The 56,190-nt window shown below is 63.0% G+C and carries 54 protein-coding genes and 1 pseudogene (1 of these 55 only partly in view); 34 read left to right on the top strand and 21 right to left on the bottom strand.

The features are described 5' to 3' along the window. The 3 genes in view from M5C71_RS18575 to M5C71_RS18565 are tightly spaced (at most 56 nt apart) and all read right to left on the bottom strand, a layout consistent with a single transcriptional unit that may run on beyond the window. A protein-coding gene (locus tag M5C71_RS18575; RefSeq protein ID WP_248768448.1) for an alpha/beta hydrolase crosses the window boundary here: on the bottom strand, positions 1-570 show its 5' portion. It extends 195 nt beyond the left edge of the window; the window shows 570 of its 765 coding nt (coding positions 1-570); its start codon is at positions 568-570; its stop codon lies off the left edge, out of view. A gap of 56 nt (positions 571-626) precedes the next feature. Next, positions 627-1,064 carry a DoxX family protein gene (locus tag M5C71_RS18570; protein WP_103494196.1) on the bottom strand — a complete coding sequence of 146 codons (438 nt, stop codon included), beginning with the start codon at positions 1,062-1,064 and terminating at the stop codon, positions 627-629. Then, a complete protein-coding gene (locus tag M5C71_RS18565) occupies positions 1,061-1,333 on the bottom strand; it encodes a DUF2282 domain-containing protein (RefSeq protein ID WP_103494197.1) in 273 nt (90 codons plus the stop codon). Before M5C71_RS18565 ends, M5C71_RS18570 begins: the two co-directional genes overlap by 4 nt. Before the next feature lie 311 nt (positions 1,334-1,644). Here M5C71_RS18565 and M5C71_RS18560 point away from each other — a divergent pair, with 311 nt between their 5' ends. From M5C71_RS18560 to M5C71_RS18545, 4 genes are read left to right on the top strand one after another with little or no spacing between them, the layout of a single operon-like run. Then, a complete protein-coding gene (locus M5C71_RS18560) occupies positions 1,645-2,868 on the top strand; it encodes a SpoIIE family protein phosphatase (RefSeq protein WP_247263017.1) in 1,224 nt (407 codons plus the stop codon). Further along, on the top strand, positions 2,861-3,430 hold the full coding sequence (locus tag M5C71_RS18555) for a SiaB family protein kinase (RefSeq protein ID WP_103494199.1): 570 nt from the start codon (positions 2,861-2,863) through the stop codon (positions 3,428-3,430). Before M5C71_RS18560 ends, M5C71_RS18555 begins: the two co-directional genes overlap by 8 nt. Before the next feature lie 19 nt (positions 3,431-3,449). Further along, the gene (locus M5C71_RS18550; RefSeq protein WP_100942705.1) at positions 3,450-3,839 is read left to right on the top strand and encodes a DUF1987 domain-containing protein; all 390 of its coding nucleotides are present in this window, start codon (positions 3,450-3,452) and stop codon (positions 3,837-3,839) included. A gap of 22 nt (positions 3,840-3,861) precedes the next feature. Next, positions 3,862-4,677 carry a GGDEF domain-containing protein gene (locus M5C71_RS18545; protein WP_103494200.1) on the top strand — a complete coding sequence of 272 codons (816 nt, stop codon included), beginning with the start codon at positions 3,862-3,864 and terminating at the stop codon, positions 4,675-4,677. Here M5C71_RS18545 and M5C71_RS18540 read toward each other — a convergent pair whose 3' ends face one another. Beyond that, on the bottom strand, positions 4,678-6,006 hold the full coding sequence (locus tag M5C71_RS18540) for an OprD family porin (protein ID WP_177102389.1): 1,329 nt from the start codon (positions 6,004-6,006) through the stop codon (positions 4,678-4,680). A gap of 346 nt (positions 6,007-6,352) precedes the next feature. Continuing rightward, positions 6,353-7,549 (bottom strand): amino acid aminotransferase, encoded by a 1,197-nt coding sequence (locus M5C71_RS18535; protein ID WP_248768447.1) that lies wholly within the window; start codon positions 7,547-7,549, stop codon positions 6,353-6,355. Positions 7,550-7,874: 325 nt separating this feature from the next. Between M5C71_RS18535 and uvrB the strand changes: the two genes are divergently transcribed. Further along, complete coding sequence (uvrB, locus tag M5C71_RS18530) at positions 7,875-9,890, top strand: excinuclease ABC subunit UvrB (RefSeq protein WP_248768446.1); 2,016 nt, start codon at positions 7,875-7,877, stop codon at positions 9,888-9,890. Positions 9,891-10,012: 122 nt separating this feature from the next. On the opposite strand, the gene M5C71_RS18525 is transcribed toward uvrB, so the two are convergent. Then, positions 10,013-10,822, bottom strand: a complete 810-nt coding sequence (locus M5C71_RS18525) for a sulfite exporter TauE/SafE family protein (protein WP_103497873.1) — start codon at positions 10,820-10,822, stop codon at positions 10,013-10,015. Between the two features lie 110 nt (positions 10,823-10,932). On the opposite strand from M5C71_RS18525, the gene M5C71_RS18520 reads away from it, so the two are divergent. From M5C71_RS18520 to M5C71_RS18510, 3 genes are read left to right on the top strand one after another with little or no spacing between them, the layout of a single operon-like run. Then, positions 10,933-11,709, top strand: coding sequence for a helix-turn-helix transcriptional regulator (locus tag M5C71_RS18520; protein WP_103497872.1), 777 nt, complete (start codon positions 10,933-10,935; stop codon positions 11,707-11,709). Positions 11,710-11,735: 26 nt separating this feature from the next. Beyond that, positions 11,736-12,980 (top strand): cytosine deaminase, encoded by a 1,245-nt coding sequence (gene codA, locus M5C71_RS18515; protein ID WP_248768445.1) that lies wholly within the window; start codon positions 11,736-11,738, stop codon positions 12,978-12,980. Beyond that, positions 12,977-13,948, top strand: a complete 972-nt coding sequence (locus tag M5C71_RS18510) for a hypothetical protein (protein WP_103497869.1) — start codon at positions 12,977-12,979, stop codon at positions 13,946-13,948. Before codA ends, M5C71_RS18510 begins: the two co-directional genes overlap by 4 nt. Before the next feature lie 6 nt (positions 13,949-13,954). On the opposite strand, the gene M5C71_RS18505 is transcribed toward M5C71_RS18510, so the two are convergent. The 4 genes from M5C71_RS18505 to M5C71_RS18490 all read right to left on the bottom strand — a co-directional run bounded on the left by M5C71_RS18505 (position 13,955) and on the right by M5C71_RS18490 (position 18,689). Continuing rightward, positions 13,955-14,545 carry a hypothetical protein gene (locus M5C71_RS18505; RefSeq protein WP_103497867.1) on the bottom strand — a complete coding sequence of 197 codons (591 nt, stop codon included), beginning with the start codon at positions 14,543-14,545 and terminating at the stop codon, positions 13,955-13,957. A 172-nt stretch (positions 14,546-14,717) separates the two neighbouring features. Continuing rightward, entirely contained in the window at positions 14,718-15,710 is a 993-nt protein-coding gene (locus M5C71_RS18500) for a diaminopimelate epimerase (protein WP_248768444.1), read from the bottom strand. A gap of 242 nt (positions 15,711-15,952) precedes the next feature. Continuing rightward, positions 15,953-17,305: a glucarate dehydratase gene (gudD, locus tag M5C71_RS18495; RefSeq protein ID WP_103497864.1), complete on the bottom strand. Its 1,353-nt coding sequence runs from the start codon at positions 17,303-17,305 to the stop codon at positions 15,953-15,955. A gap of 28 nt (positions 17,306-17,333) precedes the next feature. After that, positions 17,334-18,689: an MFS transporter gene (locus M5C71_RS18490; RefSeq protein ID WP_103497863.1), complete on the bottom strand. Its 1,356-nt coding sequence runs from the start codon at positions 18,687-18,689 to the stop codon at positions 17,334-17,336. 351 nt (positions 18,690-19,040) lie between these two features. Between M5C71_RS18490 and M5C71_RS18485 the strand changes: the two genes are divergently transcribed. Next, positions 19,041-19,757, top strand: coding sequence for a FadR/GntR family transcriptional regulator (locus tag M5C71_RS18485; protein WP_103497862.1), 717 nt, complete (start codon positions 19,041-19,043; stop codon positions 19,755-19,757). 160 nt (positions 19,758-19,917) lie between these two features. On the opposite strand, the gene M5C71_RS18480 is transcribed toward M5C71_RS18485, so the two are convergent. Together M5C71_RS18480 and M5C71_RS18475 are read right to left on the bottom strand one after the other, a co-directional pair. Continuing rightward, entirely contained in the window at positions 19,918-20,457 is a 540-nt protein-coding gene (locus tag M5C71_RS18480) for a cytochrome b (protein WP_152737353.1), read from the bottom strand. After that, positions 20,454-21,533, bottom strand: a complete 1,080-nt coding sequence (locus M5C71_RS18475) for a catalase family peroxidase (RefSeq protein WP_248768443.1) — start codon at positions 21,531-21,533, stop codon at positions 20,454-20,456. Before M5C71_RS18475 ends, M5C71_RS18480 begins: the two co-directional genes overlap by 4 nt. A gap of 185 nt (positions 21,534-21,718) precedes the next feature. Here M5C71_RS18475 and M5C71_RS18470 point away from each other — a divergent pair, with 185 nt between their 5' ends. Then, positions 21,719-22,225 (top strand): sigma-70 family RNA polymerase sigma factor, encoded by a 507-nt coding sequence (locus M5C71_RS18470; RefSeq protein ID WP_152737351.1) that lies wholly within the window; start codon positions 21,719-21,721, stop codon positions 22,223-22,225. After that, positions 22,222-22,971 (top strand): anti-sigma factor, encoded by a 750-nt coding sequence (locus M5C71_RS18465; protein ID WP_248768442.1) that lies wholly within the window; start codon positions 22,222-22,224, stop codon positions 22,969-22,971. Before M5C71_RS18470 ends, M5C71_RS18465 begins: the two co-directional genes overlap by 4 nt. Before the next feature lie 164 nt (positions 22,972-23,135). On the opposite strand, the gene M5C71_RS18460 is transcribed toward M5C71_RS18465, so the two are convergent. Then, complete coding sequence (locus M5C71_RS18460; RefSeq protein ID WP_248768551.1) at positions 23,136-23,975, bottom strand: IclR family transcriptional regulator; 840 nt, start codon at positions 23,973-23,975, stop codon at positions 23,136-23,138. A gap of 242 nt (positions 23,976-24,217) precedes the next feature. Here M5C71_RS18460 and M5C71_RS18455 point away from each other — a divergent pair, with 242 nt between their 5' ends. The 9 genes from M5C71_RS18455 (at position 24,218) to M5C71_RS18415 (ending at position 33,683) form a co-directional block, all read left to right on the top strand. Next, complete coding sequence (locus M5C71_RS18455) at positions 24,218-25,246, top strand: ABC transporter ATP-binding protein (protein ID WP_248768441.1); 1,029 nt, start codon at positions 24,218-24,220, stop codon at positions 25,244-25,246. After that, a complete protein-coding gene (locus M5C71_RS18450; RefSeq protein WP_103497847.1) occupies positions 25,243-26,118 on the top strand; it encodes an ABC transporter permease in 876 nt (291 codons plus the stop codon). Before M5C71_RS18455 ends, M5C71_RS18450 begins: the two co-directional genes overlap by 4 nt. Then, a complete protein-coding gene (locus M5C71_RS18445) occupies positions 26,119-26,913 on the top strand; it encodes an ABC transporter permease (protein ID WP_100942727.1) in 795 nt (264 codons plus the stop codon). Positions 26,914-26,920: 7 nt separating this feature from the next. Continuing rightward, the gene (locus tag M5C71_RS18440; protein WP_103497842.1) at positions 26,921-27,211 is read left to right on the top strand and encodes a (2Fe-2S)-binding protein; all 291 of its coding nucleotides are present in this window, start codon (positions 26,921-26,923) and stop codon (positions 27,209-27,211) included. Positions 27,212-27,265: 54 nt separating this feature from the next. Then, entirely contained in the window at positions 27,266-28,621 is a 1,356-nt protein-coding gene (locus M5C71_RS18435) for an FAD/NAD(P)-binding oxidoreductase (protein WP_248768440.1), read from the top strand. Beyond that, entirely contained in the window at positions 28,618-29,733 is a 1,116-nt protein-coding gene (locus M5C71_RS18430; protein ID WP_248768439.1) for an FAD-dependent oxidoreductase, read from the top strand. The genes M5C71_RS18435 and M5C71_RS18430 overlap by 4 nt, the downstream gene beginning before the upstream one ends. Before the next feature lie 85 nt (positions 29,734-29,818). Next, entirely contained in the window at positions 29,819-30,820 is a 1,002-nt protein-coding gene (locus M5C71_RS18425; RefSeq protein WP_248768438.1) for an ABC transporter substrate-binding protein, read from the top strand. Positions 30,821-31,138: 318 nt separating this feature from the next. Continuing rightward, positions 31,139-32,284 carry a cell division protein ZapE gene (zapE, locus tag M5C71_RS18420; RefSeq protein WP_248768437.1) on the top strand — a complete coding sequence of 382 codons (1,146 nt, stop codon included), beginning with the start codon at positions 31,139-31,141 and terminating at the stop codon, positions 32,282-32,284. A gap of 88 nt (positions 32,285-32,372) precedes the next feature. Then, complete coding sequence (locus M5C71_RS18415) at positions 32,373-33,683, top strand: leucine-rich repeat-containing protein kinase family protein (RefSeq protein ID WP_103497835.1); 1,311 nt, start codon at positions 32,373-32,375, stop codon at positions 33,681-33,683. Between the two features lie 44 nt (positions 33,684-33,727). On the opposite strand, the gene M5C71_RS18410 is transcribed toward M5C71_RS18415, so the two are convergent. Then, entirely contained in the window at positions 33,728-34,432 is a 705-nt protein-coding gene (locus M5C71_RS18410) for a YebC/PmpR family DNA-binding transcriptional regulator (protein ID WP_100942741.1), read from the bottom strand. 214 nt (positions 34,433-34,646) lie between these two features. On the opposite strand from M5C71_RS18410, the pseudogene M5C71_RS18405 reads away from it, so the two are divergent. Both M5C71_RS18405 and M5C71_RS18400 read left to right on the top strand, forming a co-directional pair. Then, positions 34,647-35,402: pseudogene (locus M5C71_RS18405) on the top strand (type VI secretion system Vgr family protein); the annotation flags it as partial. Next, positions 35,308-36,480 (top strand): contractile injection system protein, VgrG/Pvc8 family, encoded by a 1,173-nt coding sequence (locus M5C71_RS18400; RefSeq protein WP_349294017.1) that lies wholly within the window; start codon positions 35,308-35,310, stop codon positions 36,478-36,480. The pseudogene M5C71_RS18405 and the gene M5C71_RS18400, both read left to right, overlap by 95 nt. Here M5C71_RS18400 and M5C71_RS18395 read toward each other — a convergent pair. After that, positions 36,426-37,310 carry a LysR substrate-binding domain-containing protein gene (locus M5C71_RS18395; protein WP_103497833.1) on the bottom strand — a complete coding sequence of 295 codons (885 nt, stop codon included), beginning with the start codon at positions 37,308-37,310 and terminating at the stop codon, positions 36,426-36,428. The two genes, M5C71_RS18400 and M5C71_RS18395, sit on opposite strands and share 55 nt — an antisense overlap. A gap of 113 nt (positions 37,311-37,423) precedes the next feature. On the opposite strand from M5C71_RS18395, the gene M5C71_RS18390 reads away from it, so the two are divergent. Together M5C71_RS18390 and phnX are read left to right on the top strand one after the other, a co-directional pair. Then, positions 37,424-38,533 (top strand): 2-aminoethylphosphonate--pyruvate transaminase, encoded by a 1,110-nt coding sequence (locus M5C71_RS18390; RefSeq protein WP_103497832.1) that lies wholly within the window; start codon positions 37,424-37,426, stop codon positions 38,531-38,533. A 155-nt stretch (positions 38,534-38,688) separates the two neighbouring features. After that, entirely contained in the window at positions 38,689-39,516 is an 828-nt protein-coding gene (gene phnX, locus M5C71_RS18385; protein ID WP_103497830.1) for a phosphonoacetaldehyde hydrolase, read from the top strand. Between the two features lie 9 nt (positions 39,517-39,525). Here the strand turns inward: phnX and M5C71_RS18380 are convergent, their stop codons facing one another. Continuing rightward, entirely contained in the window at positions 39,526-40,629 is a 1,104-nt protein-coding gene (locus M5C71_RS18380) for a DUF2855 family protein (protein WP_103497829.1), read from the bottom strand. Positions 40,630-40,682: 53 nt separating this feature from the next. Between M5C71_RS18380 and M5C71_RS18375 the strand changes: the two genes are divergently transcribed. Further along, complete coding sequence (locus M5C71_RS18375; protein WP_152737340.1) at positions 40,683-41,345, top strand: TetR/AcrR family transcriptional regulator; 663 nt, start codon at positions 40,683-40,685, stop codon at positions 41,343-41,345. Here the strand turns inward: M5C71_RS18375 and M5C71_RS18370 are convergent. After that, on the bottom strand, positions 41,342-41,902 hold the full coding sequence (locus M5C71_RS18370) for an NADPH-dependent FMN reductase (protein ID WP_103497826.1): 561 nt from the start codon (positions 41,900-41,902) through the stop codon (positions 41,342-41,344). The genes M5C71_RS18375 and M5C71_RS18370 overlap by 4 nt on opposite strands. A gap of 217 nt (positions 41,903-42,119) precedes the next feature. Here M5C71_RS18370 and M5C71_RS18365 point away from each other — a divergent pair, with 217 nt between their 5' ends. After that, positions 42,120-42,356, top strand: coding sequence for a hypothetical protein (locus tag M5C71_RS18365; protein WP_103497825.1), 237 nt, complete (start codon positions 42,120-42,122; stop codon positions 42,354-42,356). A gap of 99 nt (positions 42,357-42,455) precedes the next feature. After that, the gene (locus M5C71_RS18360; protein WP_103497823.1) at positions 42,456-43,346 is read left to right on the top strand and encodes a LysR substrate-binding domain-containing protein; all 891 of its coding nucleotides are present in this window, start codon (positions 42,456-42,458) and stop codon (positions 43,344-43,346) included. 12 nt (positions 43,347-43,358) lie between these two features. Here M5C71_RS18360 and M5C71_RS18355 read toward each other — a convergent pair whose 3' ends face one another. The 4 genes from M5C71_RS18355 to M5C71_RS18340 all read right to left on the bottom strand — a co-directional run bounded on the left by M5C71_RS18355 (position 43,359) and on the right by M5C71_RS18340 (position 46,150). Continuing rightward, a complete protein-coding gene (locus M5C71_RS18355; protein WP_100942751.1) occupies positions 43,359-43,931 on the bottom strand; it encodes a GNAT family N-acetyltransferase in 573 nt (190 codons plus the stop codon). Positions 43,932-44,096: 165 nt separating this feature from the next. Next, positions 44,097-44,852, bottom strand: a complete 756-nt coding sequence (gene dnaQ / locus M5C71_RS18350) for a DNA polymerase III subunit epsilon (protein WP_103497822.1) — start codon at positions 44,850-44,852, stop codon at positions 44,097-44,099. Beyond that, positions 44,845-45,297: a ribonuclease HI gene (rnhA, locus tag M5C71_RS18345; protein ID WP_100942753.1), complete on the bottom strand. Its 453-nt coding sequence runs from the start codon at positions 45,295-45,297 to the stop codon at positions 44,845-44,847. The genes dnaQ and rnhA overlap by 8 nt, the downstream gene beginning before the upstream one ends. 94 nt (positions 45,298-45,391) lie before the next feature. Further along, on the bottom strand, positions 45,392-46,150 hold the full coding sequence (locus tag M5C71_RS18340) for a methyltransferase domain-containing protein (RefSeq protein WP_103497821.1): 759 nt from the start codon (positions 46,148-46,150) through the stop codon (positions 45,392-45,394). A gap of 74 nt (positions 46,151-46,224) precedes the next feature. Here M5C71_RS18340 and gloB point away from each other — a divergent pair, with 74 nt between their 5' ends. The 7 genes from gloB to M5C71_RS18305 all read left to right on the top strand — a co-directional run bounded on the left by gloB (position 46,225) and on the right by M5C71_RS18305 (position 56,138). Beyond that, on the top strand, positions 46,225-47,004 hold the full coding sequence (gene gloB / locus M5C71_RS18335) for a hydroxyacylglutathione hydrolase (RefSeq protein WP_103497820.1): 780 nt from the start codon (positions 46,225-46,227) through the stop codon (positions 47,002-47,004). Between the two features lie 98 nt (positions 47,005-47,102). Beyond that, entirely contained in the window at positions 47,103-48,509 is a 1,407-nt protein-coding gene (locus M5C71_RS18330; protein WP_103497819.1) for a transglycosylase SLT domain-containing protein, read from the top strand. Positions 48,510-48,756: 247 nt separating this feature from the next. Further along, on the top strand, positions 48,757-50,589 hold the full coding sequence (locus M5C71_RS18325; protein ID WP_103497817.1) for an extracellular solute-binding protein: 1,833 nt from the start codon (positions 48,757-48,759) through the stop codon (positions 50,587-50,589). After that, the gene (locus tag M5C71_RS18320) at positions 50,586-52,427 is read left to right on the top strand and encodes an extracellular solute-binding protein (RefSeq protein WP_248768435.1); all 1,842 of its coding nucleotides are present in this window, start codon (positions 50,586-50,588) and stop codon (positions 52,425-52,427) included. Before M5C71_RS18325 ends, M5C71_RS18320 begins: the two co-directional genes overlap by 4 nt. Position 52,428: 1 nt before the next feature. Further along, positions 52,429-53,502, top strand: a complete 1,074-nt coding sequence (locus tag M5C71_RS18315; protein WP_103497814.1) for a microcin C ABC transporter permease YejB — start codon at positions 52,429-52,431, stop codon at positions 53,500-53,502. Position 53,503: 1 nt separating this feature from the next. Next, complete coding sequence (locus tag M5C71_RS18310) at positions 53,504-54,523, top strand: ABC transporter permease (RefSeq protein ID WP_103497813.1); 1,020 nt, start codon at positions 53,504-53,506, stop codon at positions 54,521-54,523. Position 54,524: 1 nt separating this feature from the next. Further along, the gene (locus M5C71_RS18305) at positions 54,525-56,138 is read left to right on the top strand and encodes an ABC transporter ATP-binding protein (protein WP_103497811.1); all 1,614 of its coding nucleotides are present in this window, start codon (positions 54,525-54,527) and stop codon (positions 56,136-56,138) included. Positions 56,139-56,190: the final 52 nt, after the last annotated feature.

The following is a 56,190-nucleotide window of genomic DNA, read 5'->3' as shown; positions in this document are numbered from 1 at the left end:
GGCCCAGGTCCGCGCGCCGAAAGTCTCGGTGGTCGCCGGTACTTGCGAGGCCGCGAGGAAATCGGTGCGATTGCTGGTCTGGTCGGCGGCGAAGTCTTCGCCGAACTTGGCGCGGTCGACGAACAGGTGCCCGTCACGGGTGGCATGGATGTCGTTGTTCGGCGCCGGCATGGAGTCCAGCAACTGGGTCAGGCTTTCGCCCACTTCCGGTTGCAGCGCGGCGACATAGACCAGTGCCTTGACCTTGTCGCGATCACCGGCCATGCCGATCACCGCACCACCGGAACTGTGACCGACCAGCACCACCGGACCGACCTGCTGGTCGAGGACCAGGCGGGTGGCGGCGACGTCTTCGTCCATATTGGTCGCCGGCTGGTGCACGACGGTGACCTTGTAGCCCTTGTGGATCAGGATGTCGTGAACGACCCGCCAGCCCGACCCGTCGACGAAGGAGCCGTGGACGATGACGATGTTTTTCGCGCCAGCGGGCGGCGTCGCCTCGGCGGCACCGGCAAACATCGGTGTCGCCAGGGCCAGTGCGGCCAGGGCCAGGGTTGGAATCTTGCGCATGGTGTTTCCCCACAGGCCGCCAGGGCCTGATGTGATGGTGGATGATGGGTGGTGCGTTAGCGGCGTTGGCGCTGCAGCAGCGCATCGAGCGACCAGTGACCGCCGCCATAAGCGATCAGTGGCAACAGCAGGCCTACCCAGGTCAGGTGCGTCGGCCAGGCATCGGGATAAACGAAGATCTCGATGACCAGGGTCATGCCCAGCAGTGCGGCGGCGGCCGGTCGTGTCAGCAGACCCAGCACCAGCAGGATCGGAAGCAGGTGCTCGGCATAGGTCGCCAGGTGCGCCGCCAGGTCGGACGGAATCAACGGCAACACGTACTCCGAACGAAACAGCACGTAGGTCGACGGTTTGATCGTCAACAGGCCTTGCACCTTGGTGCGCCCGGAAAGAAAGAACACCGAGGCGATCCCCAGGCGCGCCACCAGCAGCAACAGTGGCTCAGGCAGCAGGCGCCTCAGGCCGGCAGTCGCGCCGCTGTTGCCGCGGTTCATGGCTGCTCCGTCAGGGAGCCGACGCCCTTGGGCGTCTTGATCTGGAGGCAGGTGCCCTTGTCCACCAGCACCCAGGCATTGCCCTGGTAGTCGGCCTCGGCGGTGCCGGCACAGGAGGTGCCTTTGCCGGCGGCACAATCGTTCTGGCCGGCCTTGGACACGCCGTAGCATTTTTCCTTGGGGCTTTCATCGGCGGCATGGGCAGCGCTGGCGAGAACCGTCAGCGAGAATGCAAGGGTGGCGGCAAGGGCCGCGTAGGGGCGCTTCATGGACATCTCCCGATCAACAATGAATGGCGCGAACCAGCAGCGTCGTGGGCTGCGTTGTTCGACCAGCAAAGTTAACCGCGAGCGTGTATCCCTTCTGTGTCGCGGACCCGGGCAGCACGTCGCGGGATGTATCCGCCGCCGGTTCGTACACAGTGTGATACATCACCTGCCGTGCAACGACCGCCATCCCGTCGCGGACTCGACTCGGCGACCAAGCGGGAGGCCGTCATATAAGCTTCATATTCCGCAGATAGCATTGTGCCTTCACCTCGCCCGGCGACCCCAGCATGCGCGCAGAAAACTTCCCCTTTATGCGTCCACAGCGGCCTAGAGATCATCGCTGCGCCGGTGACTTGTGCATTGAAGTGCCGGTGATCGACTCCAACAGCACCAATGCCCTGGTGATGGAGACCTTCAACGCGCACAAGGAAATCGTCTGCCTGGCAGTACTCGAAGACGAGCGCCCGATCGGCCTGATCAACCGCAATATCTTCCTGTCGATGATGAGCAAGCCGTTTCACCGCGAGCTGTACGACAAGAAAAGCTGCATTGCCTTCATGGACAAGGAACCCTTGATCGTCGATGCCGGAATGAGCATCGAAGAGCTGACGTTCAAGACCGTGGAATTTGGCGAAAAGACCCTGGCCGACGGTTTTATCATTACCCGCAACGGCCAATTCGCCGGACTGGGCAGTGGCCTGCAACTGATGGAAGTGGTCGCGGCCATGCAGGCCGAAAAAAATCGCCAGATCATGCAGAGCATCGAGTATGCGAGCGTTATCCAGCGCGCCATGCTGCGCGCTTCGCGGGATGCCCTGAAGTCGACCCTGGACGATGCCACCCTGCTGTGGGAACCACGGGATGTGGTCGGCGGCGACTTCTACCATTTCTGCGCCTACCCCGATGGCTGGTTCGGGGCGATTGCCGACTGCACCGGGCACGGTGTTCCCGGCGCCTTCATGACCCTGATCGCCTCCTCCTCGCTGACCCAGGCACTGGCCAAGCTCGGACCGCGTGATCCCGGCGCGCTGTTATCGGCGGTGAATAAAAGCGTCAAGGAACTGCTGGGGCAGGTCCAGGGCGTCGATGAAACCCCCGAGTCCGACGATGGCCTGGATGCCGCTTTCTTCTGGTTCGACAGCGCCAGCCAGACCCTGAGCTTTGCCGGCGCGCGCATGTCCCTCAACCTCTTGCCGCCTGATGCCCAACAACTGGAAACCCTCGCCGGTCAGCGTGTCGGCGTCGGCTACGTCGACAGTGACATCAACTACCAATGGCCGGTGAGCCAGGTGACGATCGTGCCGGACAGCCTGGTATTCATCGCCACCGACGGCCTGACCGACCAGATTGGCGGCCCGCGCAACATTGCGTTCGGCAAGAGCAAGACCTTCGACACGATACTGGAACACCGCAATCAGCCAGCGACCGTCATCTGCGAAGCCTTGCAACGCACGCTGGCCAATTGGCAAGGAGAGCAAAACCGGCGTGACGATCTCACCCTCTTCTGCGCGCGTCTTGGAAACAATCATGATTAATTCGAACACAGCCCATGCCGATTGCCACTTCTTCGACCTGGCCCAGCAACGTAATGTGATTTTCTATCATATGGGTTATTTCTCCCACACCATCATTACCGCCATGGCCGAGGTGGTGCGGCTGCAGCTGGAGATTTCAGGGGTGAACGGGCCGACACGGCGCAAACTGTTTTCCTCCTTCGTCGAATTGTCGCAAAACATCATTCACTATTCCTCCGACTCGTTGCCCACCGAGCCGCGTGAAGAGTCGTCGCTGCGCCAGGGGGCCGTGTGCATCAGCGCAGAAGGTGATCGCCACCTGATGCTCTGTGCCAACCCGATCGCCACTAGTGATGTCGACCGCCTGCGGGAAAAGCTCGAGCCCCTGCGCAACATGTCGCTGGAGGAGATCAAGCAAGCGTACAAAGTGACCTTGCGTGCGGAAACCCCTGCGGACAGCAAGGGGGCCGGCCTGGGCTTCCTGACAATGGCGCGCGATGCCTGCGCACCGTTGGAATTCGATTTCTACCCAAGAGCGGACGAGCCGGGAACCACGCTGTTCTGCCTTAAAGCCACTATCTAAGTAGAGTGACGCAATCGCCATGGATAATTTCTACATTGAAGCAACCGCCACATCACCGGAAGTCGACTTTCGTTTCGATCAGAATCTGCTGACGATAAAAGGCGAGTCCTACCCGGAAAATGCCGCCGCCTTCTATGCCCCTGTCCTCCAGCAACTGCGCACCTACCTCGCCGCCCGCGAGGACACCACCATCACCACCCATATTGCGCTGGCCTACTTCAACAGCTCCAGCACCAAGATGCTGTTCAGCATTTTCGATGCCCTGGACAAGGCCGCCCAATCGGGTAACGAGATGCAGGTGAACTGGTACCACGACGAAGAAGATGAAACCATCTTCGAATTCGGTGAAGAGCTGAAGGCCGATTTTACCGCCATCATCTTCAACGACCACGCAACGACTCTCCAGTGATTCCTGGAGAAGGATGGTGAGCATGACCGCTTCAGTCACTTCCGCCGGCGCACAGGATGACGCGGCACACGACCTGTTCAGGAGCGAAACCGACGCCCTGGAACACGCCCGTTCGATTCTGGCCCTGACTGAAGCCGACGCCCCGGTGTACCAGCAAGCCCTCGGCGAGCTGACCGTACACTTCGAGCGGCTCATGCGCGAGACGCGCCGGCTGATACGCCGCAGCGACCGTGCCGAGCGCGAAATGAACGCCCTCAATGCGCAGTTGCAAACCCTCGCCCGCCAGCTCGAATACCGTGCCACCCACGATGCGCTGACCGATGTGCTGAACCGCGGCGCGGTGATTGACCTGACCGTGCAAGCGCTACGCAAGACCGGGGCGGCGATGGTGGTGCTGGACATCGACCACTTCAAGCAAGTCAACGACGAATTCGGCCATCCGGCGGGCGACGCGGTGATTCAAGGCATCGTCGGCTGCCTGCGCCGGGCCGTGGGCAATGCGGGATTTATTGGTCGCGTGGGCGGAGAGGAATTTACCGTGCTGATTCCCGCCGGCACGCTGGAGGAAGGCCTCAGTCTTGCCGAGACCCTGCGTGACTGCATTGCCTCGCATGTCTTCGGGCAACCGGTGAACCGGCAGATCACCGCCAGTTTCGGGGTCAGTGCCAGTCCCATGGGCACCAGTTTCGACACGGCCTATGGCTTGGCGGATGCGGCCCTGTACCAGGCCAAGCGCTCGGGCAGGAATCGCGTCGAGGCAGCGCGGCCAGAAGCGGATGTCTGCCCGCTGGAACAACAGGAAGAAGAGCGCCTGAGCCCTCCTCTTCCCACCCTGTGATCAGAAGATCGAGATAGGGTAATCGGCGATCAGGCGCAATTCGTTGTTGTCGCCTTCAGGCTGATCGGCATTGGCACGGTGGAACGACTGGCGCAGGCGCAACGCCAGGTCCTTCGCCGGACCGCTTTGCACCACGTACTTGGCCTCGACATCGGTCTCGTGGTGCGTACCGTTGGCACCGTAGTGCAGCTGGTTGTACGCGCTGTCCGCGGCCATCTTGGTGCCGTCGATATCGTCACCGTAGATATAACGGGTCATGAAGCTCAGGCCCGGCACTCCATAAGTCAACATGTTCAGGTCATAACGCGCCTGCCAGGATTTCTCGCCCGGACCGTTGAAGTCCGAGTACTGCACGGAGTTGGCCAGCATGATCGAGTCGCCGCCGTCGCCAGGGCCGTTGGTGCCGAAGCCGACATAGTCGAACGGCGTGTCGCCATGGATCTTCTGGAACGCCAGGGTCACGGTATGCGCCGTCAGGAAGGTGTAGGCCGTGGCGAAGGAGAACGCGGTGTTGTTGATCGGACCGGCCTTGGCCGAACCTTCGTCATTGGTCTTGTACAGGTTGAAGTCGAAGTTCAGCGACTGACCCGGCGAAAGCGCCAGGGTGTAGTTGCCGTTGGTGTAGTACTGGCGCCAGACGTCTTCGAACTCGGAACCGTAGAGAGTGAAGTTGAGGTTGTCGTTGACCTTGTACTTGCCACCGAGGTAGTTGACGGCGCTGGCGGTGACGTTGGCGTAGGTGGCATACAGCGAGTGATCGTTGCTGGTGGAGACCACCCCGGTGCCACTGGTGAAATGCCCGGCTTCCAGGTCCAGGTCCTTGATCTCGCTGCTCAGCAGGTTGAAACCGGTGGCGGTTTCAGGAATCAGGCGGGTACCGCCGGCGGCGAAGACCGGCGCGGTGGGCTGCATATCGCCGTAGAGCAATTCGGTCTTGGAAATCCGCATCTTCACCGCGCCGCCGGCCTTGGCGTAATCGTCCTCGGGCTCGCCATTGCGACCCACCGGCAGGTTACCGGTACCGGCCGTGCCGGCGCCACCATCGAGCTTGATCCCCCAGTAACCGAAGGCATCCACGCCAAAACCGACGGTGCCCTGGGTGAAGCCGGAGCTGTAGTTGCCGAAGATGCCCTGGGTCCAGTCCTTCTTGTCCGCCGGACCGTTTTTCACGTCACGGTCAAAGTACTGATTCTTCAGATGCAGGTTGAGGCTGCTGTCCTCGACGAAACCCTTGGCCTCGTCTTGATCCGTCACGGTGGTCGCCATGGCCGCCTGGGCCATGCCCAGCGAGACCGCCAGCGTCAGGAAGTTGAGTTTGGTCGACATCATTGTAATTCCCCTGGTTAATAATGTTTCACCCTCTTGTTAGTGCAAACGACGGATACACTCCGTCCTCCGCGCGAAGGGGTGGAAACGTAAAGCGGTAAAGGGCAGAAAGTGCCCGAAGGCAAGGACAATCTTCGCATCAGCGAAGGAGGTGGCGGGTGCAGCTGTTATTGTGATTGCCAGCACCTATATATAATTTTTTGCCCATGGCCTTCATGAACACTGATTTAAGTAGCGGTGAAAATTTCTTCACCGAGTTTTAAGTTGTGGTTCATGTTGCTCCAGACAAAAAAAAGGCCTGCATCGCTGCAGGCCTTTTTCATGGAGTGCCAGGGTATTACCGGTGGGGTCAGATCACCTGAACGATCGCCTTCACCACCGCTTCGATATTGCGCTGGTTCAACGACGCCACGCAGATACGGCCGGTATCCAGGGCATAGATGCCGAACTCGTTTTTCAGGCGGGCCACTTGCTCGACCGTCAGGCCGGAGTAGGAGAACATCCCGCGCTGGCGACCGACGAAGCTGAAGTCACGCTTGGCGCCGTACTGGGCCAGCAGGTCGACCATCTGCATGCGCATGCCGCGAATGCGCAGGCGCATTTCGGCCAGTTCCGCTTCCCACTGGGCGCGCAGCTCAGGGTTGTTCAACACCGACGCGACGATGGTCGCACCATGGGTCGGCGGGTTGGAGTAGTTGGTGCGGATCACGCGCTTGACCTGGGACAGGACGCGGGCGGTCTCTTCTTTCGACTCACTGACGATCGACAGTGCACCAACCCGCTCGCCGTACAGCGAGAACGATTTGGAGAATGAGCTGGAGACAAAGAAGGTCAGGCCCGATTCAGCGAACAGACGCACGGCGGCGGCGTCTTCATCAATGCCATCACCAAAACCCTGGTACGCCATATCGAGGAACGGCACCAGATCCTTGGCCTTGACCAGGTTCAGCACGTCCTGCCAGTCGGCCGGGGTCAGGTCGACACCGGTCGGGTTGTGACAGCAGGCGTGCAGCACGACGATGGACTTGGCCGGCAGCGCGTTGAGGTCTTCCAGCAGACCGGCACGGTTCACACCGTTGCTCGCGGCATCGTAATAACGATAATTCTGCACCGGGAAACCGGCGGTTTCGAACAGCGCGCGATGGTTTTCCCAGCTCGGGTCGCTGATGGCGACGGTAGCGTCCGGCAGCAGTTGCTTGAGGAAGTCAGCACCGATCTTCAGTGCGCCGGTACCACCGACCGCTTGGGTGGTGAGCACACGACCGGCGGCGATCAGCGGCGAATCCTGACCGAACAACAGGGTTTGCACGGCCTTGTCGTAGGCGGCAATACCGTCGATCGGCAAGTAGCCACGGGAGGCATGCTGAGCCGCGCGCTGGGTTTCGGCTTCGACAACGGCCCGCAACAGTGGAATTTTCCCACTTTCGTCACAGTAAACACCCACACCCAGATTGACCTTGTCGGTACGGGTATCGGCATTGAATGCTTCGTTGAGGCCCAGGATAGGATCGCGTGGTGCCATTTCGACAGCGGAGAACAGGCTCATTATTGCGGCGGCTCTGAATGGGGGGTGGAGGGAAGTGACAACGCTCCGGCCGATTGCACTAGAGCGGTGCACAAACGGGGAGCTAGTATAGAGGCCATCACCGGCCAGGGCGACCGACTATTGTCGGAATGTGACAAGTTTTTTGATTTATTTGCGGGACGCCCGTCCAATTGCAACAAGCTGCCCGGGTGGCGATTGCCTTGAAAGCTGTCCTCCCGGGCACCATATCCAGCATTATCATGTTTTTTCCCTACGACATCGGTCGTAAGAGGTCTTTCTCGTTTTCGCCGCGACTGTCAGGTGGGAATGAACCCAGAGGTAGGTTATGTCCGAATTCCAGCTCGTCACCCGCTTCCAGCCCGCCGGCGACCAGCCTGAAGCCATCCGTCAGATGGTCGAGGGCATCGAAGCCGGCCTGGCTCACCAGACCCTGCTCGGGGTGACCGGCTCGGGCAAGACCTTCAGCATCGCCAACGTCATCGCCCAGGTGCAACGCCCGACCCTGGTGCTGGCGCCGAACAAGACCCTGGCCGCGCAGTTGTACGGCGAGTTCAAGGCATTTTTCCCGAACAACGCCGTGGAGTATTTCGTTTCCTACTACGACTACTACCAGCCGGAAGCCTATGTGCCCTCCTCCGATACCTTTATCGAGAAGGATGCCTCGATCAACGACCATATCGAACAGATGCGCCTGTCGGCGACCAAGGCGCTGCTGGAGCGCAAGGACGCCATCATCGTCACCACGGTGTCCTGCATCTATGGCCTGGGCAGCCCGGAAACCTACCTGAAGATGGTCCTGCACGTGGACCGCGGCGACAAGCTCGACCAGCGCGCCCTGCTGCGCCGCCTGGCCGACCTGCAATACACCCGCAACGATATGGACTTCGCCCGTGCCACCTTCCGTGTGCGCGGGGATGTGATCGACGTCTATCCGGCCGAATCCGACCTGGAAGCGATCCGCATCGAGCTGTTCGATGACGAAGTGGAAAGTCTCTCGGCCTTCGACCCGCTGACCGGCGAAGTGATCCGCAAGCTGCCGCGCTTTACCTTCTATCCGAAAAGCCACTACGTGACGCCACGGGAAACCCTGCTCGGTGCCATCGACGGGATCAAGGAGGAACTCAAGGAGCGCCTGGACTACCTGCGCGACAACAACAAGCTGGTGGAAGCCCAGCGCCTGGAACAGCGCACCCGCTTCGACCTGGAAATGATCCTCGAACTGGGCTACTGCAACGGCATCGAAAACTACTCGCGCTACCTCTCCGGCCGCGCTTCCGGAGAGGCGCCGCCGACCCTCTACGACTACCTGCCGGCCGACGCGCTGCTGGTGATCGACGAATCCCACGTCAGCGTTCCGCAGGTCGGCGCCATGTACAAGGGCGACCGCTCGCGCAAGGAAACCCTGGTGGAATACGGCTTCCGCCTGCCCTCGGCGCTGGACAACCGGCCGATGCGCTTCGACGAGTGGGAAGCGGTGAGCCCGCAGACCATTTTTGTCTCCGCCACCCCCGGCAACTACGAAGACGAACACGCCGGCCGGGTCATCGAGCAAGTGGTGCGTCCCACCGGCCTGGTGGACCCCCAGGTGGAGATCCGCCCGGCGCTGACCCAGGTCGACGACCTGCTCTCGGAAATCGCCAAACGTGTGGCCGTGGAGGAGCGCGTACTGGTCACCACCCTGACCAAGCGCATGGCCGAAGACCTTACCGACTACCTCGCCGACCATGGCGTACGGGTACGTTACCTGCACTCGGACATCGACACCGTGGAGCGCGTGGAAATCATCCGCGACCTGCGCCTGGGCACCTTCGATGTGCTGGTGGGGATCAACCTGCTGCGCGAGGGCCTGGACATGCCCGAGGTGTCGCTGGTGGCGATCCTCGATGCGGACAAGGAAGGTTTCCTGCGCTCCGAGCGCTCGCTGATCCAGACCATCGGGCGGGCGGCGCGCAACCTCAACGGCCGGGCGATCCTTTATGCGGACCGCATCACCGGTTCCATGGAACGGGCGATCGGCGAGACCGAGCGCCGCCGCGACAAACAGATTGCCCACAACCTGGCCAATGGCATCACGCCCAAGGGCGTGTTCAAGGATGTCGCCGATATCATGGAAGGCGCCACCGTGCCCGGTTCGCGCAGCAAGAAGCGCAAGGGCATGGCCAAGGCCGCCGAGGAAAACGCCCGCTACGAAAACGAACTGCGTTCGCCGAGCGAGATCACCAAGCGTATCCGCCAGTTGGAAGAGAAGATGTACCAGTTGGCCCGCGACCTGGAGTTCGAGGCGGCGGCGCAGATGCGCGACGAGGTCGCCAAGTTGCGCGAGCGTTTGTTGACCGTCTGATCCTGAGGCCGAGCACCGCCCCCTGTAGGAGCAGGGCTTGCCCGCGAAGCTTTTAGCGATCTTGCGGGCCTCTTCGCGGGCAAGCCCTGCTCCTACAGGTTCGGGGTGTATTGATGGGCGAGTCAGTTCAGTAACATCGCCAACAGCACCAGCGCCAGCAAGCCGATGTAGACCCTGGCATGCAAACGGTCCGGCAAGCGCCCGATCCAAGGCGTCGCCAGGCGCATCCCCGCCAGCGATCCAAGGATCAGCACCGCGAACGCCAGCAGATCCACATACCCGGCAAACCAGGGCCCCAGCCCCAGTGGCCGGAACCCGGCCAGCGCCACATAAGTCAGGGTCCCGACCACCGCCACCGGCACGCTCAGTGGATTGGCCATGGCCGTAGCGAGGTTCATGCTCAAGCCGTTGCGTCGCAACAGCGGCACCGTCATGACGCTGCCACCGACACCGAGAAAAGTCGCCACGACACCGATCACCACCCCTCCGCCCACCGTGACAAAGGGCTTGAGCGGTTGCACCAACCCCGTCGCGCCCTGCTGCATAAACCCGCGCCGTACCAGACAATCGACAATGGTCAGCGCCAGATAAGCGATAAAGGCCCAACGTACCGTCCCGCTGCTGACCAAACTGGCCAGCACCGCCCCCAACACCGAACCCAGCCCGATAAACCCCGCCAGCGGCCAGATATAAGCGCGCCGCAGATTTCCGGCACGCCGGTGCTTGCCCGTGGCGATCAGGGCATTGGCGATCATCACGCAGGTCGAGGTCGCCACGGCAATCTGCATCGCCGCCGTGCTGATCGCCGGGTCCGGGCTGCCGCTCAGGGCCCAGTACAACAACGGCACCACCACAAAACCGCCACCAAAACCGAACAGCACGCTGGTCACCCCTGCCAGTCCGCCAAACAGTGCCAACAGCCCATAAAGCATCACGTCGGGTCCTTTCAGAAAGAGAGAACCCCAACCTTAAGCAGCTGACACTTGGCGCGCTTGCGCAAGTCCGTCAATACTGTTTGCGTTTCGGCCAGACAGACCCTGCCATGCGCAACACGTCCCTCGCTCAGTTCGATCACCTGCCCCAGGCCGTGATCGCCATCGGCACCGACTACCCCCACGGGCACCTGCTGGCCCGCCACCAGCACCGTCGGGCGCAATTGCTCTATGGCGCCACGGGGGTGATGCATGTGCTCACCGATGGCGGCAACTGGATCGTCCCGCCGCAACGCGCGGTGTGGATTCCTCCCGGCGTGCCCCATCAGGTGCTGATGCTCGGTGTCAGCACCCGCAGCCTGTATATCGAGCCCGATGCCGTCGGCGAGATGAGCCAGGCCTGCCAGGTACTGGAAGTCTCGGCCCTGCTACGGCAGTTGCTGATCGCCGCCGTCGACATGCCGGTGGACTACGACCCACAGGGCCGCGATGGCGCGCTGATCACCCTGTTGCTGCATGAGTTGGCCCGCGCCCACAGCCTGCCTCTGCATATCCCCCTGCCCCAGGACCCGCGCCTGCTGCCGCTGTGCCAGGCCTTCGTCGGGCAACCGGACATCCGCCAGTCCCCCCGGGCCTGGGCGGACCGCCTGCACCTGAGCCTGCGCAGCTTCGGGCGCCTGTTCCAGGACCAGACCGTCCTGAGCTTTTCCCAATGGCGACAACGGGTCTGCGTGGTCCTGGCCCTGGCCCGGTTGAGTCAAGGCGAGTCGGTCACGCGGATTGCCCTGGATTTCGGCTACCAGAGCCCGGCGGCGTTTTCGACCATGTTCCGCCGAGTTCTCGGCCGATCTCCGAGCAGTTTCCTGCAGACTTCGGATACCTTATGACGACACGTACGACAAGGACCCCGCCCATGCATATCCTCAACGCCAAGCTGCGTCACCGCGAAGGCCTGTATGACCTGCACCTGGAACACGCACGGATCGCGAGCATCACCCCGCAAACCGGCCCGTTGAGCGCCGGCCCAGATGATCTCGACGCCCAGGGCAACCTGGTGGTCGCGCCTTTCGTCGAACCGCATATCCACCTCGACGCCACCCTCACCGCCGGCGAACCACGCTGGAACATGAGCGGCACCCTGTTCGAAGGCATCGAGTGCTGGGGCGAACGCAAGACGACCATCACCCATGAAGACACCAAGACCCGCGCGAAGAAAACCATTCGCAGCCTTGCCGCCCATGGCATCCAGCATGTGCGGACCCATGTCGACGTCACCGATCCGCAGCTGACCGCGCTCAAGGCCATGCTCGAAGTGCGCGAGGAAAGCCGGCACCTGATCGACCTGCAGATCGTGGCGTTTCCCCAGGAAGGCATCGAGTCCTATCGCAATGGCCGGGAACTGATGGTCGAGGCGATCAATCTCGGTGCCGACGTGGTGGGCGGCATCCCGCACTTCGAATACACCCGGGACCAGGGCGTGTCCTCAGTGAAGTTCCTGATGGACCTGGCGGAAAAAACCGGCTGCCTGGTGGACGTGCATTGCGACGAAACCGACGATCCGCACTCGCGTTTCCTTGAAGTGCTGGCCGAAGAAGCCCGCAGCCGCGACATGGGTTCACGGGTGACCGCCAGCCACACCACGGCCATGGGCTCCTACGACAATGCCTACTGCGCCAAGCTGTTCCGTTTGCTGAAAGCCTCGGGGATCAGTTTTGTCTCCTGCCCCACCGAGAGCATTCACTTGCAGGGCCGCTTCGATAACTTTCCGAAGCGGCGGGGCGTGACCCGGGTGGGCGAGTTGCTGGACGCCGGGATGAATGTCTGTTTCGGCCAGGACTCCATCGTCGACCCCTGGTACCCCTTGGGCAACGGCAATATCCTGCGGGTGCTGGAGGCCGGGCTGCATATCTGCCATATGCTCGGTTATCGCAATCTGCAAAGCGCGCTGGACCTGGTCACCGACAACAGTGCCAAGGCCATGGCCCTGGGTGAACGCTACGGGCTGGAAGTCGGACGCCCGGCCAACTTGCTGATCCTCTCGGCCGACAGCGACTACGAGATGATCCGCAGCCAGGGCCTGCCGCTGTATTCGATCCGTGACGGCAAGGTCCTGGTGAAACGCCAGCCGGCGCAGTTGCAGTGGCAGGACCCGCTATGAAATTCGACAAGGCCTACTGCATCAGCCTCGACGAAAAACTGACGATCTATGACGTCCGCGATCTGAACTTCGACGAGACGGTGGAGTTCGACTCCAGCCGGGAAAGCTTCCAGTGCCCGAACGATGCCTGCCGCGCGGCGTTCGACAGCAGCAACCGGCTGACCACCTACAACGCCAGCAACCCACGCTTCAAACGCACCCCGCATTTCAAGAACATGCCCAGTACCCGGCACCTGGCGGACTGCCCGTACCTGAGCGCGGAAACCGCACCGAGCGGGCTCGATGGGGAACAGCCGCCGGACGATATCGAAGGCGAACAGAACTTCCCCGTCGAGCTGCTGCTGACCCGCCGCACCTATGCCCGCAAGACGCCGGCCAGCGTCGACACCCGACCGGCGCAACCAATAGCGGAACCGACGCCAGTCATCATCGATACTCCCGCCGTCCAGGAAACCAAGGCCCCACCGAACCGCACCAGCGTGTTCGCCCATCCGGTGGAGTGCTTCGTCTCCAACCACGCCAACAAGGACCTGCTCAAACGCATGCCCCTGACCATTGGCGACCTGACCCTGAACTACAACACCTTCTTCAAGAAGGTCGAATACTGCCAGGACCGCCAGGGCCTGATCTACTGGGGAAAAATAAAGGAAATCAAGGACTACAAGACCAGCTTCAGCGTGGTTTTCGACAAACCGGTGTGGGCCGACAAGAAGCGCTACTCGATCAATGTCTACCTGAGCAAAAGCCTGATCGAGAACTACCGCCAGCGCACGGTGTTCCTGGAAGAGATCAAGAGTGTCATCGACCAGGCTGAAGACCTGTATTGCTTCTTCTACGGTGTCACGCCGCAATTGAAGCAAGTGCCGAGCAAGAAGAACCCGGACCAGACCTTCAGCGTGTTCAGTTGTGAAATCGACAACCTGGATCACTTCCTGATTCGCCAGGCGCCAGGACTTGATGCCCCTTGAACCGGCTCAATCCGCCGCGCCGGTGCGCGCGGTCGAGGCACCGGCCCACTGGTAGGTCTTGTGGGCCGCACATCGGGTGTCACTGGCCACCGAGCGGTCGAACACGAACTCGAAGGTCACCGCGCCCTGATAATCCGTGCGGACGATCCGGTTGACGTCCAGCAGGTGCCAGCTGCCATCCTGGCGCAAGGAGTCCGGCGAACGGTATTGGTCGCTGGCCCTGGTCACCCCCTGCTTGTTCAGGGTGTCCAGGTGAAAGTTGATATTGGCCTTGTTGCCGCCACCCTGGCCGCTGCTGCGGACAATCCGGTAGCGCACCGTACTGACATCGAAGTAAGCCGTGCTGCCGGCGGAGGCGAACACCACCCTCGCCTCGAGTTCGCCCCTGAAGCGGCCCACCGAGCATGAAAAATAGTCGGTTCGACTGCCCTCCAGCAGTTCCGCCGGACTGGACTCAACCGCATCGGTAGTGGTGGAGGAAACCACTTTCTTATCGCTGATGGCCGGCTCGGGCACCGCCTGAGCGCACGTGGAGGCGGTGCTGAACACCAGCCCGGCACACACCAGCGCGCTGAATAAACCTTTGATTGCTCTCATCGTAAATTCCCTTTAAACGAGTCGGAAATTCGGACCCGTTCTCACGGGCCGATCAGGGCAAGGCGCTCGTCGGCCTTCCACCCTGTCGACTCATCAAGCCAAAACCGCCAGGGTCGGACAAGGGCCGAACAGGCCTGCGCAGGGGGGACTTTTTCTGGTCTCGATGTCGGCCTCAGGATTGACGCCGGGCCGCGCCAAACAGGTGGACACTCTGCAACTCGTCGTCCAGGGCCACCAGGCGGATCGGCGCCGTGCCGCCCGGCATGCCGACCCGGACTTCGCCGGCCTCGACCCAACCGACCCGCCAGGCCGCACAGGCCACCGCGCTGGCACTGGTGCCGGAAGACGCCGTCGGTCCTTCACCGCGCTCGAACACCCGGGCCTGCAATTGTCCCGGCGCCACCCGGGTTGCCCATTGCAGATTCACTCCCGCCGGACAGGGTTCGCCGGCACCGGTCGGTGGGGCAAAGGCGATGCGGGTCAGGCCAGGCTCCAGGGCCGACTCGCCCATTTGTGCGTTGCTCGGTAGCAACGTCGGCTCGTCGACCAGGGTGACGCAATGCGGATTGCCGATACGCACAAACTGGCTGCGCTGCCAGCCGGCGTTCAAATTCGACAACTGTGCGACATGGCTCAACTGGTGGCCATTCAACTGCGCCTCACCGACACGCCGGGCAGACACTGCCTCCGGACCGAACGCCGGTTTCCCCAGGTCCAGCCAGAACCCCTGTTGATCCTCGACCTGCGCCGGCTCGACCAAGGTGGCGACCGGAGAGAGGCCCCCCAGCTGATCGTGATGAACCCGCAACAGACAAGCGCCCTGAACCGGCATCAAGCCCTGCTCGGTCAGCGCCTGGGCGAAAATCGTCAAGCCGTTGCCGCTGCGCTCGGCCAGGGTGCCGTCGGTATTGATAATCAACAGGTCGAACGGCGCTTCGCTCTGGAACGGCCCGACCAGCAGGCCATCGGAACGATGGTGTTTGCCACCTCGCGCAGGCACCTGCCCTCCCCAGCCACAAAGTGCCTCCACCGCCTCAAGCGCCCAGTCCTGGCGTGACAGCGCCGCCTGCGCGGCATTCGTCGGCACATCCAGACCCAATGCCCGCACTTCCCCGGGACTGGCCACGGCATAGATATTCCCGCGCGCATCGTAAAACGTTGGCATGCAGCCTCTCCGCAATCCTGCTTTCAGACCCGCCACTCTAGTGGCAAAACCTTGCTTCCCGGGAGTATTTTCCAACGGATTGGCTAGGTGTCCACCCGTCGATATCCTGCTGACGTCGACGCGCGAACCCTACTTTTTCGCAGAGGACAGAGCATGAACAGCAAGGCCTCCGTAGCGTGTTGCAAGTACGCGTCGACGGCGAGCAGATCGTCGCCGTGACCCTGTTCAGCCCCGAATAGGCCTCAGCGCACCAGGCACGGGCGCTTGTTGTTGAACGACCAGCCGGGAATCAGGAACTGCATCGCCACGGCGTCATCGCGGGCACCGAGGCCCATGTTCTTGTAGCACTCATGGGCACGGCCGACCGCGTCCATATCCAGTTCGATGCCCAACCCCGGCTTTTGCGGAACCTGGATAAAACCGTCGACGATCTGCAGCGGATCCCGGGTCAGGCCCTGGCCGTCCTGCCAGATCCAGTGGGTGTCGATGGCAGTGATCTCACCCGGCGCGGCAGCGGCGACATGGGTGAACATCGCCAGGGAAATATCGAAGTGGTTGTTGGAGTGCGAACCCCAGGTCAGCCCCCATTCATGGCACATCTGCGCGACCCGAACCGAGCCCTGCATGGTCCAGAAATGCGGATCGGCCAGGGGAATATCGACGGCATGCAACTGAATCGCATGGCCCATTTCCCGCCAGTCGGTGGCGATCATATTGGTCGCCGTCGGCAGGCCCGTGGCCCGGCGGAACTCGGCCATGACTTCACGACCCGAATAGCCGTTCTCGGCACCGCAAGGGTCCTCGGCATAGGCCAGCACATGATGCTGATCACGGCACAGGGCGATGGCTTCCTTCAGCGACCAGGCACCATTGGGGTCGAGGGTGATCCGCGCCAGGGGGAAGCGCTCGGCCAGCGCCGTGACCGCTTCGATTTCCGCCGCGCCACTGAGCACGCCGCCCTTGAGTTTGAAGTCATTGAAGCCGTAGCGCGCCTGGGCGGCTTCAGCCAGCTTGACGATGGCTTCGGGGGTCATCGCCTCTTCATGACGCAGGCGGAACCAGGCGTCATCCGCCTCGGCTTCGTGACGGTAGGCCAGGTCGGTCTTGCCGCGATCACCGATATAGAACAGGTAACCCAACACCTTCACCGCATCACGCTGTTGCCCCTCGCCCAGCAAGGCTGCCACGGGTACGCCGAGGAACTGACCGAGCAGGTCGAGCAGCGCGGCTTCCAGTGCCGTCACCGCATGGATGGTAATCCGCAGGTCGAAAGTCTGCTGGCCACGACCGCCGGCATCGCGTTCGGCGAACGTGCGGCGCACCTCGTTGAGCAGCTTCTGGTAGTTGCCGATGGACTGCCCCAGCAACAGCGAGCGGGCGTCCTCCAGGGTCGCGCGGATACGTTCGCCTCCCGGCACTTCACCGACGCCGGTGCGGCCGCTGCTGTCGGTGATGATCACGATATTGCGGGTAAAAAACGGGCCGTGGGCACCGCTCAGGTTCAGCAACATGCTGTCGTGGCCGGCCACCGGGATGACCTGCAAGCCAGTGATGACGGGGGCCTGGCCGGCCGCGTGGAGAGTATTTGTCGTCATGATTCGTACCTGTGTTCAACCGCAGTCTTCAATGGGATTTGTTCAGGGCCGGGCTGACCGATCCCGGTAATGTCTGGGTCGGCTTGGGCTGGGTCCGGGCAAAGAACACCAGGATCGCGGCGATCACCGAGGCCGCCGCCAGGCCGTACAAGCCGCCCTGGATCGAGCCGGTGCGCTCCTCCAGCAGGCCGAAGGTGGCCGGCGCGACAAAGCCGCCGAGGTTGCCTGTGGAGTTGATCAGGGCAATCACCGCCGCGGCGATGCGCGCATCCAGGTAGGCCTGGGGAATCGGCCAGAACAGCGACGAGGCGGACTTGAAGCCGATGGCCGCGAAGCACACCGCGACAAAGGCGAAGATCGGCCCGCCGGTGGTGGACATGAACATCCCCAGCGCCGCGATCAGCAGGGCCGAGGCGACCCAGGCCTGCTGGTGTTTCCACTTGCCCGAGGCAGCCGCGAAGGCATACATGGCGATGATCGAGATCAGCCAGGGAATCGAGTTGAAGAAGCCCACCTGCAGGTCGCTCATCTGGCCCATCTTCTTGATGATGCTCGGCAGCCAGAAAGTGGCGGCATAGATGGTCAGCTGGATACAGAAATACAACACGCAGAACAGCAGGATCTGGCGGTCCTTGAGCAGGCTCCAGATCGACGGTTTGACCGGCATCGAGGCGTCGCGCTGCTGCTGTTCATCCTCGATGACCTGCACCAACCGTTGCTGTTCGGCGACGCTCAACCACTTGGCGTCCTTGGGAGAGGAATCGAGCCAGAACCAGGTGAAACCGCAGAGCACCACCGACGCCAGCCCTTCGATGACGAACATCCACTGCCAGCCGTGCCAGCCGAAGCCTTCGATCTGCAACAAGGCCCCCGACAGCGGACCGGAAATCAGCGAGGCCACGGCCGAGCCGCTGAGGAAGATGGCGATCGCCTTACCGCGCTCGACCCCTGGCAACCAGCGGGTGAAGTAGTAGATCACCCCGGGAAAGAAGCCGGCCTCGGCCACCCCGAGCAGGAAACGCAGGATGTAGAAGTGGGTTTCGTTCTGGACAAAGGCCATGGCCGTGGCGACCAATCCCCAGGTGAACATGATGCGGGTCAGCCAGAGCCGTGCGCCGACCTTCTGCAAGAGGATATTGGACGGCACTTCGAACAGCGCATAACCGATAAAGAACAATCCGGCACCAAAACCGTAGGCGGCGGCGCCGATCCCCAGGTCGTGTTCCAGGTGCGTGCGCACGAAACCGATGTTCACCCGGTCGATGTAGTTGACGATAAACATGATGACGAACAGCGGCAGCACATGGCGCTTGACCTTCGCCACGGCGACGGCCAGCAGGGAATCGCGTTCCGCTGCTGCGGACGGATCTAGGGTGTTGTTCACGACAGGTCTCCCACGGGTTATTTTTGTGTGCGGGGGTGCTGGATCAGACGAGCCAGTCGACAGTCATCATACGAGTAGAAAAATAGCTCAACAAGTGCTCCTGCGGGGTTTCCTGGGACAAATGACCGATGCTGAACGTAAAATCATTCAAAAAAAATATCTATCTAATTGATTTATAAGTATTTTTTATAAAATCAAAATACCCAAAAAAATCATCCGGGGATGTTTGGCCAAAGCCATCATTCGAAGTCAGACGCTCCTGATTTCAAGTTGTCATACATGCTGGCGCCCCCCCTACGCCTCTTGTCATACGAGTGTTAAGCTTTGCCCTCGCTCCTGTGTGACACGCCCATGAACACTGAAACCGCCCCTTCTGCGCCGCGGCGCAAACGCAGCCCCAACCTGGCCCATGACCTGGTCGATCATCTGACCCAGCAGATTCGCCTGGGACATTTGAAAGCGGGCGACAAACTGCCGTCGGAAAGTGCCATCGTGTCTGAGCACAAGGTCAGCCGTACGGTGGTGCGCGAAGCAATTTCCAAATTGCAGGCCGCCGGCTGGGTGGAAACCCATCATGGTGTCGGCAGTTTCGTGCTGGAGCGCCAGGAGCCCCACGGCTTGCGCCTGAATGTGGAAACCGCGTTGAGCGTGCGCGATCTGCTGGAACTGCGCCTGGGTCTGGAAACCCAGGCGGCGGCGCTGGCGGCGCGGCGGCGCAGCGATGAGCACCTCAAGCAGATGCGTGCGGCGCTGGACGAGTATCGGAGCCTGCTGGCCAACAACGATAGCTGTGTGGCGGCCGACCAGCGTTTTCACCTGCTGATCGCCGAAGCCACCGGCAACGCCTATTTTTCCGAGATTTTGCTGCACCTGGGCAGCTCGATGATTCCGCGCACCCGGGTGCCGGGGGCGGAGCGCGGCGATGCCGACCTGGCGCAACTGGGCCAGCTCGCCAGCCTGGAGCACGAGGCGATCCTCAACGCCATCCGCCGCCAGGACCCGGATGCGGCGCGTGCGGCGATGTGGACGCACTTGAGCAACAGCCGAGAACGGTTTTCCCGCGAATAACCCGCCGAGTTCTATAGGAGCCGGCCTCTTCGCGGCGGTGCGGCGGTCCGACAAGCTCCGCTCCCACAATGTCCGAGGAGTCCCCAAGTGTTGTGTACACCCGAAAACCTGTGGGAGCGGAGCTTGCCCGCGAAGAGGCTGGTCCGAACAACCGATTTCTTCAATCCTTACCGCGCACCATACTTTCCAACACCCCATCCCGACGAATCCAGCCATGGAACAGCGCCGCGGCCAGGTGCACCAACACCGTCAGGAACAACAGATATGCCAGGTACCCATGGGCCTTGCGCAAAAAGGCAAAGGTCGTCGGATTGGCCGACATGATCGCCGGCAACTGCAGCGAGCTGCTCAACATCACCGGATCCCCCGCCGCCGAAATCATTGCCCAGCCCAGCAGCGGCAAGACCAGCATCAACGCATACAGCAACACATGGGACAGCTTCGCCGCCAGCGCCTGCCATCCCGGCAAGTCACTCGGCAGCACTGGCTGACGGGTGCTGAAACGCACCACCAGACGCACCACCACCAGCAACAGAATCGCAATCCCCAGCGGCTTGTGCAGGTGCAGCAACCATTCATGCCGCTCGGACACCGAGGCCACCATGCCAGCACCGATAAACAGCATCGCCAGGATCATCAGTGCCATCAACCAATGCAGCAGGCGCGCCAGGGGCGCGAAGTGATTCGAAGGGGCGCTCATGGGCGGGACTCCTGTGACGAATGGGCGGCAGGCAGGGAGCCGACTTCACTGGTGCGACGCAGATAGGAACTGGCATAGGCCGCCGAACGCGCCGCCAGCAGGGGATCGGCCGAAGCCTCGATGCCACTCGGCAGGATCAGCGGGTCGTAGTTGATATCGCGGCAATCGCCGTCGTCCTGGGGCTGGGTGCTTTCCAGCACCAGGGTGCCGGCGTTGAGCACCTTGTGTTCGCCGGTCCATTGCCGACTGGCATCGTCCGTCGGATCGCCAGGATTGGCCAGGGTCAGGCGCAATTGCCATTTCAGCGGGCCTACCGCCAGGCGCTGGGCCAGATCCTTGGCGAGAAAGTCGGCACCGTCCGGCGCCGTCGCCCCCGCGGCATCCTGGCTCAACGGCACCAGCCCCCAGCGCACGGCCTGGCGCCGGCCGGCCGCATCGACCAGATAGAAGGCATTCAAACCGTTATAGCTTTCGGTGGCATAGCTGGCCGACGGCTTGGCGGTCTTGACCCATTGCAGGAATGGCGCGGTTTCCGGGTGGCTGGCGAAGAACGCCGCCATGGCCGCCGGGTTCGGCTTGCCGGTGCTCGGATCGGGCGAGGCCGCCTTAAGTTGCTGGAAAAATGCCTCGGGGGTGCCCACCGGAAACACCGGCATGCTGTTCATCCCGGTGCGCCATTGCTGGCCGTTGGCCTGGGTGAAGCGCAAACCGAGGCTGCGAATCGGTACGCTGCTGTCCGGCGCGTAAGGGTTACCGCTGGGCAAGGCGAAGCGTCCTTCCACCGGCACGCTGCCTTCGCGGAAGACCTGGGCGGTGGAATAGGCACGGGCGGCATCGCTGCTTTCAAAATACCCGGCCACACACACGCCCTTGGCATGATTACGCCTGAAGCCGGCATGCAGGCCGTTGTTTTTCTCGAAGGTATTGACGATCCGTCCGGGGGTCAGGCGCGCCGGATCGAGCCGACCGTTGACATAGGCAAAGGCCCCGACCAGGACGGCGAGCACGGCGGCGATGCCCGCCAGGCGCAAGACCTTGCTCGAACCGCCGAGGGGCGGTGGTGTGTGATCTACCATGAAAAAACTCCAGGGCCTCAGGCGGCCACAGGGTGAAGGAGCTATAAGACGAAGGCCGTCCCGGTTTATTCCAGGCGCCCCGATTTATTTTTCGAATATTTATTTTCCGGCCGTTGGAATAACCTTCGAGGCCAGGCGTCTTGCTAGTCCAAGCGTAGTGACTGGTTAAAAACCCGCAGGATTCCATGAACGATCTCGATGAGCAGTTACGTGAATTGATCCCGCGAATGCGGCGTTTCGCCGTGTCGTTGACGCGCAATCCCAGCAGTGCCGACGACCTGGTCCAGGCCAGCCTGGAGCGCGCCTTGTCGAGTTGGGGCGACAAGCGTGCCGAGGGCGACCTGCGGGCCTGGCTGTTCTCGATCCTGTATCGCCAATTCATCGACGCCCACCGTCGCGGCAAGCGTTATGCGCGGATGCTCGAGTTCTTTACCGGCCGCGACGATGCCCAGCCCTCGGTGGAACGCACGGTGGTGGCCCAGTCGACCCTGGAAGCCTTCGAGCTGCTGCCCACCGAGCAACGGGCCTTGTTGCTCTGGGTCTCGGTGGAAGGTTTGAGTTATAAGGAGGTCGCCGAGATTCTCGACGTCCCCACCGGCACCGTGATGTCGCGTCTGTCCCGCGCCCGCCAGGCCCTGCGTCAGCTCAGCGAAGGCGAAATCACCAGCCCCTCCCTGCGGATATTGAAATGATCACTATTCCTCCAAGCGAACGCGACCTGCACGCCTACGTCGATCATCAGCTCAACGATGCCGACCGGCAGTTGCTGGAGACGTACCTGGCGAGCCACCCGGAACTGGCCGAACAGGTCCGCGACTGGCAGCGTGATGCCCAGCACTTGCGCGCGGCCCTGGGCGGTGCCTTGCAGATGCCGGCGAACCCGGCGCTGGATCCGAGCGTGATTCGCCGACGCCTGCGTAGTCAGTCCCGCCGGCACCTGGCCAGTGCCGCGGTGCTGCTGATTGCCGTGAGCATCGGTGGTGTCAGCGGCTGGCAGGCGCGGCAGATGACTTTCCCGCAGCCTGCGCCAATGGCCGATGCGGTGCAGGCCTATCGCATGTTCGCCACCCAGGACATTTTGCCGGCGGACTTCAAGGTCGAGCAGAGCGGCGACCTGCAAGGCTGGCTCGACCGGTACTTCACCCAGGCCAACCGCTTGCCGAACTTGCAGAACGCCGGGTTCAAGCCGGTCAGTGCGCGCTTGCTGAGCACCGAGCAGGGCGCGGCGGCGATGGTGCTGTATGAGAACCCGCAAGGGCAGCGGATCAGCTACTACGTACGGCCGCCGGGACCGCAGAATCATCTGCTGGACCGCGGTGGGCGGCGGGATGGTGAACTGCGGGCCGAGTACTGGTCCGGCAGCGGCTACAACTACGCGATGGTGACCCCGGCGGACAGCCCGGCGGCGCAGCTGTTGCAGCAGACCACGCGGTTCTAGGGGCTGAGGTTTTCGCTGTTCTTGAGGGCCCTTTCGCGGGCAAGCTCCGCTCCCACAGGACCTCGGTTGTACACGAACTTTGAGTTCTACGCCGATATTGTGGGAGCGGAGCTTGCCCGCGAAGAGGCCCTCAAATCCACCCAAGATTTTCCAAGCTGAACCCCCTACTGTGCAGCGCCAAATATCTGTGACGGCCGCCGCAACAACGGATCAAACGGATTGATCCGCGGCCCGATCGTCGCCGCCTCGCGCTTGAGCAACTCCACCACCGTCGGCAGGCGATCCGGTCCCAGGCGGTCGCTGATGGTGGCCACGCTCAACGCCGCCACCGCCCGGCCCTCGCGATCCAGGATCGGTACCGCCACCCCGGCCATGCCCTGCAGCACCCCGGTGTTGCGACCGGCATACCCGAGCTTGCGCACATTCTCCACTTCCGAACGCAGCAGCACTTCGTCATACAGATGGAAATCCCGCAGTCGCGGCAGGTTGTAGCGGATCACCGTTTCCCGCTCCTCCTCCGGCAGGAAGGCGAGAATCGCCAAACTGCCCTGCCCCACCCCCAGGGCCACGCGCCCACCGATATCGCCGGTAAAGGTGCGGATCGGAAACGGTCCTTCGCTACGGTCCAGGCAGATCGCATCAAAGCCGCTGCGGGCCAGGAGAAACAACGAATCCCCCAGCGATGCCGACAAACGCAATAACGCCGGCCGCACCAGTTCACGCAGATTGCCGGTCTGCCCGGCCCGGGCCGCCAGGGCAAAAAAGTCCAGGCTCAGGCGATAACGTTTGCTGCGCCCGTCCTGCTCGACCATGCCCTCGTCCACCAGGCTGCGCAGCAACCGATGCGTGGTCGGCTGGGACAAACCGACCCGTTCGGCCAACTGGGTCACCCGTTCGCCGCCCTCCGGCGTCTCCCCCAGGCTGCGCAACACGGCAAACAGCCGAGACACCGCGCTGACACCGACTTCACTTTTCTTATCATTCCGCTCAGTGGAATCCATTATTGCTTTTCCCATCTGAAAATTTATTCAATGAATGAAAGCGAAAATAATCATTCTTTCAGTGAAATTCACTCTTTCGCACATCCTAGGCTTCGTCCTACTCTGCGTCCACAAGGGGCGATTCGAACAACACCGGTAGCCGACACAGGTCGAGCACCACGCACCCCGGCAATACCCTTTCGTCTCTGCCCATGACAAAAAAGTGCGCCCCGGCGTACACAACAACACACAGGTGGAACGCAGTTATGGCCTTTCTACGACTTGAAGGCGTGTGCAAGCGTTATGGCGAGATCGAAGCCGTAGTCGCCACGCATCTCTCGGTGGACAAGGGCGAGTTCGTCTCGCTGCTCGGTCCCTCCGGTTGCGGCAAAACCACGACCCTGCAAATGATCGCCGGCTTCGTCGAAGTCAGCGCCGGCGCGATTCTTCTCGACAACCGCGATATCACCCACGCCAAGCCCAGCAGTCGCGGCCTCGGTGTGGTATTCCAGAGCTACGCGCTGTTTCCCCATATGAGTGTCGAGGACAACGTCGCCTTCGGCCTGCGCATGCGCAAGGTACCGGCCGCCGAAGTGCGCAAGCGGGTGGCGACGGTGTTGCAGCTGGTGCGCCTGCACCAGCACGCCGAGCGTTATCCGCGCGAACTGTCCGGCGGCCAGCGCCAGCGGGTCGCCCTGGCCCGGGCCCTGGTGATCGAACCGCCGGTGCTGTTGCTCGACGAACCGCTGTCCAACCTCGACGCCAATCTGCGCGAAGAGATGCAGTTCGAGATTCGCCGCATCCAGCGCGAAGTCGGTATCACCACCCTGATGGTCACCCATGACCAGGCCGAAGCGCTGTCCATCAGCGACCGCGTGGTGGTAATGCAGGCCGGGCGCATCACCCAGATCGACGACCCCTACAAACTCTACGAACACCCGCGCACACGCTTTATTTCCGGCTTCGTCGGCAAGGCCAACCTGCTACCGGGAGACCGCGATGCCAGTGGTTGCCCGCAAGTGCGGCAACTGCCGGGCGAAGGCGAATTGACCCTGAGCCTGCGCCCGGAAAAGATCGACCTGCTGGCCGCGGGTAGCGGACGTCTGCCCGGCAAAATCCTCAGCCGGTTCTTTCTCGGCAGCCAGTGGCTGTACCGGATCGACACCGCCATCGGCGAGATCACGGTGGTGCGCCGCAATGACGGTTCGGCACCGCTGAACGAAGGCACGGCGGTGGGCCTGGATTGGCCGGCCGAGCTGCTGCGGGTGCTGGAGCACGGCGAGGTGCCGGCATGAACCTGCTCGTGCGGATGCGCCAGGGGCGCCGTGGCTACCTGTTGTCGGCGCCGGCCCTGCTGCTCTACCTCGGCCTGCTGATCCTGCCGCTGGGCCTGACCGCCGTGCTGTCGTTCAACGTCTTCGATTACCAGACCGGGGTCAAAAACCACGCCTACACCCTGGAACACTACGGCCTGCTGTTCAGCGATCCGTACTTCTATGAAATCTTCCTGCGGACCTTCTGGATCAGCGGCCTGACCACCCTGCTCTGCGTGCTGATCGGGGTGCCCGAAGCCTACATCCTCAGCCGCATGGGCACGCCCTGGCGCTCGATCTTCCTGATCCTGATCCTCACCCCGTTGCTGATTTCGGTGGTGGTCCGGGCTTTCGGCTGGAGCCTGCTGCTGGGTGCCGACGGCCTGGTCAACCAGAGCCTGCAAGCCTTCGGCCTGGCGCCGATGAAACTGCTCTACACGCCGTTCGCGGTGGTGATCGCCCTGGTCCACGTGATGTTGCCGTTCATGATCATTCCGGTCTGGACCTCGCTGCAAAAGCTCGATCCGGCCGCCGAACAGGCCGCGCTGTCCCTCGGTGCCAGCCACACCACGGTGATGCGCCTGGTGGTGTTGCCGCAGGTGATGCCCGGGGTGCTGTCCGGCACGCTGATCGTGTTCGGCCTGTCCGCCAGTTCCTTCGCGATTCCCGGCCTGCTCGGCGGACGCCGGCTGAAGATGGTCGCGACCCTGGTCTACGACCAGTACCTCTCGGAACTCAACTGGCCGATGGGCGCGGCGATTGCCGTGGTGCTGTTGCTGCTCAACCTGCTGATCATGTTGTCGTGGAACCGGATGATCGAGCGTCGCTACAAAAAATCCCTGGGGGCCGCGTAAATGTCCAGAAACGGCCCGTTGGCCCTACTGTTCCATAGCCTGATCGTGGTGTTCATGATGGCGCCGCTGGTGGTGGTGTGCCTGGTGGCCTTCACCCCGGAAAACACCCTGAGCCTGCCGACCACGCACTTCTCGCTGCGCTGGTTCCGCGCGGTGTTCGAACGCGCGGACTTTGTCCAGGCGTTCTACAACAGCCTGATCCTGGCCTTCAGCGCCGCCAGCCTGGCGACCCTGATCGCGGTCCCGGCGGCCCTGGCGATGACCCGTCATCAGTTTCCCGGGCGGGACTTTCTCAATGGCCTGTTTCTCTCGCCGATCATCATCCCGCACCTGGTGCTCGGGGTCGCCTTGTTGCGCCTGTTCGCCCTGATGGGGGTCAACGGCAGCTTCGCCTGGTTGATCGCCGCCCATGTGCTGGTGATCACGCCTTATGTGCTGCGCCTGGTACTGGCCGCCGCCATCGGCATGGACCGCAGCGCCGAGCAGGCCGCCGAATCCCTGGGGGCCGGGCGCTTCACGCTGTTCCGCCAGATCACCCTGCCGATGATCCTCCCCGGCGTGGCCGGTGGTTGGCTGCTGGCCTTTATCAACAGCTTCGACGAAGTGACGCTGTCGATCTTCGTCACCTCCCCCTCGACCCAGACCCTGCCGGTGCGCATGTACGTGTACGCCACCGAATCCATCGATCCGATGATGGCGGCGGTCTCGGCCCTGGTGATCGCGCTGACCGCGCTGACGATGATTCTGCTCGACCGGGTCTATGGCCTGGACCGGGTACTGGTAGGCAAACAATGAGGCCGACATGGCGCTGCTGACACGACTGGCCGAAGGCGATCGCCCGGCCCTGGATTTTACCCTCGACGGCGAACCGGCCAGCGGATTGCAGGGCGATACCCTGCTGACCGCGCTGCTGACCGCCGGTGAATATCTGCGCCACAGCGACTTCAGTGGCGAACCCCGTGCCGGGTTCTGCCTGATGGGCGCTTGCCAGGATTGCTGGGTCAGGCTGGCCGACGGGCGCCGGGTGCGCGCCTGTTCGACGATGCTCGAAGCCGGGCAGCAGGTGAGTCGGGAAGGGAGAAAGCCAGCATGACCCGCACGTCGGTAAAAGGCCGTGGCATTTTTTCCAGAAGACGGCGGGTCGAGCATGTCTGAGATAGTGATCGTCGGTGCCGGACCGGCCGGTATCCGCGCCGCACAAACCCTGGTTGCCCATGGCCTGCGCCCCTGCCTGCTGGATGAAGCCGCACGCGGCGGCGGGCAGATCTATCGCCGTCAACCGGAGAACTTCCGCCGTTCTCCGGTGAAACTCTATGGGTTCGAAGCCCGCAAGGCGGTAGCGATTCACCAGACCCTGGACCGTCTGCGCGAACAACTCGACTACCGGCCCGACACACTGGTGTGGAATGCCGAAGACGGCGCCCTCGACACCTTGCAGCAAGGCCGTGCCGGGCGCCTGGACTACACGAAGGTGATCGTCGCCACAGGCGCCACCGACCGGGTGTTGCCGATCCCCGGCTGGACCTTGCCCGGTGCCTACAGTCTCGGTGCCGCGCAGATTGCCCTGAAATACCAGGGCTGTGCCATCGGCCAACGGGTGGTGTTCGCCGGCAGCGGACCGCTGCTGTACCTGGTGGCCTACCAATACGCCAAGGCCGGGGCCAAGGTGGTCGCGGTGCTCGACAGCACGCCGTTCAGCGCCCAGTGCCGCGCCCTGCCCGGTCTGCTCAGGCAGCCACTGCCCCTCGCCAAGGGCCTGTACTACCGCGGTTGGCTGACGGCCCACGGTATCCCGGTACATCAGGACGCCCATCTGCAACAGATTGACGGCGAACAACGCGTGCAGTCGTTGCGCTGGCGCCAGGGCAAACGCCTGCGCTCGCTTGACTGCGACGCGCTGGCCTTCGCCCACGGGCTGCGCAGCGAAACCCAATTGGCCGATCTGCTGGGCTGCCGTTTCAATTGGAACCCCTTGAACCGAGCCTGGCTGCCGGAGCGCGACGGTGCCGGACGCAGCAGCGTGGCGGGCGTGTATCTGGCCGGCGATGGCGCCGGAATCATGGGCGCCGATGCGGCGGAAATGGCCGGCGAGCGGGCTGCCCTGGCGCTACTGGAAGACCTTGGACGCGCTGTCGATCCACAGCGGACAGCGTTTTTGGAAACTCGCCTGCAACGTATCGATGGCTTCCGCCAAGGCCTGGAACAGGCCTTCCCCTTCCCCGAGCGCTGGGCGGCGAACGTCCCTGACACGCTGATGCTGTGCCGCTGCGAGGAAGTCAGCGTCGGCGAGGTGCGTGCGGTGGTCCGCGAAGGCCACTGGGAAATCAATCGGGTCAAGGCCCATTGCCGGGTCGGCATGGGCCGCTGCCAGGGGCGGATCTGCGGCGCGGCGACAGCGGAAATCATTGCCTGTGAAAGCGGCCTGGCCCTGGACAGTATTGGCCGTCTGCGGGCCCAGGCGCCGATCAAGCCGCTGCCGTTCGGCGTGGAGGTCGCACCATGATCGAAGTCGACGTAGTGATTCTCGGCGGCGGCATTGTCGGTGCTTCGGCGGCCCTCGCCTTGAGTCGCCAAGGCCGCAGCGTGGCGTTGCTGGAGCGGGACTTCTGCGGCTCGCATTCCAGCGGCGTGAACTACGGCGGTGTGCGCCGCCAGGGTCGGCCGCTGTCGCAGTTGCCGCTGTCCCAGCGTGCCCACGGGATCTGGGCTCGCCTGCCTGAGTTGATCGGCATCGACGGCGAATACCAGCGCTCGGGGCATCTCAAGCTGGCCCGCAGCCTCGACGACCTGGCCTCCCTGCAAGCCTATGCCGACAGCAGCCAGGGCTTCGGGCTCGATCTGCAAGTGCTTGACCGCGAACAGTTGCACCGACGTTTTCCGTGGGTCGGCCAGGTCGCCGAGGGCGCGTCCTTCTGCCCCGACGACGGTCATGCCAACCCCCGGCTGGTCTCCCCGGCGTTTGCCCGGGCGGCTCGTCTGCTCGGCGCGACGGTGCTGGAACAGAGCGAAGTGACCCAGGTCGAGCACGACGGCCGAGGTTTTCTCCTGCGCACGCAAAAGGGCCTCGAAGTCCGCGCGCCCTGGCTGCTCAATTGCGCCGGCGCCTGGGCCGGCGGTCTCGCCGCACAGTTCGGTGAGGCGGTGCCGATGCACTCCGGCCATCCGGCGATGCTGGTGACCGAGCCCTTGCCCCTGGTGATGGACGCCAGCACCGGTGTCGAGGGCGGTGGCATCTATGCCCGCCAGGTCAGTCGCGGCAACTGTGTATTGGGTGGCGGCCAGGGTTTTGCCCTCGACCACGCCCGTGCCCGACCGGGACAAAGCGCCGTGCTGGAGATTCTGCGCCAGGCCGTCGAGCTCTATCCGTTTCTGCAAGGGGCCCAGGCGATCCGCACCTGGAGCGGCACCGAAGGCTACCTGCCCGACCGCCAGCCGGTGATCGGCCCGAGCAGTACCCAACCCGGCCTGCTGCACGCCTTCGGTTTTGCCGGGGCGGGCTTCCAGATCGCTCCGGCGGTGGGTGAAGTCCTCGCCGAACTGGTGTGCCAGGGCCAGTCGTCGACGCCGATAGAAGCTTTTTCCATTACCCGTTTCCACGCCACTCCCGCCGTTTGAGCGGGCCGTCAGAACCCAGAGGAAGATCGCGCCATGGAAGAAGACTCAACGCAATGCCCTGATCGGTTTGTCCTGCCTGCCTCTCATGGCCCTGCTGGGCGCCGCGCCGGCCCAGGCCGAGCCCACGCTGTACCTGGGCATGAACGGCGGGACCATGGAACGCTTGTACGCCGACGAGGTGCTGCCGCCCTTCGAAAAGGCCAATCACGTCAAGGTAGTCATTGTGCCGGGCACCTCCGCCGACATCCTCGCCAAGGTCCAGGCGAGCAAGGACAATCCGCAGTTGCACGTGATCTTCCTCGATGACGGGATCATGTACCGGGCGATCTCCATGGGCCTGTGCAGCAAGCTCGAAGACAGCCCGACCCTGGCACAGATCCCGGCCAAGGGCCGGATCAAGGACCAGGCCGTGGCGGTCAGCCTGGGGGTGACCGGGCTGGCCTACAACACGCGGCTGTTCAAGGCCAAAGGCTGGGCCGCGCCGACCTCGTGGATGGACATGGCGGACAGCAAGTACAAGGACAAGCTGGTGTTCCAGTCGATGTCGTCCTCGACCTTCGGCCTGCACGGTTTCCTGATGTTCAACCGGCTCCAGGGCGGCAGCGAGACCAATGTCGAACCGGGTTTCAAGGCCTGGCCGAACAGCGTAGGGCGTAATGTGCTGGAGTACATCCCGAGTTCGGCCAAGCTTTCGGAGATGGTCCAGACCGATGAAGCGGCACTGTTCCCGCTGACCCCGACCCAGGTTACCGCGCTCAAGCTCAAGGGCATCCCGGTGGAGTACGCGCAACCCAAGGAAGGCGCGGTGGTGCTGAACGTCGCCGAATGTGCGATCGCCAACAACACTGAGCCGGCGTTGGCGCAGAAACTCGCCGAGTTCCTCCTGACTCCCGAGGCCCAGGCGGCGGCGCTGGAAGATGGCGACCAGATCCCGTCCAACCCCAACACCCCGACCACCGACAAGACCCGCGGCCAGGTCGAGGCCATGAAAAAATACCTGGACACCGCGGTGGCCATCGACTGGGATCAGGTCAACCTGCTGCGGCCTGAGTGGAACGCGCGCTGGAACCGCAGTATCGAGCGCTAGACCCCCCCCTTTCAAAAACCCACATCCAGAATCACGTTGTCGGTGTAGGTCCCTGCCGACGGCGTGCTCTGGTCGGTGTAGACCCTCGAGCAACCCTTGGTGCCAGCCACCACAAATGCATCGTCGATGCACAAGGGACAATACCAAAACAATAGAGCCTTCCAAGGCATCATTCCTGTTGGATAGTGGTTGCCTTGATTGAAGCGTCACGGTAAAACTTGAAACTGGTTAAAGATTAATCGATATGCCTTCACGCCTTTTCTGATCTATCTGACGAATGAACTCGCTCCGGACCTTCATGCAAGGGGATTCTCTCCGTTGGCTGCTCTGCCCCCCCATCGCCCTGGCGTGAAATCCCGTTGGCCAGCCTTGCGCCGCTTTTTCGGCAAGGCTTTCGCCGGCAAGGGCAGCGCCGCACCGCTGTCCCACGACGTGCACGAGTATTTCCGACGCAAGGCCAACCACCAGGGCTACACCCTGAGCCTGAGCCAGCAGCGGGTCATCGAACGCATGGCACAGCAGGCCAGCGCGCTGCTGTACAGCGCGCACCAGGGCCGCCAACGCAGCCTGTACCTGCACGGCGCGGTCGGACGTGGCAAGAGCTGGTTGCTGGACGGCTTTTTCCAGGCCGTGCCGATTGCCGAGAAACAGCGGGTGCACTTCCACGACTTCTTTACCCACCTGCACCAGGGCATGTTCCTCCACCGGGAAACCCCCGATGCCCTGGGCCGGACCCTCGATGAGCTGCTCAAAGACTGCCGGCTGCTGTGCTTCGACGAGTTCCATGTCCATGACATCGGCGATGCCATGCTCATCAATCGGCTGTTCAAGGCGCTGTTCCAACGTGGCGTGCTGCTGTTGGTGACCTCCAACTACCCGCCCGAAGGCCTGTTGCCCAACCCGCTCTATCACGCCCGCTTCAAGCCGGTAATCGACCTGATCAACGCCCGCATGGAGGTCATGGAGGTCGGCGGCCCCCATGACTACCGCAGCCAACCACGCAGCCATAGCCAACAGCAATTCACCCAGGGCCAGTACGTCTGGCCGGGCACTGCGGAACAACGCCAGGCCTTGCTATTGCCGCAGCGCCAGGCTCCGGCCTTTGCCCTGCAGGTCGGCGCCCGGCAACTGAAGGCGCGTCTGTGTACCGAGCGCACCGTGCGTTTCGAGTTCACCGACCTCTGCGACCAGCCCACCGCCGTGATGGACTACCTGGAACTGTGCCGACGCTTCGACACCTGGATCGTCGATGAACTGCCCAGCCTGGAAGACTGTTCGATCGCGGCCCAGCAGCGTTTTATCAACCTGATCGACGTGCTGTACGACCAGGACAAACGCCTGCTGCTGATCGGCGAACGGCCGCTGCGCGACAGCCTGGGCGGTAATGCCATCGACCTGGCACGGACCCGCAGCCGCCTGGGGCAACTGGTCGAAGTCGGACCCGAGTCCCTCAACCAGGGCTGACACCCACTCATCACAGCGCCGTTGCTGAACAACATTGCTATCATGGCGATCTTTTTTTGATGATCGCGACGAGTACTCACGCCCGCTTATGGATACCCTTGCCCAATTGCGCGCCGGTCAACTGACCGGTATCAAGCGACTCGACCTGTCCTGCGGGCTGACCGAGTTCCCCCGGGAGATTTTCCAGCTGGCCGACTCCCTGGAAATCCTCAATCTGAGCGGCAATGCCCTGAGCAGCCTGCCGGACGACTTGTACCGGCTGCCACACCTGCGCATCCTGTTCTGCTCGGACAACCAGTTCACCGAGTTGCCGGTGTGCCTGGGCCAGTGCGCCAGACTGAGCATGGTCGCCTTCAAGGCCAACCGCATCGAGCAAGTGCCGGCCGCCGCCCTGCCGCCCCAGCTGCGCTGGCTGATCCTGACCGACAACCGCATCACCGAGCTACCGGAAGAACTCGGCCGCCGGCCCCTGCTGCAGAAACTCATGCTGGCAGGCAATCGCCTGCGCACCCTGCCCGCCAGCCTGGCGGACTGTCACCGGCTGGAGCTGATCCGCATCGCCGCCAACCAGCTGGACGAGTTGCCCGAGTGGCTGCTGACCCTGCCGGGCCTGGCCTGGATCGCCTATGCCGGTAACCCGAAGCTTGATCACACCGGTGAGGTGCTGGTCGGCGACACCACCCCGAGCATCGACTGGAGCCAGCTGCAACTGGCGCAACGCTTGGGCGAAGGCGCCTCGGGGGTGATCAGCCAGGCACGCTGGAGCCGTCCAGAGGCGCCGGCCTTGCCGGTGGCGGTCAAGCTGTACAAGGGCAGCATGACCAGCGACGGTTCGCCCTTGAATGAAATGAATGCCTGCATCGCGGCGGGCCTGCATCCGAACCTGATCAAGGTCGAAGGGCGCATCGGCGGTCACCCCGATGCCCAGGCCGGCCTGGTGATGGAACTGATCGATCCGCAGTTCGCCAATCTTGCGGCACTGCCGAGCCTCGATTCGTGCAGCCGTGATGTGTACCGGGACGAGACCCGCTTCAGCCCGGAACAAGCCTTGCGCATGGCCCGCGGGATCGCCTCGGTGGGCGCGCATCTGCATCGCCTGGGGCTCTGCCATGGCGACCTGTACGCACACAATATTCTCTACAACGAGGCCGGGGATTGCCTGCTCGGGGATTTTGGCGCCGCGTCGTTCCATGCACCGACCGACAGCCTGGAAACCCGCGCGCTGCAACGGATCGAGGTGCGTGCGTTCGGGATTCTGCTCGGCGAACTGCTGGAACGGATCGACGGGGCGATGGAGCCGCGCGTGCTTGAATCGCTCAAGGACCTGCAGTTGCGCTGCATCCAGCCGGATGTGCTGGCGCGACCGGGGTTCGAGGCGATCTGCGCAACCCTGGCATAACTGCCGGGCATCAGCCCCCCTTGTGACAAGGGGGGCTTGGCGGATCAGCCCGCCAGGCCGACAAACATGTCTTGCACATCGTCGTGGTTGTCCAGGCCTTCGAGGAAAGCCTCGACTTCGGCCATCTGCTCGTCGCTCAGGCCGCTGACCGGGTTCTTCGCCTGGTAACCCAGCTTGGCCGACAACACGGTGAAACCTTGCTCCGGCAGGGCTTTCTGCACCGCGTCGAGATCGGTCGGTTCGGTGAGGAACAGGGTCGCGCCCTCTTCGCCCGGCTCGAAATCCTGGGCACCGGCTTCGATCGCCGCCATTTCCGGGTCGGCATCCGGGCTATCCGGGGACGCCTCGATCAGGCCGACATGGTTGAAGTCCCAGGACACCGAACCCGACGCGCCCAACTGGCCCTTGCGGAACGCCACGCGGATTTCCGCCACGGTACGGTTGATGTTGTCGGTGACGCATTCAACGATCAGCGGCACCTGGTGCGGGGCGAAGCCTTCGTAGGTCACGCGGTGATACTGCACGGTTTCGCCCAACTGGCCCGAGCCTTTCTTGATGGCGCGTTCCAGGGTCTCGCGAGGCATCGAGGCCTTTTTCGCCTGTTCGACCACCAGCCGCAGGTGTGCGTTGGTGGAGACATCCGCACCGTTGCGCGCGGCGATGGTGATTTCCTTGACCAGCTTGCCAAAAATCTTGCCCTTGGCGTTGGCCGCCGCTTCTTTGTGTTTAACCTTCCACTGTGCGCCCATTACTCACTCTCTCGATCAGAGGCGTCGTGACATTTATTGGCCGACGCTTTGCCGCCCAGTTTATACGGCCAGTCCCCGCCAATCGACCAAAACCTGACGAAGATTACGACTCTACCCTGATGTTCGTAGGCAATTTCCCAAACATCGTTTTGCGGTGTCCAGGCGCCCACGGCTTTTCGTACCCTCTGCCACAAATCCGTGGAGAAGAGACGAAATGCCTCAGGACAAGGAACGACAGATCTCACTGACCATCGGCCTGCTCCCTGACCCCTTGCCGGTCATCCGCTTCAAGGGCCGCGAGGCCTTGAACGAACCCTTCCGCTTCGAAATGGAACTGCTGGGCGACACCGCCCTGGACCTGGAACCCCTGCTGCATCGTCCGGCCCTGTTGAGTCTGGGCCGCGGGCAGGCCAGCTGGCATGGGATCATTGAGGAGATCAGCAGTCGCTACCTGGAGCCACGGCTCTGTCATTACCAGGTGGTGCTGGTGCCGCGCCTGCAAGCCCTGGCACGTTGCCAACGACGTCGGGCCTTCTGCGATCTGAGCGTACCGGCGATTCTCCTGCGACTGCTTGAAGCCCACGACCTGGAGGCCGCCGATTACCGCTTCGAGCTTGAGCGTGGCCTGTACCCACGCCGGGCCCTGTGCCTGCAACAGGATGAAAACGACCTGCAGTTGCTGAACCGGCTCTGCGAGGAAGAAGGCATCCACTATCACTTCGAACAGGCGTCGCACCGACATGTCCTGGTGTTCGCCGAAGACCCGCAAAGCTTTCCCGAACGAGCCGGCGTGGTGCCTTGTCACGACAGTGCCGCGGGACTGGAACAGCCCTTTATCAGCCAACTCTACGAGCGTCACCAGATGCTCGCCAGCCATGACAGCCGACTGCCCGGGCATGCTCCCGCCTGGCCGCCGGAAGCACCCGACGACGGCGCCGCCAACCAGGCCAACGCCTATGGCCTGCACACCGCCCCCCCCCACACCGCGCCAGCGCCACGAACAGCAACGCAGCCAGCGCAGCCTCGAACGGTTGCGTTGCGAACAACGCCAGATCCAGGGCTACAGCAACCTGGACAGCCTGCGCAGCGGCGAAGTCCGGCGGATCGGCGGCCATCCACGACAGGCGCTCAACGATCAATGGCTGATCACCGAGGTGCAGCATCTGGGCGAACAGTGCCTGGATCGATACCCCGTCGACGCCTTCAGTGTCGAGGCGGACGACGGCCTGCATGACGAGTGTTTCAGCGACGGCTACAGCAATCACTTCAGGGCCATCCCCTGGGCCACGCCGTTTCGCCCCTCCTTACGGGAAAAACGCCCGGCGGCGCAGGGTTATCAGATCGGCACGCTACTGGGTGCGCATGCCGGCACCGCCCGGCCGGATGCCCAGGGGCGCCTGCGGGTACAGTTGTCGAACAGCGTCCAGCCCGCGGACTGCGCACCGGGCTGCTGGGCCTCGCCCGGCGTCGCGCAAAGCCAGGCCCCCCGGGTTGGCAGCCAGGTGCTGATCGACTTTGTCGAGAACGAGGCGGAGCAACCGGTGATCTGTGGTTTTCTCACCGATCGGGACCTGTACGCCGCCATTGACCCGCCGCCCCTGGCCGACCGGCCGCCTGGCGGCGCCGCGCCGTGGGAGGGACAGGAGAGCGGCGGCGCACCGGATGATGACCCCGGGGAGTTCTATCTGTATGAGCAACCCCATGAACCGCCGACAACCACCGCCCGTTGCCTGGGCGAAAACATCTGGTACGTCGTGCGAATGCCCCGGCCCGGACTCAAGGAACTGGCGCGCCTGAGCCGTGATGACATCCTTCTGGAAGGCCGCAGTGACAGCCGTGGCGCGGCCTTGCTGAGCCCCGCCGACAGACGGCGACTGGCCCTGGAGTTGGCCGCCACGCCGGAACAGCTGTGGTTGCTCTACCCAGGACAATGCGTGGCCCTGCACGCCTACATCCAGCAGCACTGGAGCCAGCGCCAGCGCCAGGCCTTTCTTCAGGACGGGCTGAATGCCCCCGGCGTTTGCGGCACCAGCCCAAGGAATGCCTGAATCAGCCGCAGTTCCTTGCGGCGCTCCAGGCAACCGATCTGGTGCCGGTTGCCCAGCCCCTCACCGCTGATCGGCAGCGCCCGTACCCGGGGGTCGGGACTGACTTCCAACGACGAGACGATACCCACCCCCAGCTCCGCGGCCACCGCTTCGGTCACCGCCTCGCGGCTGTCCAGTTCCAGCAGCACCCGTGGACTCACGGCGGCCAGGGCACAGGCCTGATCGAAGGTGCGCCGGGTGATCGAGCTCGGCTCGCGCAGCACCATGATCACCTGGTCCAGTTGCTCCAGGGCAATGCCCTGTGGTTCGGCCAACCACGGATGCCCCTGGGGCACCAGCGCACAGATCCGCGACTCGCTCAGGGGTTGCAGGTACAGGCCCTTGCGCGGCTCGACCTCGGTCAGCACCGCCACATCGGCATGCTCGGACAACAGCGCCGCCAGGGTTTCCTGGGCATTGCCGAGCCTCAGGTTGACGGTGATCCCCGGGTATCGCGCCCGCAGCCGCGCAAGCATCGGCATGACCATATGGGGCCCGTCCGCGGCAATCTCCAGGCGTCCGGTCAGCAGTTGTCGATTGGCTTCGAGCATCGCCTGGGCTTCCTCCACCAGACCGAACATGGCCCGGGTGATCGCCGCCAGCCGGGTGCCCTCGGCGGTCAGTTCCACCCGTCGCGCCGTGCGCCTGAGCAAGGTGATCTGGTAGTGCTCTTCCAGGGCCTTGATATGTCCGGTCACCGCCGGCTGGCTGATGAACAACCGGGCCGCGGCACGGGTAAAACTGCCCTCGCGGGCCACGGCATCGAATGCGCGCAGTTGGAACAGGTTCATAGCTATCGGCCTCACTGATAGCTCGCATAACAACAAACAATTTGATTGATGACAAGCCAAACGGCAATTTATGCCCTGTATCCCGTCAACGATCCCCGCCGCGAGAAACCCGCATGCGTACTGCCGCTCCCATCCTGCTCACCCCGGGCCCCCTGACCACTTCGGCCCGCACTCGCCAGGCAATGAGCCAGGACTGGGGTTCCTGGGATGAAGGCTTCAACCAGTTGACCGCGAGCCTGTGCGAGCAACTGCTGGCAATCGTCAAGGGTGCCGACAGCCATCACTGCGTCCCCTTGCAAGGCAGCGGCACCTTTGCCGTGGAGGCGGCCATCGGTACCCTGGTGCCACGGGACGGCAAAGTGCTGGTGCTGATCAACGGTGCCTACGGCCAGCGCCTGGCGAAGATCTGCGCAGTGCTGGGCCGTTCGTTCAGCACCTTCGAAACCGCCGAAGACCAACCGACCACCGCCGTTGATGTTGAGCACCTGCTGCTCGCCGACCCGACCGTCAGCCATGTCGCGCTGATCCACTGCGAAACCAGCACCGGCATTCTCAACCCGCTGGCGGAGATCGCCGAGGTGGTCGCGCGCCACGGCAAACGCCTGATCATCGACGCCATGAGCTCGTTCGGCGCCTTGCCCATCGACGCCCGCCAGGTGCCGTTCGATGCGCTGATCGCCGCTTCCGGCAAATGCCTGGAAGGCGTGCCCGGGATGGGTTTTGTGTTTGCCCGCAAGGAAGCGTTGGCCGCGGCCGCCGGCAACTCCCATTCGCTGGCGATGGATCTGCACGATCAGCACGCCTATATGGCCAAGACCGGCCAATGGCGTTTCACCCCGCCGACCCATGTGGTCGCGGCGCTGCACGAGGCACTGTTGCAATACCACGAGGAAGGTGGCCTGCCCACCCGCCTCGGGCGTTATGCCGACAACTGCCAGGTGCTGCTGGAAGAAATGGCCAGGCTCGGCTTGCGCAGTTTCCTGCCGGCGGCGATCCAGGCGCCGATCATCGTGACCTTCCATGCGCCGAAAGATCCGCGCTACCAGTTCAAGGCGTTCTACGAACGGGTCAAGGCCAAGGGTTTCATTCTTTATCCGGGCAAGCTGACCCGGGTCGAGACGTTTCGCGTGGGCTGTATCGGCCAGGTCGGGCGCGGCGATATGCAGGCGGCGGTTGCCGCTATCGCCGAGGTCCTGCGGGAAATGGAAGTGCTGGATATCTAGAGCCCAAGACTGAACACGCCCCCTGTAGGAGCCGGCTTGCTGGCGATAGCGTTTTTCCAGGCAACAACGATGGCGACGATCAGATCGCATCGCCAGCAAGCCGGCTCCTACAGGTTTGTATTCCAACTCTTTTATTGTATTCAAGGCTGATCGACATGAACTACCGCAACCCCACCCAACTGCAAGCCGCGATCCTCGACTGGGCCGGCACCGTCGTCGATTTCGGTTCGTTCGCCCCGACCCAGATCTTTGTCGAGGCCTTCGCCGAGTTCGACGTACAAGTCTCCATCGAAGAAGCCCGCGGCCCCATGGGCATGGGCAAATGGGACCATATCCGCACGCTGTGCGACCAACCGGCGATCACCGAACGCTACCGCCAAGCCTTCGGCCGCGCCCCGAGCGATGAAGACGTCACCGCCATCTACCAGCGCTTCATGCCCCTGCAGATCGAGAAGATCGCCGAACACTCGGCGCTGATTCCAGGAGCCCTGGAGACCATCGCCACACTGCGCCAGCAAGGCCTGAAGATCGGTTCGTGCTCGGGTTATCCGGCCCGGGTCATGGAAAAGGTCGTGGCCCTGGCCGCCGGCAACGGTTATGTTGCCGACCATGTAGTGGCCACCGACGAGGTGCCGAACGGTCGCCCCTGGCCGGCCCAGGCCCTGGCCAACGTGATCGCGCTGGGCATCGACGATGTCGCCGCCTGCGTCAAGGTCGACGACACCGTACCGGGAATCCTCGAAGGCCGTCGGGCCGGCATGTGGACCGTCGCCCTGGTCTGTTCCGGCAATGCGCTGGGACTGACCTACGAGCAGTACCGCGACCTCGACCGGGCGACCCTGGACGCCGAACGCCAGCGTATCCACGAACTGTTCGCCGGCTCCCGGCCGCATTACCTGATCGACACCCTCAACGATCTGCCGCAGGTAATCGACGATATCAACAAGCGTCTAGCGAAGGGTGAAATGCCCCAGGGCAACTGATGCAGGGCTTCAGAGCTTGATGATATTGCCCTGGGTCGGCGGCACCTGCCCGTGATAGAGGCGTGAGACCAACTGTCGGGCGGCCTCGTAGCCTTCATCGACGACCACCTCCAGCAGCGGCGCCGGCCCTTCGCTCACCGTCTGATAGAACCGCTGCAGGCCTTCGCCGATATACTGACTGACCCGTTCCGGCCCCCATTCGGCATTGCGCTTGCGGATCTGGATCGGCGCAAAGAAGAACACCGGCTGCGGTCCCTCGATCGCCGTGAGTTGCGCCTCCCCCGTGGTTTGCGCGGAGCCGGCGAAACAGCTGTAGACCAGTTGCCGGCCCAGGCGTTGATGCACCCGGTCACGCAACGCCAGATCACCGGAAAAATCCACATACAGCGTCGGCTGGTCGGTTTCCAGCCGGTCCAGTTCATCGTAGGCCAAGGTCTGCTCATAACAGCCCAGCTCGGCGACAAACGCCCGATTGGCCGAGGACGTCAACGCCACACGGGTCAACTCGGGCCGCCCCTCCAGGCACACCGCCGTACCAAAGGCGGTCTTGCTCGACGCACTGGAAAACACCAGGCGCGTGGCGCCGAAGAACTGGTTGTCCTGAAGGAAGTCGGCGAGCATCGCCGAGGTCAGGAACAACGGCTTGAGCAGGATCTGCAGGTCCTCGGTATCCGGGCTGTAGTAAGGGTCCCAACTGCAACGGGTGTACTGGTTGTAGGCCGAGGTCAGGTCCTTGCGGTGCTCGGCACCGTCATAAAAGCCCCGTTCGGTCACCCGTTCCGGTTTCATCCACAAATGGCTGGCCATCGGAAAGTAACCGTAGAAGCGTTCCCCCACCGCCACCCCATCGACATTCGACAGCAAAACATCGGCAAAGCCCCAGACCGGTATATGCCCCCACTCCGCCTCCGCGGTAGGAAAAAAGCCCCAGTAGTTCATCGAGTCGCCATAGGCGGCGTAGGTGATGTTGTTGGTGGTCAGGGAGCAACGTTCGACCTTGAGGATCGCCTCGCCGGGACCGACCACCAGGGCACGTTCCTGCGTTTCGATCCGGCTCTGGCCGAGGTCGTTCTTGCGGGTGATCAGTCGTGTTACCGTGCTGGCACTTGGCATAATCAGACTCCTCTCTGCGACGATTGCGGGTGGAACCAGCTTAATGGCAAACCATGAAGAACGGGTTCGGAAACGCCGGCAAGCCGGCTGCACATAGCCTCAAGCCCCGCGCCAAGCCGCTCAAGCGGCCCAGTCAGGCCCGGGCGATATTCACCGTCGAGGCCATTTACGAAGCCTTTGTTCGGATTTGGCAGCGCAACGGCTGGTCCGCCCTGACCACCCGCGCGGTCGCCCTGGAAGCCGGGGTGGCCATCGGTACGCTGTACGATTATTTCCCGAGCAAGGCCGCGCTGCTGTCCGGTTATGTGCGCCATAGCGTCGAGCGCTTGCTGTGTCAGCTCGATGACCAGGTGATCCGTGCCGAGGGCCTGGACTGGCAGGCACGGGTCGAGCGTCTGGTACAGCTCAGCGGTCATCCGGCAAGCTCCGAGCAGCCGCTGTTCGACTACCCGCTGCTGATGCTCGAACATGAGATCGCGGAGCCCAAGCACCATCAACGGGTATTCCAGGAACTGTCGCAGAAATGGCGGGAGGCCTTCGACGCCTGCACGGACCTCGCCTCCAGACCTTCGGACCAGGCCATCGATGCCTGGCTGGTGCTGGTCTGGGGCGGGCGGCGTTACTGCATCACCGCGCAATTGTCCGCGACACAGGTGGAGGCTTGGCTGCGGGAAACCCAGGGGCTGATCCATCAGCGCCTGGCAAATCCCCTCTAGATCTTCCTGTTGCGCTCGACCCAGTGCCCATAGGCATTGATAAAGCTCTGCAGGAAAGGTTTGACCGTCTCCGACAGGTGGCCCGCCTCGTCGAACGCACTGCCCGCCCCACTCAGATAGGCTTCCGGCTGTTGCATGCACGGTACGTCGAGGAACACCAGGGATTGGCGCAAGTGGTGATTGGCGCCAAAACCGCCAATCGCTCCCGGCGAGGCGCTGATCACCGCCCCCGGCTTGCCGCTCCAGACACTTTTGCCATAGGGCCGCGAGCCAACATCAATGGCGTTTTTCAGGACTCCAGGCACCGAACGGTTGTATTCCGGGGTGACAAACAGCACCGCATCGGTGGCCCGGACCTGTTCGCGAAAGACCTTGTAGGCCGCCGGCGGCGCGTCGGTATCGATATCCTCGCTGTAAAGTGGCAGATCGCCAATCTCGACAATCGTCAGCTTCAGGTTCGCCGGTGCCAGCCCGGCCAGGGCCAGCGCCACCTTGCGATTGATGGATTGTTTTCTCAAGCTGCCAACCAGCACAGCGACCGTGTAGACGTTGCTCATAAGAACTCCCGACTATCTGGGCGAAGGAACAGTAGTTATAGATGATCGGCCGCTATTGTTCCGACGATTTTCTCCCGTCAGTCCACTGCTTTCCCCTTCGATGCCCCGGAGCCTGTAGAGTAGAGCGACTATATTTTCCACCTTGCAAAACTTCCCCCGCCAAACCACGGTCTACTGAGCCGCAAATCGGGTTTTCATTTCCAGAGGTTCTAAACAGATGGCCGCAGTACTCGTCGGACAATTTCATGCCAGGGATGCGGAAGGTCGCGTCTATTCCGTGCATGAATTCCAGGAATCCACGCCTTCAGCCGAAGGCCTGGCCGGCACGGAGCCTGTCACCACCTACAAACTGGCCATTGGCGATCGCGTCAACAAAATCGACCACAACTCATTTCAGCTGGTTCAATCCGGGGTCACGCTCACCCGTGAACCCGAGACCTCGACCGCTTCCTGATCTGGGACAACAGGCGCAACAGCCACCTGAAGTCATGTGCGCAGACTTGAGTTAGGATCAGTCCACTGACCCCCTCCCGGCTGGACACGGACTTCAAGCATGCGTTTACGCCATATCGAAGTAATCCAGGCCCTTCTGCAGACCGGCAACCTCGGCACCGCCGCCGAGTTGCTGCAACTGCCAGCGGCCACCGTCAGCGCGACCCTGCAGGACGCCGAGCAGCAGTTGGGCTTCCTGTTGTTCGCCAGCGTGCGCGGGCGGATGCAGGCGACCCGGGAAACCCGCGAGCTGCAACCCCTGCTCCACCGCCTGTACGCGGAAGTGGAACCGCTGCGGCGACTGGCCGGCAGCCTGCGTCAACATCAGGACCCCGCCTTGCGGGTGGTCTGCACACCGACCCTGGCCCAGCAACTGCTGCCCCAGAGCCTGGCGGCCTTGCGCCGACGCTTTCGCGAAACCCCCTGCACCCTCGCCAGCCAGCACACCCGCGAGATCGTCCGTGAGCTACTGCTCAGGGAGGTCGAACTGGGCCTGAGCCTGCACAATCCCGATCATCCACAGATCCACGCCCAGGCCCTGGCCGAGGGCAAGCTGCAATTGCTGGCGCCCCACGGCTGGCTGCAACCCAAGCAGAAATACATCGCCCTGCAGGAGTTGGCCGGGCAATCGATGGTCGGCCTGGAGGAGCAGGACACCCTCAGCCTGATGCTCGACAGCAAGCTGCAGGCCCTGCGGCCGGCACCCCAGGTACAGACGCGGGTGCAGACCTACCAGATGATGCGCAGCATGGTCGAAGCCGGTGAAGGGTTGGCGATTGTCGACCCGTTCACAGCGGTCGGGGCCAGGGCCGGCGGACTGGATGTCTGCCCGGTGTCGCCGGCCATTGGTGTCACCCTGTACGCCCTGACCCTCAAGGACCGCGAACCGAGCGCCGCCTTGAAGGCCCTGCTGGAAATCGTCGGCGAGAAAGCCACCGCGATGCTACTCTGAGCCGGCCGCCCGTCAGGGCTGTCCGGCAAACAACAGGTACCAGAAGACCGCCACCTCGGCGGTTTGCGCATCGATTCCGCGATAACGCAGATGATCGATCCCGCCCAGTACATAACCGCAACGTTCGTACAGGCGGCAGGCGCCCAGGTTGTTGTTCTGGGTTTCCAGCATGATCCCCGGCAGGTTCTTCTTGTGGCTCCAGAAGCGCACTACATCCAGCAGCGCCCGGGCCACGCCGTGGCGCCGCGCCGAGGCGTCGACCGCCAGCTCATCGACATGGGCAAAACCGTTCCAGTTGGTACTGACCACCACATGGCCGACCGCACGACCGTCCAGGTAGGCCATGAAGATTTCGCTGTCCACCGCCGCGCGATAGCTGGCGAACTCCTCGGGGTCGATGCCATAACACTTGCGATAGGGCGCCACCGGCACCAGTGGCCATTGGTCGACCCGCTTGCCGATTTCGGCCAAGCCATGGGCCTTGACCTGAAAACTGAAATCGCTGCCCCAGATGTACTCGGAGAAACCAGCGTCAGCTACACGGACCGATACCTCGGGATACTTCGGGTTCGTGACTAAATGCATTGGGCCAATCATCCTCAAGCCTTGATGTCACGGTGCACGATCGGGAGGAGAAACGTCGGGGTCCTGTCCGGGGACATCCGGTCCCCGGACAGTGGACCTCGCTGCACCGGTCCCTTCAGCTTAGAAGGTCAATCGCCGCTGCACAAAAGATCATCCGCGCGCTGCTCAGTGGCGTTGCGCGTCGGCCTCGGCCAGTTGGGTCCAGAGCGCCGGGGCGCCGGCGGACTTGGCAATCGCTTCGAGACGCACGAGGTGTTCGGCCAGGTCGCTTTCGCTGGCACGAATGATCCGCGCCGGCTGGCGATCGGCCGGCAGGCGGCGGATTTCACTGGCCTGGTTACCCGAACCTTCACCGGAACCATTGCCATCGGTGGCGTTGCCGGCCAGGGACAGGCTGGTCTGACCGCCGGTCATGGTCAGGTAGACGTCGGCGAGAATCTCCGAGTCGAGCAAGGCGCCGTGCAGTTCGCGGCCGGAGTTGTCGACGCCGTAGCGCTTGCACAGGGCATCGAGGCTGTTGCGCTGCCCCGGGTGACGTTCCCGGGCCATCATCAGGGTGTCGAGGATGCTGCAGTGGCGGGTGATGTCCGCACGGTCCTGCTGACCGATCAAGGCGAATTCGTTGTTGATGAACCCCACGTCGAACGCCGCGTTGTGGATGATCAGCTGGGCGCCCTTGATGAATTCGAAGAACTCGTCGGCCACCTCGGCGAAACGCGGCTTGCCCACCAGGAATTCGTTGGTGATACCGTGGACGCCAATGGCGCCTTCATCACTTTCGCGGTCAGGTTGCAGGTACACGTGGAAATGCCGGCCGGTGAGGCGGCGCCCCATCAACTCGACGCAACCGATCTCGATGACACGATGGCCGTCGGTGACCGGCATACCGGTGGTTTCGGTATCGAGCACCACGCTACGCATGTTTGATCCCCCGTATTTCATCCACGCCACGGTTGGCCAACTGGTCGGCACGCTCGTTGCCGTGATGGCCGATATGCCCGCGGACCCACTTCCATTTCACCGTGTGCCGACTGACCTGCTCGTCGAGCAGCTGCCAAAGGTCGGCGTTTTTCACCGGTTCCTTGGCCGCGGTCTTCCAACCGCGTTTCTTCCAGTTGACCATCCACTCGGTGATGCCTTTCATCACGTACTGCGAGTCGGTCACCAGCAACACTTCGCAGGGACGCTTGAGCTCTTCGAGGCCGCGAATCGCCCCCATCAACTCCATGCGGTTGTTGGTGGTGTTGGCTTCGCCGCCCCAGAGTTCTTTCTCGATGCCCTTGCAGACCAGCAAGGCACCCCAGCCGCCAGGGCCGGGATTGCCCTTGCAGGCACCGTCGGTGAAGAGTTCAACAGTATCGCTCATTACAACCTTTCCATCGAAAATGACCCCGTGGCGCGCCGGTAACTGACCGACGCATCCCGGGCCGAGCAGGCTCGACCCTCAAGGAAAAAAATGCTTACTCTTCGCTTTGTCGCCGGTTGACCTTGGCCATCGGCAGCGGTACCAGCTTGCCGACCGGTTCGCGGCGTACCTGGCGCACGGGCCGCAGGCCGACCACGATCTTGCGCGCGACCAACAGATAGAAGCCGCCACCCGACAGCTGCCAGCCGCCGGCGATCCGCTCCCAGCCCGCCAACCGCGCTTGCCAGGCGGCCGACGCCAGCGGCGGACGATAGCATCCGAAGCGGCGTTTCTCCAGCGCGAAGCCCAGCAGGTTGAGCCAGTCAGCCACCCGCGAGGGTGAAATACAGCGGGCCTGGCGCAGCGCGTCATGGGCGAAAACATGGCGCAGCCCCCAGGCGCTCCAGGGATTGATGCCGAGGATCAGCAGGTGCCCGCCGGGACGCACGGCGGCGGCCGCCTCACGCAGCAGGCCATGGGGCGACAGGCAGAAATCCAGGCCGTGCTGCAGCACCACCACATCGGCGGCATGCTCGCTCAGCGGCCAGGCCTGCTCCTCGCAGACGATCTCCACCCCCGGCAGCGGCGCGCCGAGGCGCACGTTGCGGCGCACCTGGTCGGCCTGCGGCGGGGTCTCGGCCGAGGGGCCGTAATGCACCAGGTAGCCGCCGAAATACCGCCCCAACTCGTCCTCGAGCATGCGCCGCTCCTCATCGAGCAGCAGTTGCCCGAGGGGACCGGACAGCCAGTCGCGGGCCGCGCTGATCAGTGCCAGCCAGTCAGGATCAGCCTGAGCGAACGCTTTATCGGTCATTGCCTTCTCCAACTCGCCACAGGTGCTTTACAAGCACTAAGATGCGCCATTGTTTTGCGCTTGGGAATTGCACCATGATACAGATCGACGCGCTGCCCGCCTTCACCGACAACTACATCTGGTTGTTACAGGATACCGCCCGCCGCCGCTGCGCCGTGGTCGACCCGGGCGATGCCGGGCCGGTGCTGGCCTGGCTGGAACAGCATCCGGGCTGGCAACTCGAGGACATCCTGGTCACCCATCACCACCACGACCATGTCGGCGGTGTCGAGCGCCTGAAACAGGCCAGTGGCGCCCGGGTACTGGGTCCGGCCAGCGAAAACATCCCGGCTCGCGACCTGGCACTGAGCGATAACGACAGCGTCACGGTGCTCGGCCTCGAGTTCCAGGTATTCGCCGTGCCCGGTCATACCCTGGGGCATATCGCTTTCTACCATGGCGATGCCGCCCGCCCGCTGCTGTTCTGCGGCGACACGCTGTTCGCCGCCGGCTGCGGTCGCCTGTTCGAAGGCACGCCAGAACAAATGCACCATTCCCTCGGCCGGTTGGCGGCGCTGCCGGCGACCACCGGCGTGTACTGCACCCACGAGTACACCCTGAGCAACCTGCGTTTTGCCCAGGCGGTCGAACCGCAGAACCCGGACATCGCCGAACGAATGGCACAGGTCAGCCAATGGCGGGCCGAGGGACGCATCAGCCTGCCCTCGAACCTGGCACTGGAATTGAAGACCAACCCGTTTCTGCGGGTCGGCGAAACATCTGTTAAAGAAAAAGCAGACGAACGGAACGGCCTCGACAACGGCTCGCCGAGTGAGGTTTTTGCGGCCCTGCGCCGTTGGAAAGACAGCTTCTGATCGAGGTGCGGTCAACACAAAAAATCTGAATGGTTGACCGCACCCTGAGCGCTTTCTAGAATCGCCCGACATTTTCGCCCGGAACTCACTTCCAGCCAATGTCGTCATCCAACCGAAAACCCACCCATTCAGACGCATTGACGCGATTGGCTCAAGCTGTTGCCGTGGCTGTGTCCGCCGCCCTGGCCGGCTGTTCAAGCCTTCATACCCCGGTGGACAGCAACAACGAACCGACCCCGAACCTCAGCGCCCGGATCAAGCAGAAACCGATCTGGCTCAGCGAAAAGGCCAAGCACACGCCGCCCCAGGACGTCTGGGAGCGCATGCGCCAGGGCTTCCAGTTGCAGGACGGCCTGGGTGTGAACCCGCGTATCGAACAACAGCGCCTGTGGTTCGCCAGTAACCCCGAATTCCTGGAAAACGCCAGCTCCCGCGGTAGCCTCTACATTCATTACATCGTCGAGCGCCTGGAAGAACGCAATATGCCGCTGGAGCTGGCGCTGCTGCCGGTGATCGAAAGCGCCTACAACCCGATGGCCTATTCACGAGCCGATGCCGTCGGCCTGTGGCAGTTCATTCCGTCCACCGGCCGCTCTTTCAACCTGCGCCAGGACCGTTTCTACGACGGGCGCAAGGACATCACTGCGTCGACCATCGCGGCGATGAACTACCTGACCCGCCTGCACGACATGTTCAACGGTGACTGGCTGCTGGCCCTGGCCGCCTACAATGCCGGCGAAGGCACGGTCAGCCGGGCCATCGAGCGCAATGAAAAGCTCGGCCTGCCCACCGACTACTGGAACCTGCCGCTGCCCCAGGAAACCCGCGACTACGTGCCCAAGCTGCTGGCCCTGTCCCAGGTGGTCATGGCCCCCGAAGCCTACGGCGTGAACCTGAACCCGATTGCCAACGAACCGTATTTCGCCACCGTCGAAGTCAACCAGCCCATGGACCTCAGCCGGGTCGCGGCCCTGGCCGAGATCGACGAAGACGAGATGATCCAGCTCAACCCGGCCTTCAAGCAGAAAGCCACGATGGACGGCCCGCAGCACCTGCTGGTGCCCAGCTCCAAGGCGCAACTGCTGACCGCCAGCCTGTCGCGAATGAACCCCGAAGAGCTGATCAGCCTGCGGCCGAAGAAGCCGGTGTTCGAATCCCTCGCCGGCAATTCACCGGCACGCCTGACCCGCCGCTACAAGGTGAGGACCGGCGACAACCTGACCTCGATCGCCAAGGCCAACCGGGTCGACGTCAAGGACCTGCAACACTGGAACAAGCTTTCCGGGCATCACCTCAAGGTCGGCCAGACCCTGGTCATGCAGGACAACGTCAAGGCCGTGGCCAGCAAGAAGGCCGCTACCACCTACAAGGTGCAGAAAGGCGATTCGCTGTATATCGTCGCCAAGCGTTTCAATGTCGAGATGCAGCACCTCAAACGCTTGAACCCGCGCACTGGCCAGGCGCTCAAGCCCGGGCAGATCCTGACGGTTTCCCAACCGCGCTAATCGCCAACGACCGCGAAAACATCACGCCCCTGTAGGAGCAGGGCTTGCCCGCGAAGGCGGCCTCGATACCGCCAAAAGCTTCGCGGGCAAGCCCTGCTCCTACAGGTTCGGCGTCGCCTGCAAGCCCAGATTTCCAACCTGACATTCACAAGGGGATTGCGCCTCTTCCGGCACGCCTTTTTCCACCCGATACAAGCTGTTAAGGTACTGGCCCTATAGCCCAAGCCGCCTGGATCGGATCTCTGCCTTGACGCGTCCCCTCCTCCTGCTGTTCATCAGCCTGGCCTTGAGCTCTCCCGCAAGCGCGACGATCAGCGAAAGCCATGGTTATGCGCAGTTCGGCACGCTCAAGTACCCCGCCAGGTTCACCCACTTCGACTGGGTCAACCCCGATGCCCCCAAAGGCGGCACCTTGCGGGTGATGGCGTTCGGCACCTTCGACACCCTCAACCCCTACACCTTCAAGGGCACCAGCCCGGTCAGCACGCCCAATTTCCTGCAATACGGCGTCAACGAGCTCAACGCCACCCTGATGGCCGGCACCGGCCAGTACGCACCCTCGGGGGATGAACCGAACGCCAGCTACGGCCTGATCGCCCAGTCGGTGGAGTACAGCGAGGATCGCAGCTGGGTGGTGTTCAACCTGCGGCCCGAGGCGCGTTTCCACGACGGCACGCCAATTACCGCCTACGACGTAGCCTTTTCCTACCGCCTGCTACTCAAGGAAGGTCATCCGCAGTACCGCACCAGCCTGCAGGAAGTGGCCCGGGTCGACGTGCTTACGCCCCAGCGGATCCGCTTCGTCTTCAAACGCTCGGGCAATCCGCTGCTGATCCTGCGCCTGGGTGAACTGCCGGTGCTGGCGCAGCACTACTGGCAAGGCCGCGACTTCACCGCCACCACCTTCGAGCCGCCACTGGGCAGTGGCCCCTATCGCATCAGCAAGGTGCAACCGGGTCGCCAGTTGGTCTTTGAACGGGTCAGGAACTGGTGGGGCGAAAACCTTCCGGTCAATCGCGGCAAATACAATTTCGATCGCGTCGAAGTGGAGTTCTATCGCGACAGCGACGTCGCCTTCGAAGCCTTCAAGGCCGGTGAGTTCGATATCTATATCGAACACCAGGCCAAGAACTGGGCCAGCGGCTACCGCTTTCCAGCCGTCGAGCGGGGCGAAGTGATCCAGACCCGGATCCCCCACCGGATCCCGACCCAGACCCAGGGTCTGTTCATGAACAGCCGCCGTGCCAGCTTTGCCCAGGACCCGGTGCGCGAAGCCCTGGGCCTTATGTTCGACTTCGAATGGACCAACCGCACGCTGTTCGGCGGAGCCTACCGGCGGGCCATGAGCTTTTATCCCAACAGCGAGTTTTCCGCCACGGGCGTGCCAGCCGGGCAGGAATGGCTGCTGCTGGCGCCTTACCGCGAACAACTGCCGGCCCGGCTATTCAGCGAACCCTTCAGCCTGCCGCAGACCGATGGTCGCGGCATCCCCCGCGAAACCCTGCGCCGCGCCCTCGCCCTGCTCGGCGACGCCGGCTGGAAACTCGACGGCCAGCGCCTGCTGAACAAGAACGGCCAACCCCTGCGCGTTGAAATACTGCTGGTCAATCCGAATCTGGAACGGATCCTCCAGCCCTACGTCGAAAACCTCGCGAGCATAGGTGTAGACGCCCGCCTGCGAACAGTGGATCGTGCCCAGTACAAACAACGTCTCGACCAGTTCGATTTCGACATGATCCTGATGACCCTGGACCAGAACCTCAGCCCGGGACTCGAGCAATGGCAGTACTTCCATTCCAGCCAGGCCGGCGTCAAGGGCAGCAAGAACTACGCGGGGGTCGCAAGCCCCGTGATCGACCATCTGCTCGAAGCCCTGCTGGCGGCCCACACCCGCGATGAGCAACTGGCCGCCGGTCGCGCCCTGGACCGGGTCCTGCTCTGGCAACACATCATGATTCCCAACTGGTACCTTGACTATCATCGCCTGGCCTACCGCAACCGGTTCGCCTTCGTCACCACGCCGCCGTACACCCTGGGCCTGAGCGCCTGGTGGATGAAAGCTTCGGAGAAAGCCCAATGATGTTTTCGCGCGTCCTGTTCCTGCCCTTCAGCGGCCTGCTGTTCAGCGCCCTGGCCGGCCTTGCCGTCGCTGCTCCACAACATGCCCTGACGCTCTACAACGAACCCCCGAAATACCCGGCCGATTTCCAGCATGTCGACTTCGTCAATCCCGACGCCCCCAAGGGCGGTACCTTCCGCCAGTCGTCCATGGGCGGTTTCGACAGCCTCAACCCCTTTATCAGCAAGGGCGTGCCGGCCGATGGTCTCGACCTGATCTACGACACCCTGATGCGCCATGGCCTGGACGAGCCCTTCACCGAATACGGGCTGGTGGCGGAAAAAATCGAAAGGGCCCCGGACAACAGCTGGGTGCGCTTTTACCTGCGCCCTGAGGCACGCTTCCACGACCGCCACCCGATGCGCGCCGAAGACGTGGTGTTCAGCTTCCAGACCCTGATCAAGGATGGCGCCCCGCTGTACCGGACCTACTACGCCGACGTCGACGACGTCATCGCCGAAGACCCGTTGCGGGTGCTGTTCAAGTTCAAGCGCACCACCAACCGTGAACTGCCGATGATCCTCGGCCAGCTGCCGGTGCTGCCCAAGCACTGGTGGGCCGACCGTGACTTCAACAAGGGCAATCTGGAGTTCCCCCTCGGCAGCGGGCCGTACAAGCTGGCCGAGGTCAGGGCCGGACGCTCGGTACGCTATGAGCGGGTCAAGGACTACTGGGCCAGGGACCTGCCGATCAACCGCGGTTTCTACAACTTCGATGCCATGGTCATGGACTACTACCGTGACGGCACCGTAGCCCTGGAAGCCCTCAAGGCCGGGCAATTCGACTACTGGTTGGAGAACAGCGCGAAGAACTGGGCCAACGCCTACAACACCCCGGCGGTCGCCCAGGGTCGGTTGATCAAGGAGCAGATCCCCAATCGCAATCCGACGGGCATGCAGGGCTTCATCTACAACCTGCGCAAACCGATGTTCCAGGATATCCGCGTGCGCGAGGCCCTGAGCCTGCTGTTCGACTTCGAGTGGACCAACAAGCAGCTGTTCAACGGCGCCTACCACCGTACCCGCAGCTATTTCGAAAACTCGGAAATGGCCGCCACCGGCCTGCCGGACGCCGCCCAGCTGGCCATCCTCGAACCACTGCGGGGCAAGATTCCCGAACAGGTCTTCACCCAGGCCTTCGAACCCTCGGTGTGCGACGCCAGCGGCATGATCCGTCCGCAACAACGCCGTGCCTACCAGCTGTTGCTGGAGGCCGGCTGGCGCATCGTCGACGACAAGATGGTCGACGCCCAGGGCAAGCCGGTGAGCATCGAGTTCCTCCTCGCCCAGACCGATTTCGAGCGGGTGCTGCTGCCGTTCAAGCGCAACCTCGCCGACATCGGCATCGATCTGGTGATTCGCCGGGTCGATGTTTCCCAGTACATCAACCGCCTGCGCTCGCGGGACTTCGACATGGTCGTCGGCAGCTTCCCGCAGTCCAACTCACCGGGCAACGAGCAACGCGAGTTCTGGAAATCTTCCAGCGCCGACAAACCCGGCAGCCGCAACCTCATGGGCCTCAAGGACCCGGCGGTGGATGAGCTGGTGGAAGCGCTGATCGATTCCGACTCCCGGCAGAGCCTGGTGGAGCATGCCCGCGCCCTCGACCGCGTGCTGCAATGGGGCTTCTACGTGATCCCCAACTGGCATATCAAGACCTGGCGCGTGGCCTACTGGGACCATATCGGCCACCCGAAAGTCTCGCCGGCCTACGATATCGGCCTCGACACCTGGTGGATCAAGCCGGATGCCAAGCCGGCGGTACCGCTACAAACCGACAGCACGAGCGCGGAGCAATAAGATGCTGGCCTATATTTTTCGCCGACTGCTACTGATCATCCCGACCCTGTTCGGCATCCTGCTGATCAATTTCGTGATCATCCAGGCCGCCCCCGGCGGCCCCGTGGAACAGATGATCGCCAAGCTCGAAGGCTTCGAAGGCGCCACCAGCCGGATCGCTGGCGGCGGTGCGGAAGTCTCGGTGGCCGGTTCCAGCTATCGCGGTGCCCAGGGCCTGGACCCGGCCCTGATCAAGGAAATCGAGCACATGTACGGCTTCGACAAGTCGGCGCCGGAACGCTTGTGGATCATGATCAAGAACTACGCGACCCTGGACTTCGGCAACAGCTTCTTCCGCGATGCCAAGGTCGTCGACCTGATCAAGGAAAAGATGCCGGTATCAATTTCCCTCGGGCTCTGGAGCACCCTGATCATGTACCTGGTCTCCATTCCGCTGGGCATTGCCAAAGCCACTCGCCATGGCAGTCATTTCGATGTCTGGACCAGTTCGGCAATCATCGTCGGTTATGCGATTCCGGCGTTCCTGTTCGCGATCCTGCTGATCGTGGTGTTCGCCGGAGGCAGCTACCTGAACTGGTTCCCCTTGCGCGGACTGACCTCGAACAACTTCGATCAGTTGGGCTTCGGCGGGAAGATTCTCGACTACTTCTGGCACCTGGCGCTGCCGGTCACTGCCCTGGTCATCGGCAACTTCGCCACCATGACCCTGCTGACCAAGAACAGCTTCCTCGATGAAATCAACAAGCAGTACGTGGTCACCGCCAAGGCCAAGGGCCTGACCCAGCGCCGCGTGCTCTACGGTCATGTGTTTCGCAACGCCATGCTGCTGGTTATCGCCGGTTTCCCCTCGGCCTTCATCGGCATCTTCTTCACCGGCTCCCTGCTGGTGGAAGTGATCTTCTCCCTCGACGGCCTGGGCCTGATGAGCTTCGAGGCGGCGATCAACCGCGACTATCCGATCGTCTTCGGTACCCTGTTCATCTTCACCCTGCTGGGGCTGGTGGTGAAACTGATCGGCGACATTACCTACACCCTGGTCGATCCGCGGATCGACTTCGAACATCGGGAGCATTGAGATGCAGTTATCCCCCCTCAATCGCCGACGCTTCGAACGTTTCAAGGCCAACAAGCGCGGCTGGTGGTCGCTATGGCTGTTCCTGGTGCTGTTCGTCCTGAGCCTCGGCGCCGAACTGATCGCCAACGACAAGCCACTGCTGGTGCACTACGACGGCGGCTGGTATTTCCCGGCCCTCAAGCGGTATCCGGAAACCACCTTCGGCGGTGAGTTCCCGCTGGAAGCCAACTACAAGAGCCCGTACATCCGCGAACTGCTCAAGGCCAAGGACGCCTGGACGTTGTGGGCGCCGATTCCGTTCAGCTATCAGAGCATCAACTACGACCTGCGTGTCCCGGCCCCCGCCCCGCCATCGGCGGACAACCTGCTGGGCACCGATGACCAGGGCCGCGACGTGCTCGCCCGGGTGATCTACGGCTTCCGCATCTCGGTGCTGTTCGCCCTGACCCTGACCGTGCTCAGTTCCATCATCGGCGTGATCGCCGGCGCCTTGCAGGGCTTCTATGGCGGCTGGGTCGACCTGGCCGGGCAGCGTTTCCTGGAAATCTGGTCCGGGCTGCCGGTGCTCTACCTGCTGATCATCCTCGCCAGCTTCGTCCAGCCGAACTTCTGGTGGCTACTGGGGATCATGCTGCTGTTTTCCTGGATGAGCCTGGTGGACGTGGTGCGCGCCGAGTTCCTCCGTGGGCGCAACCTGGAATATGTCCGCGCGGCACGGGCCCTGGGCATGCAGAACGGCGCGATCATGTTCCGCCATATCCTGCCCAACGCCATGGTCTCGACCATGACCTTCATGCCGTTCATCCTCACCGGCGCCATCGGCACCTTGACCGCCCTGGACTTCCTCGGCTTCGGCCTGCCGGCCGGCTCGCCGTCCCTGGGCGAACTGGTGGCCCAGGGCAAATCCAATCTGCAGGCGCCCTGGCTGGGCATGAGCGCGTTCGCCGTGCTGGCCTTGATGCTCAGCCTGCTGGTGTTTATCGGCGAGTCCGCTCGCGATGCCTTCGACCCGAGGAAGTAAGATGAATCAGGACAATCTGATCGAAGTGCGCGACCTCTCGGTGGAGTTCGTGGTCGGCGAGCAGCGCCAGCGGGTAGTGGAAAACATCAGCTTCGATATCCGTCGCGGTGAAACCCTGGCCCTGGTGGGCGAAAGCGGCTCGGGCAAGTCGGTCACCGCGCACTCGATCCTGCGCCTGCTGCCCTACCCCCTGGCCCATCATCCCAGCGGCACGATCCAGTATTCCGGGCAGGACCTGCTGACCCTGAAAGAGAAGACCATCCGCCACATCCGCGGCAATCGCATCGCGATGATCTTCCAGGAGCCGATGACCTCGCTGAACCCGCTGCACTCCATCGAGAAGCAGATCAACGAAGTGCTCGGCATCCACAAGGGCCTGACCGGCAAGGTGGCCACTCGACGCACCCTGGAGCTGCTGGAGCTGGTGGGCATCCCCGAGCCACACAAACGCCTCAGAGCCCTCCCACACGAGCTCTCAGGCGGCCAGCGCCAGCGTGTAATGATCGCCATGGCCCTGGCCAACGAGCCGGAGCTGCTGATCGCCGACGAACCGACCACCGCCCTCGATGTGACGGTGCAGTTGAAAATCCTCGAATTGCTCAAGGAACTGCAGGCACGCCTGGGCATGGCCCTGCTGCTGATCAGCCATGACCTCAACCTGGTACGCCGGATCGCCCACCGGGTGTGCGTCATGCAGCGCGGCCGGATCGTCGAGCAGGCCGACTGCGAAGCCCTGTTCCAGGCCCCGCAACATCCCTACACCTGTGAACTGCTCAGCGCCGAACCCCGTGGCGAACCGGCCGTGACCGAGGTCGGTGAGCCGCTGCTGGAGGTGGACGACCTCAAGGTCTGGTTCCCCATCAAGAAAGGCCTGTTGCGTAGCACCGTGGACCATGTGAAGGCCGTGGACGGCATCCAGTTCAGCCTGCCCCGGGGCCAGACCCTGGGCATTGTCGGCGAAAGCGGCTCGGGCAAATCCACCCTCGGCCTGGCGATCCTGCGACTGATCGGCAGCCAGGGCGATATCCGTTTCGAAGGCCAGTCGTTGAGCGGCCTGTCGCAGAAGCAGGTGCGACCGTTGCGTCGGGAAATGCAGGTGGTGTTCCAGGACCCGTTCGGCAGCCTCAGCCCGCGCATGTGCGTCAGCCAGATTGTCGGCGAAGGTCTGCGCATCCATAAGATCGGTAACGAGCAGGAACAGGAAGCGGCGATCATCGCGGCGCTGAAAGAAGTCGGCCTGGATCCGGAAACCCGCAACCGCTACCCCCACGAGTTCTCCGGCGGACAACGCCAGCGCATCGCCATTGCCCGGGCGCTGGTGCTCAAGCCGGCGTTGATCCTGCTCGACGAGCCGACCTCGGCCCTCGACCGCACGGTGCAGCGCCAGGTCGTCGAACTGCTGCGCTCGTTGCAGATCAAGTACAACCTGACCTACCTGTTTATCAGCCACGACCTGGCGGTGGTCAAGGCGCTGAGCCACCAGCTGATGGTGGTCAAGCATGGCAAGGCCGTTGAACAAGGCGACGCAAAGGACATCTTTGCCGCGCCGCAACATCCTTATACAAAACAGTTGCTGGAAGCGGCGTTCCTGGTGCCCGGGACGGGTCCAGTGTAGGTACGCCGAGCGACGACTCCTGTTTCCCGGACATAAAAAAAGACCGCTCAAT

The sequence above is a fragment of the Pseudomonas sp. MWU12-2345 genome, assembly GCF_023242385.1.
In the GTDB taxonomy this organism is placed as follows: domain Bacteria; phylum Pseudomonadota; class Gammaproteobacteria; order Pseudomonadales; family Pseudomonadaceae; genus Aquipseudomonas; species Aquipseudomonas gingeri_D.
Note: the sequence above shows the minus strand (reverse complement) of the source record. Positions and strands in the feature narration are given on the sequence as shown.

Coding starts and splice junctions, on each gene's coding strand:
- M5C71_RS18440 (WP_103497842.1), top strand. CDS start 26,921: ATGGCGCTGCTGACACGACTGGCCGAAGGCGATCGCCCGGCCCTGGAT.
- M5C71_RS18560 (WP_247263017.1), top strand. CDS start 1,645: ATGCGTCCACAGCGGCCTAGAGATCATCGCTGCGCCGGTGACTTGTGC.
- M5C71_RS18540 (WP_177102389.1), bottom strand. CDS start 6,006: ATGATGTCGACCAAACTCAACTTCCTGACGCTGGCGGTCTCGCTGGGC.
- M5C71_RS18320 (WP_248768435.1), top strand. CDS start 50,586: ATGATGTTTTCGCGCGTCCTGTTCCTGCCCTTCAGCGGCCTGCTGTTC.
- M5C71_RS18480 (WP_152737353.1), bottom strand. CDS start 20,457: ATGAGCGCCCCTTCGAATCACTTCGCGCCCCTGGCGCGCCTGCTGCAT.
- M5C71_RS18485 (WP_103497862.1), top strand. CDS start 19,041: ATGAACACTGAAACCGCCCCTTCTGCGCCGCGGCGCAAACGCAGCCCC.
- phnX (WP_103497830.1), top strand. CDS start 38,689: ATGAACTACCGCAACCCCACCCAACTGCAAGCCGCGATCCTCGACTGG.
- M5C71_RS18375 (WP_152737340.1), top strand. CDS start 40,683: ATGAAGAACGGGTTCGGAAACGCCGGCAAGCCGGCTGCACATAGCCTC.
- gloB (WP_103497820.1), top strand. CDS start 46,225: ATGATACAGATCGACGCGCTGCCCGCCTTCACCGACAACTACATCTGG.
- M5C71_RS18380 (WP_103497829.1), bottom strand. CDS start 40,629: ATGCCAAGTGCCAGCACGGTAACACGACTGATCACCCGCAAGAACGAC.
- M5C71_RS18505 (WP_103497867.1), bottom strand. CDS start 14,545: ATGAGAGCAATCAAAGGTTTATTCAGCGCGCTGGTGTGTGCCGGGCTG.
- M5C71_RS18500 (WP_248768444.1), bottom strand. CDS start 15,710: ATGCCAACGTTTTACGATGCGCGCGGGAATATCTATGCCGTGGCCAGT.
- M5C71_RS18475 (WP_248768443.1), bottom strand. CDS start 21,533: ATGGTAGATCACACACCACCGCCCCTCGGCGGTTCGAGCAAGGTCTTG.
- gudD (WP_103497864.1), bottom strand. CDS start 17,305: ATGACGACAAATACTCTCCACGCGGCCGGCCAGGCCCCCGTCATCACT.
- M5C71_RS18330 (WP_103497819.1), top strand. CDS start 47,103: ATGTCGTCATCCAACCGAAAACCCACCCATTCAGACGCATTGACGCGA.
- M5C71_RS18545 (WP_103494200.1), top strand. CDS start 3,862: ATGACCGCTTCAGTCACTTCCGCCGGCGCACAGGATGACGCGGCACAC.
- M5C71_RS18315 (WP_103497814.1), top strand. CDS start 52,429: ATGCTGGCCTATATTTTTCGCCGACTGCTACTGATCATCCCGACCCTG.
- M5C71_RS18360 (WP_103497823.1), top strand. CDS start 42,456: ATGCGTTTACGCCATATCGAAGTAATCCAGGCCCTTCTGCAGACCGGC.
- M5C71_RS18555 (WP_103494199.1), top strand. CDS start 2,861: ATGATTAATTCGAACACAGCCCATGCCGATTGCCACTTCTTCGACCTG.
- M5C71_RS18355 (WP_100942751.1), bottom strand. CDS start 43,931: ATGCATTTAGTCACGAACCCGAAGTATCCCGAGGTATCGGTCCGTGTA.
- M5C71_RS18510 (WP_103497869.1), top strand. CDS start 12,977: ATGAAATTCGACAAGGCCTACTGCATCAGCCTCGACGAAAAACTGACG.
- M5C71_RS18570 (WP_103494196.1), bottom strand. CDS start 1,064: ATGAACCGCGGCAACAGCGGCGCGACTGCCGGCCTGAGGCGCCTGCTG.
- M5C71_RS18415 (WP_103497835.1), top strand. CDS start 32,373: ATGGATACCCTTGCCCAATTGCGCGCCGGTCAACTGACCGGTATCAAG.
- M5C71_RS18400 (WP_349294017.1), top strand. CDS start 35,308: ATGACAGCCGACTGCCCGGGCATGCTCCCGCCTGGCCGCCGGAAGCAC.
- M5C71_RS18535 (WP_248768447.1), bottom strand. CDS start 7,549: ATGAGCCTGTTCTCCGCTGTCGAAATGGCACCACGCGATCCTATCCTG.
- M5C71_RS18435 (WP_248768440.1), top strand. CDS start 27,266: ATGTCTGAGATAGTGATCGTCGGTGCCGGACCGGCCGGTATCCGCGCC.
- M5C71_RS18430 (WP_248768439.1), top strand. CDS start 28,618: ATGATCGAAGTCGACGTAGTGATTCTCGGCGGCGGCATTGTCGGTGCT.
- M5C71_RS18395 (WP_103497833.1), bottom strand. CDS start 37,310: ATGAACCTGTTCCAACTGCGCGCATTCGATGCCGTGGCCCGCGAGGGC.
- uvrB (WP_248768446.1), top strand. CDS start 7,875: ATGTCCGAATTCCAGCTCGTCACCCGCTTCCAGCCCGCCGGCGACCAG.
- dnaQ (WP_103497822.1), bottom strand. CDS start 44,852: ATGCGTAGCGTGGTGCTCGATACCGAAACCACCGGTATGCCGGTCACC.
- M5C71_RS18390 (WP_103497832.1), top strand. CDS start 37,424: ATGCGTACTGCCGCTCCCATCCTGCTCACCCCGGGCCCCCTGACCACT.
- M5C71_RS18465 (WP_248768442.1), top strand. CDS start 22,222: ATGATCACTATTCCTCCAAGCGAACGCGACCTGCACGCCTACGTCGAT.
- M5C71_RS18550 (WP_100942705.1), top strand. CDS start 3,450: ATGGATAATTTCTACATTGAAGCAACCGCCACATCACCGGAAGTCGAC.
- M5C71_RS18410 (WP_100942741.1), bottom strand. CDS start 34,432: ATGGGCGCACAGTGGAAGGTTAAACACAAAGAAGCGGCGGCCAACGCC.
- M5C71_RS18425 (WP_248768438.1), top strand. CDS start 29,819: ATGGCCCTGCTGGGCGCCGCGCCGGCCCAGGCCGAGCCCACGCTGTAC.
- codA (WP_248768445.1), top strand. CDS start 11,736: ATGCATATCCTCAACGCCAAGCTGCGTCACCGCGAAGGCCTGTATGAC.
- M5C71_RS18365 (WP_103497825.1), top strand. CDS start 42,120: ATGGCCGCAGTACTCGTCGGACAATTTCATGCCAGGGATGCGGAAGGT.
- M5C71_RS18455 (WP_248768441.1), top strand. CDS start 24,218: ATGGCCTTTCTACGACTTGAAGGCGTGTGCAAGCGTTATGGCGAGATC.
- rnhA (WP_100942753.1), bottom strand. CDS start 45,297: ATGAGCGATACTGTTGAACTCTTCACCGACGGTGCCTGCAAGGGCAAT.
- M5C71_RS18450 (WP_103497847.1), top strand. CDS start 25,243: ATGAACCTGCTCGTGCGGATGCGCCAGGGGCGCCGTGGCTACCTGTTG.
- M5C71_RS18340 (WP_103497821.1), bottom strand. CDS start 46,150: ATGACCGATAAAGCGTTCGCTCAGGCTGATCCTGACTGGCTGGCACTG.
- M5C71_RS18470 (WP_152737351.1), top strand. CDS start 21,719: ATGAACGATCTCGATGAGCAGTTACGTGAATTGATCCCGCGAATGCGG.
- M5C71_RS18305 (WP_103497811.1), top strand. CDS start 54,525: ATGAATCAGGACAATCTGATCGAAGTGCGCGACCTCTCGGTGGAGTTC.
- M5C71_RS18520 (WP_103497872.1), top strand. CDS start 10,933: ATGCGCAACACGTCCCTCGCTCAGTTCGATCACCTGCCCCAGGCCGTG.
- M5C71_RS18445 (WP_100942727.1), top strand. CDS start 26,119: ATGTCCAGAAACGGCCCGTTGGCCCTACTGTTCCATAGCCTGATCGTG.
- M5C71_RS18370 (WP_103497826.1), bottom strand. CDS start 41,902: ATGAGCAACGTCTACACGGTCGCTGTGCTGGTTGGCAGCTTGAGAAAA.
- M5C71_RS18565 (WP_103494197.1), bottom strand. CDS start 1,333: ATGAAGCGCCCCTACGCGGCCCTTGCCGCCACCCTTGCATTCTCGCTG.
- M5C71_RS18525 (WP_103497873.1), bottom strand. CDS start 10,822: ATGCTTTATGGGCTGTTGGCACTGTTTGGCGGACTGGCAGGGGTGACC.
- M5C71_RS18310 (WP_103497813.1), top strand. CDS start 53,504: ATGCAGTTATCCCCCCTCAATCGCCGACGCTTCGAACGTTTCAAGGCC.